This is a genomic window from Streptomyces tirandamycinicus, assembly GCF_003097515.1.
GTDB classification, from domain to species: domain Bacteria; phylum Actinomycetota; class Actinomycetes; order Streptomycetales; family Streptomycetaceae; genus Streptomyces; species Streptomyces tirandamycinicus.
The window spans coordinates 6,668,828-6,726,062 of the sequence record NZ_CP029188.1 but is presented as its reverse complement, the minus strand read 5'-3'; the positions used below and the strand labels follow the sequence as shown (position 1 = coordinate 6,726,062).

Here is a 57,235-nt window from a genome sequence, read left to right as displayed (position 1 = left end):
AGCAGACCGAGCGGCCCCGCCGCGACGCCGGGTGAGCGGCAGCGCTCAAGGGGCCCGGCGGCGCGGCGGGACTTTTCAGGCCTGTGCCACCGGTCCGCCGCGGGTGGCCGCACTCGCCGCGGCCCCGGTCGTACCGCCGGCGTCCTCGGCGGCCCGGGCCGAGAGCGGGGTGGCGATGGACTCCAGAGACCGGCCCTCCGCCTTGACCGCGAGGAACAGCGCGACCAGCCCGGCCGCCGTCATCAGCGCCGCGCCCACGGAGAACGCGAGGACGGTGTCGCCGACGACACCGCTGGACGTCAGCTCGGCGAACATCAGGGGCCCGGAGATGCCGCCCGCCGCCGTGCCGACGGCGTAGAAGAACGCGATCGCCATCGCCCGGGTCTCCATCGGGAAGATCTCGCTCACGGTCAGGTACGCGGAACTGGCCCCGGCCGAGGCGAAGAAGAGCACGACGCACCAGCACGCGGTCATCGTGACGGCGTCCAGCCTGCCGGTGTCGAACAGCCAGGCGGTGGCGAACAGCAGCAGTCCGGAGGTGATGTACGTACCGGCGATCATCGGCTTGCGCCCCACGGTGTCGAACAAGGGCCCGAGCAGCAGGGGCCCGAGGAAGTTGCCCAGTGCGATCACCGTGAAGTAGTAGCCGGTCGCACCGCTGGGGACGTCGAAGAAGGTGATCAGGATGGAAGCGAAGCCGAAGGTGATGGCGTTGTAGAGGAACGCCTGGCCGACGAAGAGCGAGAGCCCGAGTACGGCGCGCCTGGGGTACGAGCGGAAGACGGTCTTCGCGATCGTGCCGAAGCCGACGCTGTGCCGCTGGTCGACGGTGATGGACGTCTCCGGCCGGGGCAGCGGCCTCCCCGTCTCCCGCTCCACCTCCCGTTCGACCCCGGCCACCAGCTCCTCCGCCTCCCGCTCGCGGCCGTGGACGAACATCCACCGCGGGCTCTCCGGCACACTGCGGCGGACGAGCAGGATGACGAGGCCCAGGAGGACGCCCAGCGCGAAGGTGAGCCGCCAGCCGATGTCCTTGGGGAAGATGTCGGTGTCCAGGGCGACGACGGACAGCAGCGCGCCCGCCATGGCACCGAGCCAGAAGCTGCCGTTGATGATGAGGTCGACCCGGCCCCGGTACTTGCTGGGGATCAGCTCGTCGATGGCGGAGTTGATGGCCGCGTACTCCCCGCCGATGCCGAAGCCGGTGAGGAAGCGGAAGAGGAAGAACCACCAGGCGGACGTCGACAGGGCCGTCAGGGCGGTGGCGGCCAGATAGACGGCGAGCGTGATGAGGAACAGCTTCTTGCGCCCGTAACGGTCCGTCAGCCACCCGAAGAACAGGGCCCCGGAGCAGGCACCGGCCACGTACAGCGCGGCGGCGAGACCGGTGACCTGGGCGCCGGTGATGGCGAGGCCGCTGCCGTCCTCGGCGAGGCGCCCGGCGACATTGCCGACGAGGGTGACCTCGAGACCGTCCAGGATCCACACGGTCCCCAGCCCGATGACGATCGTCCAGTGCCACCGGGACCAGGGCAACCGGTCGAGACGGGCGGGGACTTCGGTGGTGACCGTACCGGTGCGGGCCGTACCCGTCTGACTCATCGCATCGCTCCCTGCGGACGCTTCCGTCGCGGTTCCCGCGGCGGTTACCCGGCCCCCCTGGCGGCAAACGAGCCACCGGAATCCGGCCGTGGGAGCGGGCCGACGGGCCGTGGGTCGGGGGCGCCGTGAGCCATGCGCAGGTGGACGCGGCGGCCTCGTGGGCCGGTGGGCCACCCGCCGGCGGCGTCCAAGGGCCGGTGGGCCGTTACCGGCGGAAGAGCTCGAAGGCGACCGCGGGCACCCCGCCGAACCGGGGTGCCACCGCACGGGCGGCGCCCACCAGGAACTCCCGGCAGTACGCCTCGGGATCCTGGTCCGTCAGGGCCTCCAGGTAGCTGCGGTGCTGAAGCAGCGACAGCACGGAGCGCTCCAGTCCGGCGGTCGCGTCCACGGCGTGGGTCGGGGTCGACGAGCCGGCGACCGCCACCCAGCGGACGCCGTCCCAGGGCTCGAGGCCGTGCTCGGCGCGGAGTTCGGGGAAGATCCACCGGTTGCCCGCGTCACCGGCGGCGTCCAGCGTGGCCCGGCCGACGGCGCGATGGTCCGGCGAGTTCCACGCGCCGCCGACGGCGGGACCCCAGGTGTCGCGGTGGTTGAGGGTGACGACCAGTTCCGGGCGGTGGCGCCGGATCGCGGCCGCGATGTCGCGGCGCAGCGCCGTGCCGTACTCGACGACGCCGTCCCGGTGGCCGAGGAACTCCACCGTGCCCACCCCGACCACCGCGGCGCTCGCCCGCTGCTCGCGCTCCCGCAGCGGGCCGCACTCGGCCGGATCGACGGTGTCGATGCCGGCCTCGCCACGGGTCGCGAGGAGGTACGCCACTTCCTTGCCGGCGTCCGTCCAGCCGGCGACGGCGGCCGCGCAGCCGTACTCGAGGTCGTCCGGGTGGGCGACGACGGCGAGTGCCCGCTGCCAGTCGTCCGGCACCGGTTCGAGTCGAGAGCCGGTGAGTGCGGTCAGGCCGGTCGGGTGGGCCGGATCGGTCGGATCGGTCGGATCGGTCGGATCGGTCGGATCGGTCGGATCGGTCGGATCGGTCGGATCGGTCGGATCGGTCGGATCGGTCATGCCGGGAGCGTATCCGCGGTGCCCGCGCTTCCCGGCGTCACCTCTCCGAGCCGGCCGGCGGTCGTGCCGCCGGTTCTGTCGCTCCGCGCCCGCAACCGGCGGCGGCTCGCGGCGCCTCGTCACACCTCGTCGCGCGCCAGCGCGAGCAGCCGGTCCAGCACACGGGAACCGGACGTCCGCACGCCGTCGTGCTCGTACTCGTCGGTGACCCAGGTGCGCAGTCCGCGGATGGCGCGTGCCGTCGCGAGGGAGTGGGCGGTGTCGACGTACATGTCGTCGTGGTAGACGGCGGCGGCGACCGGGACCTCGTTGGCCGCGAGGCGTTCGGCGTCGTACAGCGCGGGCCAGTCGGTGCGGGCGGCCAGGATCTCCGCGGCCTCGCGCAGCGGCCGCAGGGCGGGGTCGGTCTCGAAGTGCCAGGGGTGGACGGACTCCCCGGTGAAGAGCAGGGGTCCGTCGCCCGCGAGGGCCTTCTCCGCGTCGAACTGCGGGAACTCGGCGCGCACCCGTTCGGCCGCCCAGGCCGTGGGGGCCCCGCCCTGGGCGTAGATGGCCTCGTGGAGCACGGCGTACAGCGGATGGGCCGCGTACGAGAGCGCGGTGAGGGCGGCCTGCCGGAATGCGTCGGAGAGCTCGTCGCCGTCGGCCGTGCGGACGAAGGCGTTCTCCAGCAGGTAGTGGAGCTGGTGGCTGCCGTCGCCGGTGCCGAGCTGGATCCCCAGCGACTGGAACGCCTCGGGGGTGAGGACGTAGCCGCCGGGCAGGACGGTCCGCCCGGTCGCGAGGTGTGCGGCGATGCGCCGGGCGCGCTCCACGTCCTGCGGGTAGCGGGCGTAGTGGGCGTCGTTCCTGCGCTGGATGCGGGGGTAGGCGGCGCGGTAGACGTCCTCGGCACGCGCGTCCAGCGAGGGCAGTCCGCCGGTGATCAGGACGGCCTTCAGCCCTTCCGGTGCGGTCGAGAGGTAGCGGGTCGCGCAGAATCCGCCGAAGCTCTGGCCGAGGACCGTCCAGCGCGCCCCTCCGGTCAGCTGCGCGCGGACCGCTTCGCAGTCCCGGACGATGCTGTCCGCACGGAAGTGCGAGAGGTAGCGGGCCTGCTCCTCCGGGCCGCCGCGCAGGGGCAGGGTCTGGCGGTTGACGGGCGAGGACAGCCCGGTGCCGCGCTGGTCGAGGAGGAGGACGCGGAACTCCTGCACCGCACGTCCCAGCCACGCCTGCTTGCCGGGGAAGCGCCGCGCCCCGAAGCCGGGCCCGCCCTCCAGGTACACCAGCCAGGGCAGATCGGCCCCGGCCCGGCCGCCGGCGACGATCTCGCGGCCGTAGAGCGCTATCCGCTCCCCCGAGGGGTCGGCGTGGTCCAGGGGAACGGTGAAGTGGCGGTCCGTGAGGACGAGGCCCGGCTGCCGGTAGCTGGTCACTGCGCGCTCCTGCTGTGTCGTCACTGATGGTGCGTTCCCCGCCCGCCCAGTGCATCACACGGCCGGGCGGGGGTCGCCCGAGGATCAGCCGGCCGGGGCCGTCCGCTCGCCGGACCCGGGTTTCCCGGACCGAACCCGGGTTTCCCGGACCGGACGGGGGTTTCGTGGGCCGAGCCGGGCTTTCCCTGCCCGGGCCGGGGCCGCTGCCGTCCCGGCGCCCGCTGCTCTGCCGTCCCGGCGCCCGATCCGGTGCCGGAGGGTGCCCGATCCGGTGCCGGTGCGGTGCCGGTCCGTGTGCGCCCCATGCGCCGCGCGCCTAGCGTGGACGCATGATCCGGTTCGAGGAGGTCGGCAAGGTCTACCCGGACGGGACGACCGCTGTGGACGGGCTGTCCTTCGAGGTCGCCGAGGGCGAACTGGTCACGCTCGTCGGCCCGTCGGGATGCGGGAAGACCACCACGATGATGATGGTCAACCGGCTGATCGAACCCACGTCCGGGCGGATCCTGGTGGGCGGCGAGGACGTCTCCCGGGTCGACCCGGTACGGCTGCGCCGCCGCATCGGCTACGTCATCCAGCAGGTCGGGCTCTTCCCGCACCGGACGGTCCTCGACAACACCGCGACGGTGCCGTCCCTGCTGGGCTGGAAGAAGCGCAGGGCCCGGGCCCGGGCCGCCGAGCTCCTCGAACTGGTGGGCCTGGATCCGAAGACCTTCGGGGACCGCTACCCCGGGCAGCTCTCGGGGGGCCAGCGCCAGCGGGTCGGGGTGGCCCGGGCACTGGCGGCGGATCCTCCGGTACTGCTGATGGACGAGCCGTTCGGCGCCGTCGACCCGGTGGTACGGGAGCGCCTGCAGAACGAGTTCCTCAATCTCCAGGCGACGGTCCGCAAGACCGTGCTGCTCGTCACCCACGACCTCGAGGAGGCGGTGCGGATGGGTGACCGCATCGCCGTGTACGGTCACGGCCGCATCGAGCAGTTCGACACGCCCGGCGCGGTGCTCGGCACACCCGCCACCGACTACGTGGCCCGCTTCGTGGGCGTGGACCGGGGGCTGAAGCGGCTCTCGGTGACCACGATCGACGAGGACGCCTTGGAGCAGCCCCCGGTGGCGCGCCTGGACGAACCGGCCGGCGCCGCGGCGGCCCGGCTGCGGGCCGCGGACGCCCGCTGGGCGGTCGTGCTCAACGCCGGTGGGGATCTGCACGGCTGGGTGTCGGCCGAGTCCCTGGCCCTGGCCGGCGGCCGGGGCACGGTCGGCGACCTGGCGCGCCGGATGGAGGCATGGGTACCGCTCGGGGCTCCGCTGAAGCGGGCCTTCGGCGAGATGCTGCAGCACGACGCCGGATGGGTGGCGGTGGTGGACGGGGCCCGGTTCGCGGGGGTGCTGACCCCGGCGAAACTCCACGAGGCACTGCGCCGTTCGGTGGGCGCCGAGGCCCTGGGGGTGGCCAGGGATGAGGTGGAGTTCGACTCGGTGGCGGACGCCTGAGCCGCCCCCGGCCGACCGCCGGTGCCGCCCCGTGCCGCCCCCGGCCGACCGCCGGTGCCGCGCCGCGCGACACCGACCCGTGCCGCGCCGCGCCGTGCCGCTGGCCCGTGCCACCTCGTGCCGCCCTCGGCCGCCCCCGGGTCGCCGCCCCGTCCGGGTCACTCCGGGAGCAGGCCCTTGGAGCGCAGGTACTGCCGCGCGACGTCCTCGGGCAGCCTGCGCCGGCTGTCGACCTGCTCGTTGAGCCGGGCGAGATCCTCCGTGGTCAGCACCGTGTTCAGCCTGCCGAGGGCCTCCGTGACCCGGGTTCCGCCGGCCCGCGCCCGGTTGACGACGGGGACGATGTGGTCGGCGTTCTGGAGGTGCTTGTCGTCCTCCAGGAGCACCAGCCCGAAGTCGTCGAGCGTGGCGTCGGTGGTGGTGGTGAGGACCATCTGGTCCCGGCCGGACCGAACGGCCTGTTTGGCCTGTGTGGTGCCGACGCCCTTGGGGTCGATTCCGCTGATGCGGATGCCGTACGTCTTCTCCAGCCCGGGTGCGCAGTACGGCCGCCGGACGCATTCGTCACCGGCCGCTAGGCGCACCGGGATCCCGGATCTGCCCAGGTCGCTCAGGGTCCGCAGGTTGTGCGCGCGGGCGAACTCCTCGGTGACGGCGAAGGCGTTCTGGTCGACGGCCCGGCCCGGGTCGAGGACCTTCAGGCCTCGCGGTTCGGCGAGCGAGCGCAGCGCGCGCAGGGTGGCGCCGAGGTCGGGCGAGCCGACGGGCGGCGCGCCGTGACCGTGCGTCTTGGCGTTCAGCCAGTCGGCGAAGGTGGCCGCGTACTCGGGGACCACGTCGATCTGCCCGCTCTCCAGGGCGGGTTCGTAGATCTCCCGGTTGGAGACGGAGATGACCTTCGTGCCGTATCCGGCGTGCTCGAGCAGCAGGGAGTACATCCGGGCGAGCAGATCGCTCTCGGTGAAGCCGGCGGTTCCGATCGTCAGGTGCCTGCTGTCCCCGGGTGGGGCGGTCACCCGTCCCCGGTCCTCCAGGGAAGGCCCGGTGGCGCAGGCGGCCACCGGAACCAGCAGGGCGGCGCACAGGAGTACGGGAAGGACGCGGAGGGAGGAGAGGACGCGCAGCGAGGGAAGGGCGCGGACAGAAGGGAGGGCACGGCGGGAGGGAAGGGCGGGGAGGCGCCTCATGTCGCCGGTCCCCCGGCCCACCCGGGCCCGTACCGCTCCGCGGCCACGAAGACGCCCTCCACCAGCAGCGCGAGGGCGGCGACGAGCACCGCGCCGGCGACCACCTGCGGGGTGGAGGCGAGATGGAAGCCCGCCGTGATGATGCGGCCCAGCCCGCCGCCGCCCGCGAGTGCCGCGACGGTCGCGGTGGCCACGAGCTGGACGGCCGCGATCCGCACCCCCGTCAGGACCAGTGGCGTCGCCAGCGGGAGTTCGACGCGGAGCAGCGTCTGGGTGCCCGTCATGCCCATCCCCCGCGCGGCGCGCACCACGTCCCGGTCCACACCGCGCATCCCGACGTAGGCGTTGGTCAGCAGCGGCGGTACGGCGAACAGCACGAGAGCGACGATGGTGGGCCAGTCGCCCCACGTGCCGATCGGGCTGAGCAGCAGCAGGACGAGGACGGCGAAGGTCGGGACGGCCCGGCCGACGTTGGAGATGTTGACGGCGAGGGCCCCGCCCCTGCCGAGGTGCCCCAGGGTGAGGGCCACGGGCAGGGCGATCGCGCAGCTGATCACCAGACAGACCGATGTGAGGTAGAGGTGCTGGCCGAGGCGGCGCCAGACCCCGTCCGCGCCCGACCAGTTGGCCGAGTCGGCCAGCCAGTCCCAGGTCTGGGCGAGCGTGTTCACGCGGCGGCCCGCCGTGACGGCCGGGTCCACGGGGTGAGCGCCCGCTGGATGCCCAGCAGGGCGAGATCGGCGGCCACGGCGATGAGCACGCAGAGCGCCGAGGCCGTCAGCACCTGGGCCTTGAAGTAGGTGTTCATCCCCGAGTAGATGAGGTTGCCCAGCCCGCCGAAGCCGACGATCGCGCCGATGGTGACCAGTGAGACGGCGGACACGGTGGCGATCCGCAGCCCGGCCATCGCGGCGGGCAGGGCCAGCGGCAGCTCCACGGCCAGGAGCAGCCGCACCGGCCCGTAGCCCATGCCGCGCGCGGCCTGCCGGGTCTCCGCGGGGACGGCACGGAGTCCGGCGAGGATGTTGCGGACCAGCAGGGTGAGGGAGTACAGCACGAGTCCGGCCACGACCAGCGAGGCGGACAGCCCGTACACCGGGAGCAGCAGCGAGAACATCGCCAGGGACGGGATCGTGTAGAGGATCGTCGTCAGTCCGAGCACGGGGCCGGCGGCCCAGCGCCGGCTGCGGGCGGCCATCGCGAGGGGCACGGCGAGGAGCAGGGCCAGTGCCACGGAGGCGAACGTCAGCTGGAGGTGCTGCAGGGTGGCATCCCAGAGGATCTCGCGGCGGGTGGAGAGGTAGGCGCCGCAGATCCACTCGTTGCGCGAGAGGCAGTCGTCGGGAGTCGCCGTCACCCGTCCATTGCAGCCCGGGCGCCCTACTCGCGCGCGCTGTGCACACCTGTCCGAGTGCGTGTGGCACGTCCCGGGCGGTTACGGCTGCCGCGCAGCGCGGGGCCGCACGGCCGCGGGCCCGGAAGTCCGCGGGTCCGGAGGGCGCCGGGTCCGCAAGACCGCGGGTCCGGAGGGCGGGTCCGCAAGACCACGGCCACGGGTCGGGAGAGCGGGTCCGGAAGTCCGATGGTCCGGCGGAGAAGGGCTCCGCAGGACCGCGGGTGGGGACGTTACTGCCGGGCAGGCTCCCCGGCGGGGCGGCCGCCGCGGGCGGTGTCCCGGCGGCGCTCGCCGGGCCGGAGGCCCCGGGGACCGTCCTGCCCGCGGCCGCTGGAACCGTGCACCCGGCCGCCGTCGGGGCCGCTGGACGGGGCCGCCCGGTGGCCGGGGGCCCCGTCCGGCGGCCCCGGCGGACCTGCTCGGCGCAGGGCCCGCGCTGCCGTGGATGCCGGTGGCACCGCGGGCGGCCCGCCGGTCCGGTGGACCGGCGGGCCCGCCGCCCCGTCAGATCTTCTCCTCCTCCGACCGTCCGACGCACAGGGCCCAGATGATCGCGATGTAGAGGGCGATCGCCACCAGGGACCACAGCGGGTAGTACGGCAGGGAGAGGAAGTTGACGACCAGCAGCACCCCGGCGAGGGCGATGCCGAGGATCCGCGCCCACAGGGCGCCCTTGAAGAGGGCGAAACCGGCCGCGACTGCGACGATCCCGAAGATCAGATGCAGCCAGCCCCATGCGGTGAGGTCGAATCGGAAGACGTAGCCGGGCGTCGCGACGAACACGTCGTCGTTGGCGATGCCCATGATTCCGCGGAAGAAGTCCAGGAATCCGGCGATGATCAGGACCACTCCGGCGAACATCGTCAGGCCTCCGGCCCAGGCGAAGTAGCGCTTGGAGTGTGCGGTGGTCGGTTGGGTCATGATGTCCCCTCGTCCTCAACTCAGGAGCTTGTCCTTGGCTCGCTGGAACTCCTCCTCGCTCAGGTCGCCCTTGGACCTGAGCTCGGAGAGCCGGGCAAGCTCGTCCCCCGTTCCGGCGCCCTTGGCGGTCTGCCGGATGTACGCGTTGAAGGCTTCCTGCTGCTCCTGTGCGTGCTGGATCTCGCGCCTGCCCATGTCCCTGCCGCGGACGATCACGTAGATCAGCACGCCGAGGAAGGGAATCAGCAGCATGAAGACGATCCAGGCCGCCTTGGCCCAGCCGTTCATCTCGTGGTCGCGGAAGATGTCCACGAAGACACGGAAGAGCAGCACCAGCCACACGACCCACAGGAAGATCCACATCACGGTCCAGAACGCGCCCAGAACCGGATAGTCGTAAGCGAGGTCGACCGCGTCGTCCATCTCCGTCCTCCTGCCGTTCCCGTCGGACCTCGGATGTCCGCTCGCCGTCAGTGTGGGACGGCGGGCGGGTGGTTCCCTCACCCCACACGGGTGAATCGGCGGCCGGCCGGACCGCGCGGGAGAGCCGGCTGCGGGGCCCGTCGCCGTACCACGCTCGCGGGGCCTGGCACGGGCCGCGCGGTCCCCTTCGCGTCGCGGCCGCCCGCCTGCTCCGGCGGGCCCGTACCGCCGGACGGGTGAGCGGGGACGAGAGCGGCCGACGGAGCCGGCGGCCCCGGAGCCCCGCTCCTCACGCGGTCCGTCCACGGCAGCCGGCCTGCCCGCCACCCGGGTGGCGGGCTCCGGCTTCGCCGTCCCGCGGGACGCGTGCCGCGGGCCCGGGCGCCGGGCGCCGGGCGGGTGCTCCGGCTCACCGCTCACGGCCCGTCGCTCATGGCTCATGGCACATGGCCCGTGGCTCATGGCTCATCGGCGGGCCCCGAGGGCGGTGCGGCGGTTCAGTCGGGCAGCCGGCGCAGCTCCACCACGCGGAGGCCGAGGTCCTGGAACCGTACGAGCAGCCCGTACAGATGTGCCTCGTCGATGACCGGCCCGTACAGGACCGTCTCCTCCGGCACCGTCACTTCGTCGAGCTCGGGAAAGGCACCGGCGACGGCCGGTGACAGATGACCGGAGACGCGGAACTCGTATCGCATGCGAGCACTTCCCCGTGCGTGCGCTGACGGCTCTTGCTGCATGGTGGCGCGGCGGGAGGCGGGCCCGCATCACCCGGACAAGGTGACCCGGCGTTCGGCGTGCGGCGGCGGGTCCGTCCGGCCGGCGCACCGCGGGCCCCCGGCCGGGCCCGGGAAGCCCCGGTTCGAGGAACGGGCAGCGCGCCTGGCACCGGGGCGACGGCGGGAGCGGGGACGCGGTCGCGCGGGACACCGGGACGACGACAAGGACGGCGGCACGGACACCGGGACGACGGCAGGGACGGGGACACGGACGGGGACACGGACGGGGACACGGACGCGCCGGGCCGGTCCGGGAGCACCGAGCCCGGGGAGGCCGAACACCCAGCTCAGAGCAGGCCGATGTCCCGGGCGCGGCGTACCGCCTCGCTGCGGCGGGAGACCGACAGCTTGCGGTAGACGCTCTTCAGATGCGTCTTGACGGTGTTGACGGACAGGAACAGCTCGGCGGCGATCTCGTCGGTCGACATCGTCTGGGCGGCGCACCGCAGCACGTCGCGCTCTCGGGGGCTGAGCTGTTCGACGAGCAGAGGGGCCCCGGCTGCCGCGTCCTCCGGCCCGGAGCGGGTTGCGGTGCCCCGACCGGACCGCTTCTCCGCGTCCGCGGACCGTCCCGTCAGCCAGGCCCCGGCGTCGGCGAGTCCGGGCGCGCGGGCGAGCAGGTGCCGCAGCCACGGTCCGGCCTCGGTGAACGGGGCGCGCAGTCCGTGCGGCCGCGCGGTGCGCACGGCAGCGGCGACGAGCGGCACGGCCCTCGCGGTGTCCCCCTCGACCGCCGCCGACCGGGCTTCGAGGAGCTGTGCGCGGACCCGGACCGCGGGAGGGACCCGCTCGCCGCCGGGGAGCCCGGCGAGCAGCCGGCGCGCCGGTTCGGCGTCTCCTGCGGCGAGCCGGGCGGCGGCAGTGGCGACGGCGACGGCGGGGCCGCCCGTGGGCGCCTCGCCGAGTGCGGCGAGCGCGGCCGCCGGGTCACCTCGTGCCAGATGGACCGAGCATCGGGCCACCGCGATGCGCCCGGCCGCCTCTCCCCCGGCGCGGGCCGGGCCGTCGGCCGAGACGGGTACGTCGTCGAGCGCGGACAGCGCCGCCGTCGCGCGCCCGTGGGCGAGTTCGAGACGGGAGCGCAGCACCGCGGCCTCGGCGGCGGCCGGTACGTCGTGGGCCGTCGCGTGGGCACGGGCGGCGGCGAGGTAACGGCCGGCGCCCGCGAGGTCGCCGCGGTCGGCGGCGACCGCGGCGAGTGCGAGGTGGCAGCGTGCCGTACGCCGGTCGAGGGGAATGCCGTGCTCCTCGGCGGCCTTGAGGCCGTCCCTGGCGTGCGCCTCGGCCTCCCGCAGCAGTCCGTCGACGGCCTCGGACAGGGCCAGCGCGCCGAGGCAGTGGTAGCGGACCGTCCAGGTCTGCTCGTCCGCCGCCGCGGCGAGGGCCGCGGCGAACGCCTTCCGTGCCTCGGACCCGTGCCCCGCGGCGAGGAGGGCGCGGCCCCGGCCGTACCGCCGGAGCGCCTCGATCTCGGGGTGCCGGGTGAGCAGTGCTCGGTCCACCCGGTCCATCAGCGCCCGTACCTCGCGGTCCGGGTCCGGCGTCGCACGGTCCGGGTCCGGTGTCCCGCGGTCCGGGTCCCATCCCTCCGTGGGCGGCGTCCGGCCGTCGCCGCCCCCGGCGGGGGCGGGGGTCCGGGGGGCCGTGCTGCCGGTCCCGGTGTCCGCGCCGGTGAGGAGTCCCAGCAGGGCCCGGGTGAGCAGGACCTCGGGTGCGGCGTCGCGGCCCGGGCGGGCGCCCGCGAGGTGCTTGCGCCCGGCGGCGGCGTCCCCGCGGGCGAGGGCGCAGGCGGCCGCGGCGAGGGCGGGTGCGGTGCCGGGCAGGCCGTCCGGCATCGAGCTGAACAGTCGTTCGAGGCGTGGGCCTTCCGGTCCGGTGAGGAGGCGTCCGGTGGCGAGCCGGTCGACGAGCAGACCGGCGGCGTACGGCCAGTCGTCCGCCGCGGCCGCGTGCTCGATCGCGTCGGTCAGCCGGTCGTGCGCGCCGAGCCAGCATGCCGCCTCGCGGTGCAGCGGCGCGGCGAGCGCCGGGCTGCGGCTGCGCAGATGGGCGCGGAGCACCTCGGCGAACAGCGGGTGGCAGCGGTACCAGGAGGTGTCGCCGATCGGCTCCACGAAGGCGTTGTCGCGGACGAGCCCGCCGAGGATGCGTGCGCCGTCGTCCCGTCCGGTGAGGGCGTCGGCGAGCCCCGGGTGGACGTGGGAGAGGATGCTGGTGCGGACGAGCAGGTCCTGTGTGGCCGCCGGCTGGGCCGCCAGGACCTCGGCCGTGAGGTAGTCGGAGACGGCGTTCTGCGAGGCCGCGAAGGACTGGGCGAAGTGCTCGGCGTCCTCGGCCCGCTGCATCGCCAGGGCGCACAGCCGGAGCCCGGCGGCCCAGCCCTGGGTGCGCTCGGTGAGGACGCCGACGCTCTCGCGGGAGGGAGTGAGACCGTGGCAGCGGAGCAGCTGCGCCGTCTCCCGCGGGGTGAACGCCAGTTCGGACCCGCGGATCTCGCAGACCCGCGCCTCGGCCCGGTAGCGGTGCAGGGGCAGCGCGGGATCGACCCGCCCGATGAGGACCAGCCGCAGGGACGGTCCGGCGTGGGCGAGGACGAAGTCCAGCTCGGCGGCGATGCCGTGGCCCCCGGCGTGTTCCAGCCCGTCGAGGACCAGCACCACCGGCTCGGGCAGCTGGGCGAGGGCGCCGGCCAGCCGCACGATCAGCGAGTGGTCCACGTTGTCGGCGCTCGACGGGCTGCCGACGCCGTCCGGGAGGGGCACCCGGTGGTAGCGGAAGGCGCCGAGGACATAGGCCCAGAACACGCCCGGCGCGTTGTCGTCGCTCTCCACCGTGAGCCAGACCACCGGGCCGGGCGCCAGGTCCGCCTCGCGCCAGGAGGCGGCGAGGGTGGTCTTGCCCGCGCCCGCGGGCCCCGTGATCACCGTGAGGGGCCCCCGGGCTCCCTCGGCGAGCCTGTCCAGCAGGCGCTGCCGGGCCACGAAGGCAGGCGGTACGGCGGGTACCGCGAACTTCGCGGCCAGCAGCGGGTCGCCGCTGGGGTGCAGCTGGGCGTCCTCGGCCATGGGTTCCACCGCCGTGCCGTCCGTTCGTCGGCCTTCATGATCCCAGCGCCCTTTCATGATCGCCAACGGCCGCCGTCCCCGGCAGCGGACGGACCGTGAACGGGCCCCGTACGGAGCGGCGTACGGGGCGGGCGTACGGGGCGGCGTACGGAGCGGCGTTCGGGGCCGTGAACGGGCCCGCGCACGGGGCGGGAGTACGGGGCCGCCACCGGACGGCCCCGTACCCCGCCTCGTACCCAAAGGACGCGGCCGCGGGGCGGTCGGAGAGGCGGCGCCCTCCGTGCGGTTGTGCAATGGCGGTAGGAGAGACGAGCAGGGACTTGCCGGAGGAACCCGGCCGGACGAGGAGCGGCCTCGACGGACGAGGGCGACCTGGGAGACGAGGAGCGACCGGGGGGACGAGGAGGGACCCGGTGGGACGAGGAGGGACCCGGTGGGCCGGGAAGGGATACGGACCGGAGGTGCCATGGTCGACGACGGCAGGACGCGGGCGGTCCGGGCCCAGCGGTGGAGTGCGCGGCTGGCGGTCCTCGCGGCGGCCGCCGTCGTGGTGCTGCTGGTGGCCTCCGGGCTCGGCGGTGTCGCGATGGTGCTGCTGGTACTCGCCGGAACGGCGGTGACGGCGGCTGCTCTCTGGTGGGCGCTGACCCGGCGGGGAGCCGTACGGGTGCTGGCGGTTCTGCTGGCGCTCGCCGCCCCGCTGACCGTGATCTGGCTGCAGGTCCAATCAGGCGTGCTGTGGGTCATGGTGCTGTGCCTCGCCCTCGGGGCGGTGGCCGCCTCCGCCGGATGGGAGGCGCTCGCCCTGGACGCCCGGCACAAGGCCCGGCCGGGGGTTGCGGTACGGCGTCCCGCACGACCGTTCCTGATCATGAACCCGCGCTCCGGTGGCGGAAAGGTGCGCAGCTTCGGGCTGGAGGAGAAGGCCGAGCGGGCGGGGGCGGAGGTCTTCCTGCTGGACCCGGACCACCCGAGCGATGTCGCGGCCGTGGCACGGGAAGCCGTCGCGGCCGGTGCCGACCTGCTGGGGGTGGCCGGCGGTGACGGTACGCAGGCGCTGGTGGCGGGGGTCGCGGCGGAGCGGGGCGTGCCGTTCATGGTGGTACCGGCGGGCACGCGCAACCACTTCGCCCTGGATCTGGGACTCGACCGCGACGACCCGTCGAAGGCGCTGGACGCCCTGACCGACGGGGTCGAGCTCACCGTCGACCTCGGCACCGCCGGAGACCGGGTCTTCGTCAACAACGCCTCGTTCGGGGCCTATGCGCTGGTCGTGCAGAGCGACGCGTACCGCGACGACAAGGTCGGCACCACCCTGGACCTGTTCCCCGACGTGCTGACACACCGCGCGGGTCCGCGGCTCACGGTGCGGGCTGCGGGGACGACACTGTCCTCCCCGCAGGCGGTCCTGGTGAGCAACAACCCCTACCGCGCCGGGGATCGGGCCTCGGTCGCGCGCCGGGACCGCCTCGACCGCGGCGTCCTGGGCGTCCTGGGCGTCACCGTCGACAGCGCCGCCCAGGCCGCCGGGCTGCTGCGCGGCGAACGCTCGCCCGGGTTCACGGCGCTCACCGCCCGCGAGGTCGTCGTCGACGCAGACGCGCCGGAGGTCCGGGTCGGCGTGGACGGGGAGGCGGTGACGATGCCCGTCCCGGTGCGCTGCACCGTCAGGCCCGGCGCCCTGCGGGTCCGCGTCCCCCGCCACCGGCCCGGTGTCCCTCCCGCCCGGCCCCGGCTGAAGTGGCGCCGGCTGGTGATGCTGGCCCTGGCGCGCTGACGGTGTTCGCCCGGTCCGGACGGGCGTGCCCGGGGTGGGACCCGCGCCACGGCACCCGCGGCGGCATCCGTACCCGTACCCGTACCCGTACCCGTACCCGCATCCGTACCCGCATCCGCATCCGCATCCGCACCGCGGCTGCCCCGCGCGCGCACAGCACACCGCGGCGCTCAACGCACCCCGCGCACGCACACCCGTGCCCGCCGCACACCCCGCGCGCACCTCACGCCCCAGCCGCACCGTCACCCGCGCACACCGGCCCCCCGCCCCTTCGCTCGGCGCACCGGCGTGCGGCCCCGCTCACGCCTCCCGCGCGAACGCCTCCAGGATGCGTTCCGCCGCGAGGGTCGCGGTCAGTTCGCCGTCGCGGACCTGCTGTTCGAGGACGGGGCCGAGGGCCCGTACCGCCGGATGGGAGCGGAGACGGCCGAGGAGTTCGTCCCGCACCATCGCCCAGGCCCAGTCGACCTGCTGCTCACGGCGTTTGGCGGCGAGGCGCCCGCCCGCGTCGAGCAGGGCGCGGTGCTGCTCCAGCCGGTCCCAGACCGTGTCCAGCCCACTGGACTCCCGCGCGCTGCAACTCAGCACCGGCGGGGTCCAGGCGGCGTCGGCCGACGGGGTGTCCCCAGGCCCGGCGGAGCTGAGACCGTGGGGACGCATCAGCCGCAGTGCACCGGCCAGTTCCCGCGCCGCGGCGCGGGCGTCGCGCTCGTGCGGGCCGTCGGCCTTGTTGACCGCCAGGACGTCCGCCAGTTCCAGGACGCCCTTCTTGATGCCCTGGAGCTGGTCGCCGGTCCGGGCGAGGGTGAGCAGCAGGAAGGAGTCGACCATCCCGGCGACGGCCGTCTCGGACTGGCCGACGCCGACGGTCTCCACCAGGACCACGTCGTACCCGGCCGCCTCCATCACCACCATGGACTCGCGGGTGGCCTTGGCCACCCCGCCCAGGGTGCCGGCCGACGGCGACGGCCGGACGAAGGCGGCGGGGTCGACGGCCAGCCGCTCCATCCTCGTCTTGTCGCCGAGGATGGAGCCGCCGGTGCGGGTGGACGACGGGTCGACGGCCAGCACCGCGACCCGGTGCCCCATCCCGGTCAGCATGGTGCCGAAGGCGTCGATGAAGGTGGACTTGCCCACCCCCGGCACTCCGCTGACCCCGATCCGCCGTGCGCCGCCGCTGTGCGGCAGCAGTTCGGTCAGCAGCCGCTGGGCCGCGGCGCGGTGGTCGGGCCGGGTGGACTCGACGAGCGTGATGGCGCGGGCGACGGCCGCCCGCTTCCCGTCGAGCACGCCCTTGGCGTACGCGTCGACGTCGATTTCCCTGGCCATCCGCGGCTACAGCCCGTCGTGGCCCAGCGCCGCGCCCAGGCGCTCGACCAGGTCGTGGGCGGCGTCGGGGATGACCGTGCCGGGCGGGAAGACCGCCGTCGCCCCCATCTCCAGCAGGGTCGGCACGTCCTGCGGCGGGATCACCCCGCCGACGACGATCATGATGTCCTCGCGGCCCTCCTCGGCGAGCTGCTCGCGCAGCGCCGGGACGAGGGTGAGATGGCCGGCCGCGAGCGACGACACGCCCACGACGTGCACGTCCGCCTCCACGGCCTGCCGGGCCACCTCGGCCGGGGTCTGGAACAGCGGGCCGACGTCCACGTCGAAGCCCAGGTCGGCGAAGGCCGAGGCGATCACCTTCTGGCCGCGGTCGTGGCCGTCCTGGCCCATCTTGGCGACGAGGATGCGCGGACGGCGGCCTTCCGCCTCCTCGAAGCGGTCGACCAGGCTCCTGGTCCGTTCCACGGACGGCGACTCCCCTGCCTCGTTGCGGTACACGCCGGAGATGGTACGGATCTGGCCCGCGTGCCGCCCGTACACCTTCTCCAGGGCGTCCGAGATCTCCCCGACGGTGGCCTTCGCCCGGGCCGCGTTCACTGCGAGCGCCAGCAGGTTGCCGTCGAGCCCGGCACCGGAGGCCCGTCCGGCGGCCTCGGTCAGCGCGCGCAGCGCGTCCCGGCAGGCGGTCTCGTCGCGCTCCTCGCGGAGCCGGCGCAGCTTGGCGATCTGCTGTGCGCGCACGGAGGAGTTGTCGACCTTGAGGACGTCGATCGCCTCGTCGCTCTCGACGCGGTACTTGTTGACGCCGATGACCGGCTGCCGCCCGGAGTCGATCCGGGCCTGGGTGCGTGCCGCCGCCTCCTCCACGCGCAGCTTGGGGATGCCGGCGTCGATGGCCTGCGCCATGCCGCCGGCCGCCTCGACCTCCCGGATGTGCTGCCAGGCCCGGCGCGCGAGGTCGTACGTCAGCTTCTCGACGTACGCGCTGCCGCCCCAGGGGTCGATCACCCGGCAGGTGCCGGACTCCTGCTGCAGCACCAGCTGGGTGTTGCGGGCGATACGGGCGGAGAAGTCGGTGGGCAGCGCCAGTGCCTCGTCGAGGGCGTTGGTGTGCAGGGACTGGGTGTGGCCCTGGGTCGCCGCCATGGCCTCCACGCAGGTGCGGGTGACGTTGTTGAAGACGTCCTGCGCGGTGAGGGACCAGCCGGAGGTCTGCGAATGCGTGCGCAGCGACAGCGACTTGGCGTTCTTCGGGTCGAACTGCTTGACCAGTTTGGCCCACAGCAGCCGCGCCGCGCGCAGCTTGGCGACCTCCATGAAGAAGTTCATGCCGATCGCCCAGAAGAAGGACAGGCGCGGCGCGAAGGCGTCCACGTCGAGACCCGCGTCCCGTCCGGCGCGCAGGTACTCCACCCCGTCGGCGAGGGTGTACGCCAGCTCCAGGTCGGCCGTCGCACCGGCCTCCTGGATGTGGTAGCCGGAGATGGAGATGGAGTTGTACCGCGGCATCCGCTGCGAGGTGTACGCGAAGATGTCGGAGATGATCCGCATCGAGGGGCGCGGCGGGTAGATGTAGGTGTTGCGGACCATGAACTCCTTGAGGATGTCGTTCTGGATGGTCCCCGCCAGCTTCTCGGGCGGTACGCCCTGCTCCTCCGCCGCCACGATGTAGAGCGCGAGGACCGGCAGCACGGCGCCGTTCATCGTCATCGACACCGTCATCCGGTCCAGCGGGATGCCGTCGAAGAGCTGCCGCATGTCGTAGATCGAGTCGATGGCGACGCCCGCCATGCCGACGTCGCCGGTGACGCGCGGGTGGTCGCTGTCGTAGCCGCGGTGCGTGGGCAGGTCGAAGGCGACCGACAGGCCCTTCTGGCCGGCGGCGAGGTTGCGCCGGTAGAAGGCGTTGGACTCCTCGGCGGTGGAGAAGCCCGCGTACTGGCGGATCGTCCACGGCTGGTTGACGTACATGGTGGGGTACGGGCCGCGCAGGTACGGCGCCACGCCCGGGTACGTGCCGAGGAAGTCCAGGCCCTCCAGGTCGCGGCCGGTGTAGAGCGGCTTGACGCCGATGCCCTCCGGTGTCTCCCAGACCAGGTCGTCGGCGCTGCTGCCGGTGCGCTCCTTGACGGCGGCGCGCCACTGCTCCTCGGTGGCCCCGGCGGCCGGGGTGCCCGGGCCGAGGGCGACCTCGGAGAAGTCGGGGATCTGCGGCACGGAGCCATTCACGGGGCCACTCCCATGCGGTCGAGAACGGAGGACAGCACGCCGACGGCGTCGCAGCCCGTGAAGACGTAGGCGTCGACGCCGGTGTGCTCGCCGGGCCGGCCGGCGAGGAAGACCTGACGGGCACCGGCGGACCTGAGGGCCTCGGCGACCTCCTCGGCCTGCTCCTCGTACAGCGTGTCGCTGGAGCAGAGGCAGGCGACCGAGGCGCCGCTGCGGGCGAAGGCTGCCGCGGCGGTGGCGGCGTCGACCGTCACCGGGTCGTGGACCGGTTCGACGCCGCCGGCCTGGAACAGGTTCGAGGCGAACGCGACCCGTGCGGTGTGCGCGGAGGCGGGGCCGAGCGCGGCGAGGAACACGCGGGGGCGGGCGCCGGTCGCGGCCAGGTGGGCGTCGGAGCGGGCGCGCAGGGCCTCGTAGTCCTCGTCGCGGCGCACCCGGGGCAGCCCGCCCTCGGGGCGGGGCACGCCGGGGGCGGGCTCGCGCTCGACGGGCTTCTCGGCGAGGAAGGGGAACTCGCTGACACCGGTGACGGGTTCACGGCGCTTGGCGAGCCCGCGCTTGCGCTCCGCCCAGGTGGCGGCGATGCGCTCGCCGACCAGGCCGGAGCGCAGGGCTTCGCCCTGACCCCCGGCGCGCTCCAGTTCCTGGAAGAACGCCCAGGCGGCGTGGGCGAGTTCGTCGGTGAGCCGCTCGACGTACCAGGAGCCGCCCGCGGGGTCGGCGACCCGGCCGAGGTGCGACTCCTCCAGCAGGATGGAGGAGGTGTTGCGGGCGATGCGGCGGGCGAAGGCGTCCGGCAGGCCGAGTTCGTGGTCGAAGGGCAGGACGGTCACGGCGTCCGCGCCGCCGACGCCCGCGCCGAGGCAGGCGATGGTGGTGCGCAGCATGTTCACGTACGGGTCGCGGCGGGTCATCATCACCGGCGAGGTCACGGCGTGCTGCCGCTGGGCGGCACCCGCGTCCCCGGCGGCGCCGGACGCCTCCGCGACGCGCGCCCACAGCCGGCGGGCGGCGCGCAGTTTGGCGATGGTGAGGAACTGGTCGGCGGTCGCGGCGTAGCGGAACTCCAGCTGGCGCAGGGCGTCCCCGGTCGCCAGTCCGGCGGCGGTGAGGGCCCGGAGGTAGGCGACGCCGGTCGCGATCGACGCGCCCAGCTCCTGCCCGGCGGAGGCCCCGGCCTCGTGGTAGGGCAGCGCGTCGACGGTCAGCGCGCGCAGCGCCGGGTACCGGTCGTGGGTGCGGCGGGCGAGTTCCACCGCCGCCTCGGCGTCCACGGGTTGCCCGGTGCGGGCGGACACGCCCAGCGGGTCGGCGCCGAGGTTGCCCCGCGCCTCCTCGCGGGGGACGCCCCGCTCCTCGTAGAGCCGCAGCAGCTCGCCGGCGGCGGCCGCGGTGTCCGGGCCGGCGTCGAGGACGACCGGGGCGAGGTCGAGGTAGACGCCGTCGAGGGCCCGGGCGAGGCCCGTGACGGGCACGCCGGCGTCCCCGACGGTGAGCCAGAGCGAGGTGACGCCGTTCTCGAGGTCCGCGAGGACCGCCTCGTTGGTGCGGTCGGCCTCCGGACGCCCGTGGCGCTGGCGCACGTCCCAGCCGCCGACCGGCCGGCCGCCGCGCAGATACGGCGCGAAGCCGGGGTAGCCGGCGTCGGGCGCGGTGTCCCGCGCGGTGTAGAGGGGGCTCGCCACGAGCCCGTCGTCCAGGGCTGTCGCCAGCGCCTCTTCCGCCGCCGAACCCGGCACGTCCTTGCCCGATTTGCGCAGCACACCCTCGACGAGGCGCTGCCACTGCTCATGGGTGGCGTCGGGGAACTCGGAGGCGAGCGTGAGCCCGTCATCAGGCAGAACCGTCATGCTCGGATGCTAGGGCAGGGTTACGGATGAGCAGGATAGGAGACGGCTGTGACCTTGCTCGCTGATTTGGCACTCGGTGCCGCGTCCACCGCCCGACAAGGGCGGGATGTCCGGTGTGCGCACCGCCGGGGCCGCCTCCGGTGCCTCGCGGTCCCTGGCCGCGCGGGCCTCGCGGGCCTTGCGGGCCTTGCGGTCCCTGGCCGCGCGATACGTCGTCAGTGGCCCACGAGCAGTTTCACCGCGATCACGCTCACCCCGATGAGGGTGTCGACGAGCCCGGAGACCACGGCGCTCAGCGGTCCGTTCCCCATCCGCAGCCCGGTCCGCCAGCCCCACACGAACAGGGTGGCCGCCGCGACCGCCGCGCTCAGCAGCAGGGCCGCCTGCAGCTCCAGCACTCCCAGCGCCGAGACGCCGATCAGGACGAGCGGCCCCACGGCGGAGAGCAGCAGCGGGCTGGAGACGTACAGCGCGGCACGGACCTCCCGGAGGGTCGCGCCGCGCCCCGTCAGCGCCCGGTGCGCCTGCTCGTCGGCGACGAGGGTCGCCAGCCAGACCCCGAGCGCGGTCACGGCCACCGTGAGGGCGGACTCCAGGTGCTCGGGGTGCGCCGTCTCGGACAGGGCGACCACGACGGCCGTGAGCGTGATGGTCGCGTAGATGCGCTCCTTGAGCCGGGCCGCCGCGGTCGCGCCCGCCTTCGGGGCACCGGCCGGCGCCCGCGGAGCCGCCTCGTCCGGGCCCTGCCGTCCCGATGCCCCTGACGCCCCTGATGCCCCTGACGCCCCCGATGCCGCCATGTCTCACCGGCCCTTTCCGATGGCACACCGTAGGGGCCCGTGCCGGGTCCGGCCGAGTCGCAGCGCGGGGGTTGGGCCGCCCGGGGTACCGCACGTGGCCCGGCGGCGGACGACGGCCGCCCGGGCGGTGCCCGGCACGGCGGTGCCCACCCGGCGGTGTCCGGCCGGCAGGCGCGGCCGGTAGGCGCGGCCGGTAGGCGCGGCCGGTAGGCGCGGATCGGGCGCTGCTCCGGCGTACGTCCCGGGCACGGCGGGAGCGGGGCCCGGAGCGTGTCGCACAGGCAGGGAGCGCTCCCGGAGCATGTCGGGCACAGGCAGGGAGCGCTCCCGGAGCATGTCGGGCACAGGCAGGGAGCGCTCCCGGAGCGCATCAGGCGCACGCCGTCGTACGTAAGGCGCAGGCCCGGCGCACTACGGGAGCAGGTCCGGCGTACGACGGGGAGGGGCCGGGCGCACTACGGGAGCAGGCGCGGCGGCCCGCCTCGCGGTGCGGCGCCCGCACGGTCCGGGATACGGCGCCCGCCCGCCGCGCGGTCCGGGTCGCCGAGCCGGGCGGTGGGGTGCGTACCCCCGGTCAGCCCTCCGTGCCGCGCGGTACGGCGACGTCGGTGAGCAGCGAGCCCCCGGGGGCGGCCTCCGGCCAGGACGTCTGCTGGGTCAGTACCGCGATGGCCGAGGTCGGGAACTTCTCCTCGACCCGCTGGAGGGTGTCGCCGAGTCCCTCCGACGCCAGCAGCAGCACGAACTCCTCGAGCGCCGGATTGTGGCCGACGAGCAGCAGGGTCGCCACCTCGTCCGGGGTTTCCCGCACCACGGCGAGCAGGTCCTCGGCGTCCGCGCCGTAGAGCCGCGGGTCATGGCGGACCGCAGGGCCGGAGGGGAGCTCCCCGGCCGCGAGGTCCCAGGTCTCGCGGGCCCGGACGGCGGTCGAGCACACCACGAGGTCCGGGACGCAGCCTGCGTCCCGCAGCCAGCGGCCCGCGGCGGGGGCGTCGCGCAGCCCGCGGTCGGCCAGTGGCCGCTCGGCGTCGGCCACGCCGGGCGGCCGGGCGGACTTGGCGTGCCTGAGGACCACCAGTCGTCGGAGAGTCGTCATGGGTCCTCCACCCGTGGGGCCTCCACCCGTCGTGAGCGGCGACAGTCTGTGGGCCGCAAGCTTTCCATCCCCCGGCGGCCCGGGCCAGTGCACATACGCGGCTATCGCCGCCCGGCCGCCGGAAGTGCGCCCGTGTGCTCCCCGGGCGGCGGGCTGCGGTCCGGCCGGGCCCGCACCACCAGCGAGGCGGGCGCCGCCGCGGGCGCCGGGGGCAGCCGGAGGGGGCGGCTCCCCGGGGTGATCGAGCCGAGGACCCGCGGCCCGAGCGCCCCGGTGCACGACGGCGCGTTGCCGGGCAGTCCGTGCAGGGTGAGGTAGCCGAGGACGGCGAAGGCGCAGGCCTCCTTCGCGGACGACGGCAGGCCGAGTTCGTCGGAGGTCCGCAGGGCGACCCCTGCCAGCTCGTCCCGGAGCATGGCCGTCAGTACGGGGTTGCGGGTGCCTCCGCCGGAGGCGATCAGCTCGGTCGCACCCAGTGGCCGGACCGCGTCGGCGACGGTCCGCGCGGTCAGCCGGGTGACGGTGGCGACCACGTCCTCGGCCGGGAGTCCTCCGAAGCCCTCCAGCGCGGCGCGCAGGTATCCGCGGTGGAAGAGCTCCTTGCCGGTGGTCCTGGGGGCGGGCCGGCGGTAGTAGGGCTCGTCGAGCAGCCTGCGCAGCAGCGGCTCGTGGACGCGGCCGGCGCCCGCGAGCGCCCCGCCCGCGTCGTAGGCGAGCCGTCCGCCCGTCAGATCGTGCGCCGCGGCGTCGATGAGCGCGTTGCCCGGCCCGGTGTCGAAGGCGACCGGCCGCCCGCCGCGGGGCAGGACGGTCACATTGGCGATGCCGCCGATGTTGAGTGCGGCGGGCACGCCCGGGCGCCCGCGCAGCCACATCAGGTCGACGAGGCTCACCAGCGGGGCGCCCTGGCCGCCGGCCGCGACGTCCCTGGTGCGGAACCCGGACACCACGGTGCGGCCGGTGGCCTCGGCGATCCACGCCGGCTCGCCGATCTGCAGGGTGCCGTGCACCCGGTCGTCCCCCGCCCAGTGGAAGACGGTCTGGCCGTGCGAGGCGACCAGTTCCGCCGCTCCGCCGCAGAGTTCGCGGTCGGCGTGTACGGCGACGTCCGCGAAGGCCCGGCCGACGAGCGTGTCCAGCCGGCACACGTCCGCCAGGGTCGTCGTGGCCGGCGGCAGGGCACCGGCGAGCAGTGCCCTCAGGTCGTCGTCGTACGGCTCGCTCACCATGCCCAGTGGCGTGAGGACCAGCGTGCCGTCCTCGACCGTGAGATCGGCGGCGGCCGCGTCGATGGCGTCGTACGACGTGCCCGACATCAGTCCGACGACCCTCATCGCAGCGGCCTCCGGTGGTCGTCGCCGCGCAGGGTCAGCAGGGCGAGGACGCTGACGGCGCAGGCGCCCGCCGCGTAGTAGGCCGGGATGTCGGTGTCGCCGGTGCGTGCGACGAGCTCGGTGACGATGAGCCCGGCGCAGCCGGAGAACACCGCGTTGGACAGCGCGTACGCCACCCCCAGTCCGGTGCAGCGGACCCTGGTCGGGAACATCTCGGCCAGCATGGCCGGGCCCGGGCCGGCCATGAGCCCGACGACGGCGCCCGCGACCAGCACCGCCGCGCCCTTCGCCGCCGCCGGGGCCCCGGTGTCCTGGAGCAGGTCGATCAGCGGCAGGGCCAGCAGCACCACCAGGCCCGCGCCGGAGAGCATGACGGTCCGGCGCCCGAGGCGGTCGCTGAGGAGCCCCGCGGGAATGATCGAGGCGGCGAAGCCGAGGTTGGCGAGGACCGTGGCGAGCAGCGCCTCGCGGAACGAGGCACCGAGGGCCGACTGCAGGTAGGAGGGGAGGACGACGAGGAAGGTGTATCCCGCCGCCGCCCAGCCCATGATGCGGGTTGCGCCCAGCACGATCGCCCGCGCCACTTCTCCCCTGCCCGGTGGCGGAGTTGCGGGGTCCGCCGCCTCGGCGCGGCGGAAGCTGGGCGTCTCCTCCAGCCGCAGCCGCAGCCACAGGGCGACGAGGCCGAGCGGCAGCGTCAGCAGGAACGGGATCCGCCAGCCCCAGTCGTTCAGCGCGGCCTCGGAGAGCACGGTGGCCAGCAGCGCGGCCGCGCCGGCGCCGCCGAGCAGGCCGAGGGCGACGGTGAAGGACTGCCAGGAGCCGTAGAGACCTCGCCTGCCGGGCGGGGCGAACTCCGTCATCAGGGAGACGGCGCCGCCGAACTCACCGCCCGCGGACAGGCCCTGGAGCACCCGCAGCAGGGTGAGCAGCCAGGGCGCCGCAGCGCCGACGGTGGCGTAGGTGGGCAGCAGCCCGATCATCGTGGTGGCGAGCGTCATCAGGCCGATGACCAGGATCAGTGTGGGGCGCCGGCCGATGCGGTCGCCGAGCCGGCCGAAGAGCACGGCTCCGACCGGCCGGAAGAAGAACGCCAGCGCGAAGGAGGCGTAGGTCCTGACGAGGGCCTCGACGTCGCTGCCGCCCTCGGGCGTGAAGAAGTTGGCCGCGATGACGGTGGCGAAGTAGCCGTACACGCCGAACTCGTACCACTCGACGAAGTTGCCGACGGAGCCCGCGAGCAGGGCGCGACGGGAGCGGGCGGGCGGCGGCGGCGCGGGAAGCCGCAGGGCTGGTTCGGTCATCCCCTCTACGTGCCCACGACAACACTTCCGGAATCGTCTCTTCCGGGGGTGCCGGACCCGCTCGCGCGGGGCCGTCCGGTGCGCGGCGCACGGCGGTGGCACGGCCGTCGCGCGACGGCCGGAAGGCGGCTCCCCGCCCCGGCGGGGAGCCGCCGTGTGACCGCGCCGTCCCCAGTGGTGGCCTCCCCGGCGTGGGAGAGACTGGGAGCAGGGACCGGAAGCGGAAACCACAGGCGGAAGCCGGAAGCGGAGACCTGGAGCGGTAGCGGAGACCGGTGGCGGTAGCGGTAGCGGAGACCGGTGGCGGTGGCGGTGGCGGAGACCGGAAGCGGAGTCGCTCCGACTCAGGCGAGGCTGGTTGCGATGGGCACAGGCGGCGTCACCCGGAGCAGTGACGGGCGCGAGCCCGCCGTGGCGGGCGGCTGGGCCAAGGTCGTGGTGGACGCGCGGGGCGTGGTGACCGGATGGAGCTCGTCGGCCCAGCGACTGCTCGGCTACCCGGCGGACCGGGTCCTCGGCCGACCCGCCGTCGAGCTGCTGGCCACGGCGCACGAGGCGGCCGCCCTGGGATGGCCCCCGGCGGCCGCCGCGCCCCCGCCCGCCGGAACCGGACCCACCACGGCCGCCGGCTCCGGCCCGGACCCGGGCCTTGGCCCCGGTTCGGGCGGGGACCGCCGTCCCGACGCGGAACCCCACCCCCGGGCCGCGTCGGCGGAGTACGCCGGTTCCGCCTCGGCGGCGGACGCCGGCTCCGTGTCGGCAGCGGACGCCGGCTCCGTGCTGCTGCGGCACAGCGACGGCGCACTGCTCGCCTGCCGCGTCGGCATCCGCCCCTCGGCGGCCGGCGGGCCCGACGCTGGCTGGGAGGTACTGCTCGGTCCCGCCACGGCGGGACCGGCACCCGACAGCGAGCTCGACAGGGCACTGCTGGAGGCGCTGTTCACCCGCTCACCGGTGGGACTGTTCGTCGTCGACCCCCAGCTCCGCCTCATCCGTGTCAACCCGGCGGCGGAGGGCATGCAGGGCGTGGCCGTCGAGGCCGTCCTGGGAAAGCGGCCCGGGGAGGTGTGGCCCGAGTTCAGCGCGGACCTCACCGAGCAGGTGATGGGCCAGGTGCTGCGCACCGGCCGCCCCGTCATCGGCTGGGAGAAGCACGGCAGGCCGCCCGGCGACCCGGGCCACGAGCATGTGTACTCGACCTCCTCCTTCCGGCTGGAGGACGCCGAAGGCCGCGTCCTCGGGGTCGCCGACGCCGCGGTCGACGTCACCGAGCGCCACCGGGCACAGGAGCGACTGAAGCTGCTCGCCGAGGGCGGGGCCCGGATCGGGACGAGCCTCGAGGTCACGCGCACGGCCCAGGAGTTGGCCGAGGTGACGGTGCCACGGCTCGCCGACAGCATGGCCGTCGAGGTCCTCGAGGAGGTGCTCGCCGGCGAGGAGCTCTTCCCCGGGCCGGTGCGCCCCGGGGCGGTACTGCGCCGGGCGGCCTCCCTGGCGAGCGGCCCGGCGGAACCGGCGGGTGTGTACGCGGAGGGTGAGGTCAGCACCTTTCCACCCGCCGCCCCTTCCCTCGACGCGCTCACCGATCTCCGGCCGCGGCTGGTCGGCTCGGTGGAGGCCGACAGCGCGTGGGTGCTCCAGGACCCGGCACGCGGTTCGCGGATCCTCCAGGACAGGGTCCACTCGCTGATGGTCGTACCGCTCGTCGCCCAGGGCCGGGTCCTCGGCGTCGCCACCTTCTACCGCTGGGGTGCGCAGGGGCCGTTCCGCGACGACGATCTGACCCTCGCGACGGAGCTCGCCGGGCGCACGGCGGTGTGTCTGGACAACACGCGCCGGTACCTGCGGGAGCGCAACACGCTGCTGGCCCTGCAGCGCACCCTGCTGCCCGGGGAGCTGCCGCACCATCACGGGGTGGAGGTGGCCCACGAGTACGTGCACGCGGGTACCGGCGGCGACTGGGTCGACGTCGTCCCGCTGTCGGGGGCGCGGGTCGCGCTCGTGGCCGGGAGCGTCCCCGGACGCGGCGTCGCCACCGCCGCCGCCATGGGACGGCTCCGGGCGGCGGTGCACACCCTGTCGGATCTGGACCTGGATCCCGAGGAACTGCTCGCCCGCATGGACGACCTGGTACGGCGCCTCGGCGGTGGTGACGGCCCGGAGGAGCCCCTCGGCGGACGGCGGTACGACCGCGGCACGGAGCCCCCCGCTCCGCCGGGCGGAGCCCCGGTCACCGGCGGGCGGACCGGAGCTCCGGCCACTGAGGAGGCGGCCGGGACCCCGGCCGCGGGCGGGGAGACGAGGCCCCCGGCCACGGGCACGGAGACCGGGTGCACCTGTCTGTATCTCACCTACGACCCGATCTCGCAGCGCTGTGCCGTCGCGAGCGCCGGCCATCCCGCTCCGGCCGTGGCGCAGCCGGACGGCACGGTCAGGGTCCTCGACGTCCCGGCGGCCGCCCCGCTCGGCCGCCCCGGGGCGGCGTTCCGCAGGACGGAGGTCGACCTGCCGGAGAACGCGGTGCTCGTGCTCTACACGCCGGGTCTGCTGCACGCCGGCGCGGGCGGCGCAGCCGAGGACTCCGCGGACCGGGCCGGAGCGGACCCGTCCGGAGCGGGCCAGGCCGCGGAGGAGGGCCAGGCCGCGGAGGAGGGCGGTGACGCCGCGGAGCCGGCCAGGTCACGGCTGCTGGGCACGCTCGCGCGGGCCCCGGGCTCCGTACGGGAGACGGGCCGGATGCTGCTGGAGGCGCTGATGCCCGCCCGGCCCGGGCAGGACGCGGCCCTGCTCGTGGCGCGTACGCACGCGCTGGGCCCGGGCCGGGTCGCGAGCTGGGACCTGCCGAGCGATCCGGCCGTCGTCTCCACCGCGCGCTCCCTGGTCACCCGTCAGCTGTCCGCATGGGCGCTCGACGACGCCGCGTTCGCCACCGAGCTGATCGCGAGCGAGCTGGTCACCAACGCGATCCGGTACGCGGGTGCGCCGGTACGGCTGCGCCTGATCCGCGACCACGTCCTGACCTGCGAGGTGTCCGACGGCAGCAGCACCTCGCCCCGGCTGCGCCATGCCCGTACGACCGACGAGGGCGGCCGGGGCCTGCTGCTGGTGGCGCAGTGCTCCGAGCGCTGGGGCACGCGCTACACGGAGGACGGCAAGACCATCTGGGCCGAACAGTCCCTCGCCTGAGGGCCCCGCTCCCCGTGCGTCGCCGGCTTCCCGTACCCCGCCGCGGCTCCCCGGCTCAGGCCGGCAGCGGTCTGCGGCCGGCCCAGGGGCGGGCCCTCTCCAGCTCGGCGGCCAGGGACAGCAGTGTCGTCTCGTCGTCACGGCGGCCCACCAGCTGTACGGCGAGGGGCAGTCCGCCCGCCGTGAACCCGGCCGGGACCGAGGCCGCGGGGTTGCCGGTGACGTTCCACAGCGCGCAGTACGCGATCATCGGCATGGCCCGCAGGGCCGCTCGCACCGTGCCGGTGCCCTCCAGCCTTCCGCCCGTGGGCGGGAGGCCGGCGATCGTCGGAGTGAGCAGCACGTCGACCCGGTCGAACACGCGGTTCGCCCGGACGGCCACCTCCTCCCCCCGGGCCATCGCCCAGCGGGTGACGGCGGGCCGGACCCAGGCTCCGAGGCGGACGGTCTCCCGGGTGCGCCGCTCCAGCCGGGCGTAGTCGTCCACGGCGAACGCCTCGGTGCGCAGTCCGGCGAAGAACTGCGGCACGAACGCGGCGGTGGGGTCGGGGTAGCGGGGGTCGACCTCCCGGACGTGGTGGCCGAGTTCGGCCAGCAGGGCGGCCGTCCGGGTCACGGCCCCGACGACCTCCGGCGCGGGCCGCACGCCCCGCGCGGCGGGCCGGGTGGACCAGCCGATCCGCAGCCGGGGCGGTTCGGCGGCCGCGGCCGCCGTGAAGGAGCCGGCAGGGGTCCCGGCGCGGAACATGTCCCCGGGCAGGGAACCGCGGATCGCGTCGTGGACGAGGGCGCAGTCCGGCACCGAGCGGGTCAGCGGACCGAGTGCCCCGAGCCCCCACCACAGGTGCGGATGCGGCGCGGTGCTCACCCGGCCGCGGGTGGGCTTCAGGCCGAACAGGCCGCAGCAGGCGGCCGGGATGCGGAGGGAGCCGCCGCCGTCGCCGCCGATGGCGGCCGGGACCAGCCCGGCCGCGACCGCGGCCGCCGAGCCGCCGCTGGAGCCGCCGGGCGAGCGGTCCGGGGACCAGGGGTTGCGGGTGTTCCCGTGCGCCGACGACTCGGTGAACGGGAAGAGGCCGAACTCGGGCATGTTCGTCTTCCCGACGATGACCGCGCCCGCGTCGCGCAGCCGGCGCACCACCTCCGAATCCGCGGTCGCGGGGCGGGTGTTGGCGGCGGTGCCGAAGGTCGTCACCCGGCCTTCGACGTCGTTCTCCTCCTTGACCGCCACCGGTACGCCGTGCAGCGGGCCCCGCTCCTTTGGGGCGGCGGCGTCCCTGCGGGCGGCTTCGGCCAGGGCCTCCTCGGCCATGACGGCGGTGAAGGCGTTGAGGGTGCCGTCGTAGCGTTCGATGCGGGCGAGCAGCAGTCCGGTGAGCTCCCGAGCCGACACCTCACCGGAGCGGACGGCCGCGGCCTGCCCGGCGACGCCCGCATACGCAAGATCGTCCGTCATGGCGGGACGGTACCCGCCGGCGCCGTCACCGATGAAGCGCCCTCGACATGTGATGCCCCTCACACGGACCCGGTGGCGCCTGACGGCCACCGGCCCCGGATCGGCCCGGGGCCGCCGCCCCCTCAGGCCCAGGTCTGCGAGTAGTACTCCCGGTAGTTCCGGCGGCCCTGGGCCGTCTGGATCCAGCGGCTGACGACCAGCAGGACCAGGCTCGCGCCGATGACGCCGACGCCGGGGGCGACCGCACCGAGCGGCCCGAGCCCGGCGGCGATGTCGGTGACGATCCCGGGGCCGGACGTACCGCCCCACGGCGGCGCGGCACCGCCCCCCGTACCCGCCCCCGGCGCCGTGCCGCCGGCGGCGGGCGCCGACGGGTCCGCCGGAGCCGCGGGCTGTCCGTCAGCACCGCCCGGCGGGGCGGGCGGCTGCCCGCTGAGCGCCACCCCGAGCGACGCCATGGCGCTGGTGACCGGCTGGAAGTAGGTGGTGCCGCCGCTGTCGCAGTCACCGGTGCCGCCCGAGGTGACGCCGAGCGCGATGCCCTGGGCGAACAGCGGGCCGCCGCTGTCCCCGGCCTCGGCGCAGACGGTCGTCTCGATCAGCCCGCCGACGGTACCCTCGGGGTAGTTGACGGTCGCGTTGAGCGCGGTCACCCGCCCGGATCGCAGCCCGGTGGTGCTGCCGCTGCGGAACACCTCCTGGCCTACCGCGGGGTCGGCCGCCCCGACGATCCGTACCCCCCGGTCCTCTCCGATGGCCACGATGCCGGCGGCGGCCGGGTCGGGCGCGGCGCCCTCGTCGTAGCGCACCAGGGAGTAGTCGCCGCCCGGGAAGCTGCCGGCGACCGTGCTGCCGACCCGGTCGTTCCGCCCGCGGTCGCCGAACCAGGTCGTCCCGACGGGCCCGCAGTGGCCGGCCGTGAGGACGAACGACTGCTGCCCGTCGGTGACGTTGAAGCCGGCGGAGCACCGGCTGGCCCCACCGAACATCGGTGCGGCACCGTTCAGCCGGGTGGTGAAGGTGCCCTGGCTGCGTTCCATCCGGACGAAGCCGCCGATGTCCTCGGCGAGTTCGGTGAGCCGCGACCAGTCGGAGGCGGAGACGGTGCGGTCGGCGCGCACCACGACCTCGTTGGTGCGGTAGTTCACCGCCCACGCCGTGCCCGGCACCCGCGGGGCGCCACGCAGGGTCTCGGTGGCCGAGCGGAGTTCGTCCGCGCTGTGGCTCACCACCTTGGGGTTCGCGCCGGCCCTGCGCACCTCGGCCGCGGCCCCCTGGTCGGTCACGGCGACCACGGGGCGGCCGTCGTCACCGATCCAGCTCCCCGCGGTCCGGGACGTCCCGAGCCGTTCGACCACCCCGCCACCCGGTGCGGCGGCCGGTGCGGCGGGGGCCGTGCCCGTCCCCGGCGCCCGGTTCTCCCCCGCCATGGCGTCGGAGACCATCAGCGAGCCGCAGACCAGCCCGCCGACCGCCGCCAGCCGGGCGATCCGCTGAAGGTTCCGTCGTGCGTGCCTCATCCGCGGCCCCAAGGTCGTATCGACACGGTGTCACCAGGTGTGCGGGGCCCAGGAAGCGCCCTTGGCCCCACCGTCTATACGCGGCCCGGCGCGCCGCCGTTCAACCGGGGTATCCATGGCCTCACGGGAGGGGGCGCCATGAGGGTGTTCGGACGGGTGAGGGCGGCCGGGGCCGCGGTGTCCGAGAGCGAGCGGGAGCTGTTCGGCGGGCCGCTGCGGTACGACATGGGCTGGGCGGAGCACGAGCGGGCACGGCTGGAGCTGTCGATGCTCAGCGCGGTGCGGGCGATGCCGCGGCTGGTCGGCGGGACGCTGCGCAGGGCCTGGCGCGCGGACCGCCCGGCACTGGTCGCCGTGGCGGTCAGTGAGATCGGGCAGGGTGTCGCCGCGGCCGTGGGTCTGCTCGCGGTGAACGCGGTGATGCACGCCCTGCTCGGCGGCGGCACGCCGACCGACCGGCTGTACGCGGCGCTGCCGGCACTGGTCGCCGTGGGCGTGGTCGGTGTCGTCAACGCGGGGCTCGCGTGCTGGTCCACGTCCCGGGCGGGCCGGCTGGAGCCGCTGGTGGAGCGGCTGGCGACGACGGAGTACCTGGCGGCGGCAGCGGCGGTGGAGATGGAGGCGATCGAGGACCCGGAGTTCCGCCGGCTCATCGACGTCGCCCAGTACGGCGCGGCTTCGGCCCGCGCGATGATCGGCGTCAGCGTGGCCGCGGTGAACGGGACCATCTCGCTGGTCGCCGCGGGCGGTGTGCTGACGGTCCTGCATCCCGCGCTGCTGCCGATGCTCCTGCTGATCGCCGCCCCGCGGGGCTGGGGCGCGATGCGGGTGGCCCAGGAGCGGTACGTGTCGGTGATGGTGTGGGTGGAGCACGTCCGGGCGGGCCGGCTGCTCGGCTCCCTGCTCACCTCGCGCAGCGCGGCGCAGGAGGTCCGGGTGCACGGGGTGGGCGACTTCCTGCTGGACCGCTACCGGGACATGGCGGAGAGCGCGGAGCGGGAGCAGAAGCGCCTGGCGACGGACAAGGCGCTGACCGAACTCGTGGCGGCGGGCCTGTCGGGGCTCGCCATGGTGGCGACGTACGCGTTCATGGGGTGGCTGATCGTGGCGGGGCACATGGAGCTGGCGGTCGCCGGCACCGCGGTGATCGCGGTCCGCTCCGGCTCGGCGAACCTCGGCGCGCTGGTGATGAACGTCAACCAGCTCCACGAGGAGGCCCTGTACGTCCACGACCACGACCGCTTCCTGGCGGAGGCCGCCCGTCACACCATTCCCGAGGGCGGAGCCGACGTGCCCGCCCGGGTGGACGAGATCCGCGCGGAGGACGTCACGTACCGCTATCCCGACCGCGCGGAACCGGCCCTGGACGGGGTGTCGCTGACGATTCCGATGGGCTCGGTCACGGCCGTCGTCGGGGAGAACGGCTCGGGGAAGAGCACGCTGATCAAGGTTCTCGCCGGGCTGCTGCTGCCCGGCAGCGGCAGCGTGCGCTGGGCGGGGGTCGACGTGGCCCGCCTCGACCGCGCCCAGCTCTTCGACCGGGTCGCGCTGCTCACCCAGGACTTCGAGCGCTGGCCGATGACGGCGGGGATGAACATCCGTATCGGCCGCCCCGGACGGGCCGCCTCAAAGGAGCAGGACCTGGCGGGCGCGGTGCGGTTCGCGGGAGGCGGCGCGCTGGTGGAGCGGCTTCCGCACGGGCTGCGGACGCTGCTGGCCCGGATGTTCCGCGGAGCGTCCGAGATCTCCGGCGGCGAGTGGCAGAAGATCGGCCTGGCCCGTACGCACTTCCGTACCGAGGGCTGCGGGGCGGACGGCCTGCTGATCGTCGACGAGCCCACGTCCGCGCTCGACCCCGAGGCGGAGATCGCCGTGTTCGACCGCATCCGGCGGCTGGCCGGCCCGCGGCGCGCGATCGTGCTGGTGACCCACCGGATGTCCGGGGTGCGCCACGCCGACACCATCCATGTGCTCCACCGGGGGCGGCTGGTGGAGCACGGCACCCACGACGAGCTGATGGCCGCCGACGGCCGGTACGCGTCCATGTTCCGTACCCAGGCGGCGCAGTACGCGCAGGGGGCGCAACGGCCCTGCGGCCCGGCCGCGGAGGTCTCCGCGACCGGTGTCCCGGCCGGGCCTCCTCCGGTGCCCGGGCCCCCGGCCGGTCAGGACCCGGCACCCGAGGACCCGGCGATCCGGCACCCGTCGCCCGCGGGTCCCGCGCCCCGGCCGTCGGTGCCGCAGGTCCGTGCGCCCCGGGGCAACGGGGCGGGGACCCCGGGCCCGCTCGGCTCCGCCGGGGCGGAGGTGGGGCCGGCGGAGCACGGGCCGCGGCCGGACCAGGCCGGACCGGCGACCGGGGCCGGTGGCCCCGAGCAGCGTCCGCCCCGTACCGGCACGCCGGGGAGTCCCGCCGGGTAGCAGGCGCCGAGGGGTGGTTCGCGGACGCGGTTCGGCGGGACGGAGGCTCCCGCGGCGAGTCCGGCGGTGCGGCGGTGCGGCGGTACGAGGGCTCCCGAGACGGTGCGGCGACACGGAGGCTCCCGCGGCGGTACGGCGGCTCCCGCAGCGAGTCCGGCGATACGGCGGAAGCGGGGTCGGGTCGTCCCCGGCGCGGGTCGGCACGAGGGCGGCCCGACCCTGGGATTCGTCGACCGGTGGCCCGACGAACCTCGGAACGCCCGTCAGGCGTCCCGGCGCCGCGGGCCGCCCTCCGCGGGCCGGTGCTGCCGCGCTCGGAGGACCGCGGCCGTCCGTGCGCACCAGTCGGCCGTCTCCTGCTCGAAGCGCAGACCCCGCAGACAGGTCAGATAGGGCCCGACGCGATCCGCCGTGGCGAGGAAGGTCTCCTCGTCGAGGTCGCCGCGCAGCCGCCGGAGGAAGCGCTCGAAGATGTCGGTCTTGGCGGTGGCCATCGCGGCCCGTTCGTCGAGCTGCTCGACCACCGGTGCCACGGGCGCACTGTCCGCGGCCTGCACCTTGACCATGAGGTCGTCCCGGATGAAGGACGGTTTCGCCGAGGTCTCCGCGAAGCGCGCCAGTTCCCGCAGCCCCTCGTCCGTGATGGTGAACAGCCGCTTCGGCGGACGGGTTTGCTGGACCACCTGGCGGCCCTCGACCAGGCCGGCCTTCTCCAGTTTCGCGAGCTCCAGATAGAGCTGCTGCGGCAGCGCGTGCCAGAAGTTCGCCACCCCGAGATCGAAGGCCTTGGCGAGCTGGTAGCCGCTGGACTCCCCGTCCAGCAGGGCCGCGAGCACCGCATGGCGCAGCGCCATGTCTCCGCCTCCCGCTCCGTGTCGTCTCCCGTTCCCGACCGTCCGCAGCCTACTCAACGGCGCGAGCGATCACGTCGTCACCCGAAGCGGCGGCCGGTGTGCCGGAGCCTCCCGTCGCCACGGGTCTCTCGCGTCGCGGCGCCCGAGGCCACGGCGGCGGCGACCGCCCGGCGTCCGGCGGTCCCCATGGGCGAAAGAGGCCGGTGAGCGGCGCGGCGGCGACCGGGCGGAAGCCGGACGGAAGCCGGACGGCGCGGGGCTGTGCCACCATGCCGCCGCACCGCGCCACGGGGATGTCCGGGCGTCCGGGTCGACGAGGCGCGGGCGCCGGGCACTTCGCCTGCCCGGCGGACACCGGGGAGTGCGGGCGGCGCCCCGGGTCCGTCGCACGAGCCGTACGGTCATCCCTTGTGCCGACCGATGCACGGGGGTTCCTTTTCCGCCATGTTGGCGCGTACTGTGCGGATCCCCGGCACCGCCCGCCGGGGATACGCGGTGCACCTCCCCCCTTGCGCACCGCCGCGAGACCCCGCCCGCATCCGCCCGGCGGGGCCTCGCCACGTCCCGCCCGGGCACCCCCTCGGACGGTGTCCCGCCGCGAGGCGCCCGGCGCTCCGCCCCGCCGGGCGGGCACCAACACCCCTTCACCGAAACCGCCCTGACGGTTCCGCCGTCAGGGCGGGACGCCGTGCAGGACGTCATCCCGACCCGCTGATCCCTTCGACGCCGCGCCCGGCGAGCCCCGCCGGTGTCACCGGCCGGGGAGCCGTCGCGGTCGCGTCACCCGGGCCGCCGCCCGGGCGTGCGCAGGGGGCGCGCAGGGGGTGCGAGGCCGACTCGGCCGACCAGACGCAGGAAGCCGACGAGGCATACGAGGCCGGCGGGACATGCGAAGCCGACGAGGCATACGAGGCCGGCGGGACATGCGAAGCCGACGAGGCGTACGAGGCCGGCGAGGCGGCCACGGTCACCCGGGACTCGGTCCTCGTCCCGTTCACCGTCACCGCGAGTACGGCCGTCCCCGGGCGGAGTCCGGTGAGGCGGCCCGTGGACGGGTCGTACGCCGCGACGTGCCATGGTCTGGCGCGGGCGGGATCGCCGACGTACAGGTGGGGCGACCCGCTCCAGTCGGTGCTCACCGGGAAGCGGGCGGGTACCTCACGGGCGCCCGGGCCCTGGCCCTGCCGGACGACGGCGGTGACGGGGGCCCCGGTCCCGGCCGGTACCGAAGCGGGGGCGTCGAGGGTGAGCCCGTCGACGTGCGCGCGGGCCTGGACGGTCACCCAGTCGGGTCCGCCGGTCCACGGCAGGTGCCGCGCCACCGCCTGCTCGGCGGGTGACACCCGGTCGACGCCGACCAGCGACCATCCGGTGAATCCGCCCTCGTCCGCCGGAGTGGACGGCGTCTTCGCCGAGTTGCCGTTGACCAGGTACGGGACACCGTCGACGCGCTCCGCGTGGAAGGTGCCGACATGGGCTCCGACGAAGGCCGCCCCCTTGCCCGTCGACAGGCGGAAGGCGGACAGCCAGCCCTCCAGCAGCGCCGCCTCCTTGCGGTCCGCGAGCCGGCTGCCCTGCTGCGGTGTGGGGTCGCGGGGCGGCACGTGCTGGACGACCAGCACGGAGCCGACGCGCGGATCGGCGGCCGCCGCGTCCAGTTGCGCGCGCAGCTCCCTGATCTGAGCGAGGCCGCCGCCGCGCAGCCCGAGGCTGGAGGTGTCGAGGGTGATGAACCGGGTGCCCTTGTGGTCGAACGTGCGCCGGGCCGGCCCGAACTCCGCGACGAAGTCGTCGATCCCGCCGCCCATCACCTCGTGGTTGCCCGGTACGTAGTACCAGGGCGGCCCGCCGCCGAGTTCCTCCTCCAGGACGGTGCGGGCGAACGCCAGGTCGGCCGGTGACCCCTCGTCGACCAGGTCGCCGTTGACCACCACGAAGTCGGGCCGGGCCGCTCTGATCTCCCGCAGGGTGCGGCGGGCCTGGGCGACGGCCTGGCTGTCGGGGCTGCGGGCCACGAACTGCGCGTCGGACAGGACCGCGAAGCGCCAGTCCCGGCTCGCGGTCTTCGCGGCGGTCCCGACCAGCGGGTCCCGGTGGACCGGCCCGGCGGGCAGCGCCACCGGGGGCGGGACCATCGCCGTGAGCTCGTCGAAGACGACCCGGCCCCGGTACGAGCGGGTGGCGGCGGTCTCGGCGAGGTAGACGCGGTGGACCCGCAGGGGGTACGAGACGCCGGCGGGCACCGCGAACTCGACGTGCCGCCACCCCGTCCAGGTCACATACGGTCCCCGGAGCAGCTGGTCGGAGCCCGCCTGGTCCTTCAGGTGCAGGGTCGGCCAGGCGCCGTTGCCGTCGCCCTTGACCCAGAGCCCGAACGACTGCGGCTGGCCGTCGACGGGGATCTGCGCCGGCGGATGGGCGTAGGCGGCGCGGGTGGCGGTGGACTGGGTGAAGTCGTAGGCCATGTCCAGGCCGGTGCCGGTACGGCCGTCGGCCGTGGGCGCGACCGAGCCGGAGGCACGGGCGGCGGTGAAGGTCCAGCGGCCCGCGTCGTCGAAGGAGGCGACCTGGTGGGCGGCCAGCCCGACGGTGACGGCGACGACCGTGCTCCTGCCCGCCACGGTCGCCGTGACACGGCCGGCCACGGGCTCGGCGGTGCGCGCCCGGACGGTGAAGCCCTCGGCGTCCGGGGCGATGTCGAAGAGGGAGCGGTCGTAGTCGAGCCGGACGTCGGAGGGTTCCACGGGGGCGCTGGTGCCGTGCGCGTCGAGGCCGAGGACGCCGAAGCGCCCGGACGCCTGCGCGTCGGCCAGGCCCACCCGCCGTACCGAGGGCCGGATGCGGTCCAGTTCGCCGAGGACGGTCAGCCGGATGACTCCGCGGGCACTCCCCCGCCGCGCGATGACGTCCGTGGAGCCGCTGTGCCGGGCGGTGAACACCCCGTCGGGGCCGGCCCGTCCGGCCAGGGGGTTCCTCGCGTACCAGTGTGGCGCCCCCTCGGCGGGTCCGTAGGTCTCGTCGTACCCGGCGGCGGTGAGGCGGCGGGTCAGGCCGGGGAAGACCCGTTCGGGGTGACCGCCCCGGACCGGGTCGGCGGTGGGCGCGGCGCCGGGGTCCATGGCGGTCCCGACCCGGTAGCCCCTGAGCTCGCCGCTGCCGTCGGGCGCGGTGAGGGCCAGGCCGTTGGGTACCGGCCGTTCGGTGCCGTCGGACGGGCTGTTCTCCACCCGCATCGTGTCGCTGCCCGGCTCGCGGGCGACGAGGGTGGAGGAACCGCCGCCGTCGAGGTTGACGGCGTTGTGGGCCCCCTCGCGCCGCATCATCAGGCCGAGTTCGGTGAGGGTCACGCCGCCGCTGTCGGCCTGGCGGCCGTCGACGGTGAGGATCCGCATGACGGCGCCGTCACGGGAGAAGCCGACCGCGGTGCGGGGGGCGGCCGGGTTGTTGCCGCCGCCCTCGTGGTCGACGGGTTCGCCGTCGAGCACGAGGAGTTCGCCCGCGCCGATCGCGGTGCGCGGGACCTCTCCGGTCGCGGCGCGCGGGCGGTACTCCCAGCCGACCGGGTCGCCGACGGCGAGCGCGGTGAGCGCGTCCGCGCCCGCGTCCCGGCCGACGAGCACGGTCGCACCGGGCGGCACCGGGCCCTTGCCGGGCGGGCCGGCCGCTGCGGTCACCTTGCCGTCCGCGACGGCGACTTCGGCGGCGCGGCGCGCCCCGTCCACGGTGAGGGCCCGGTCCGCCTCGCCCCACTGGGCGTTGTACGCGCCGACGCCGTTCGCGGGGACGTCGGCCGCGTTGAGGGCGGCGAGAGGGCGGGTGCCCGCGGGAAGGGTCAGGGTGCCCTCGAAGTACAGCTGGAGGACCCGGCCGGCGTCCCCGGGGCCGACGCCGACGGCCCGGTTGCGGCCGGGGGCGGGCGAGTTGACCAGCCGGCCGTCGTGCAGGGCGATGCCGCTGGGCGCACCGGTCTGGTTGATGTCGAAGAAGTCCCCGTTGACGGCGGCGACGGTCCGCCGCCCGGGTCCGGGGTCGTGCTCCGCGGCCATCCGGGACACCGTCTGCCGGGCGGCGACCTTGCCCGGGTGGAGGTAGTCCACCCGCGTACCCCGGGTGAGGTCGACGGAGATCGTGTCGACCCGGAGCCAGGTGTCCGACTCCAGCCGGTCGTACGAGCCGAGTTCGACGCCGGGGGCGAGCGGGCGGCTGGTCCGGGCGGTCTCCAGCCCGTCGCCGTCGGCGATGGTGAAGGTCCCGAGGTCCGCCGGGCCGGGGTTCCCGTGCTCGCGGTCCGCCTGGCGGGCGGCCGGTGGGGAGACCGGCCGCAGCATCTCGGCCGCGGTGCGCGGGAGGGGTTCGGGTGGGGGTGCGGACCCGGCGGCGGCGGGCCCGGCGGCGCCGAGTGCCAGGGCCGAGCACATCGCCAGGACTGTCGTGGATCTCCTGAAACCGGCTGAGGGCACGGCGACTCCCGTGAAGGCGGGTGGTCACGCGCACCCGGTGCGCACGTGACGACGCTTCAGCATCGCGGCGCAAGTGACGCCTTGCCAGTAGGCGTTGACGCCATCGGGGAGAACAGGACGGTCGCCGTGGTTCACCGGTGGCCGGAACCCCGCCCCGGCGTTCCCGGGGGCGGCGGGCCGTCACGGGAAACGCGCGGCGACCCAGCGGGATCGGGGGGCCGAAGGCAGCGCGGGGGCCGACCGGGTACGAGGGGGCCGAGGGGCAACGAGGGGGCCGACCGGGTACGAGGGGGCCGAGGGGCAACGAGCGGGAACGACAGGGGCGCCCCCGCATCCGCCGCGGTGGCGGGGAGACAGGGGCGCGGATCAGCCGTGGGGAACCTGCGGCGGGCGATCGGGCCCGGGTCCGCCCCCGGGAAAGCCCGCGGCGGCCGCGGCTCAGTAGGCGGAGTCGACGTTGTCGATGGAGCCGTAGCGGTCGGCGGCGTAGTTGGCGGCAGCGGTGAGGTTGGCGACCGGGTCCGTCATATCGCGCTCGGTGCCGTCGACGTGGTAGGCGTCGAAGGTGGGCTTGATGACCTGCAGCAGGCCCTTGGACGGGGTGCCGTTCTGGGCGTTGACGTCCCAGTTGTTCTGCGCGTTCGGGTTGCCGCCGGACTCACGCATGATGTTGCGGTGCAGACCCTCGTAGCTGCCCGGGATGCCCTCGGACTTCATCACGTCCAGGGCCTCACGGATCCAGCCGTCGAGGTTGTCCTTGTACTGCTTCTGCCCCTTCTTCGCCTTCTGCTCCTTCTTCGCCGGAGCCTCGGCCGCCACAGCCCCACTGGTCGCGAGGCCGGCCGAACCCTGCTCGACGGCGTGCGCCGGCGACGGGGCCAGCGTGAGGGCCGCTGCCGCGGCACCCGCGGTGGCGATGCCGGCGACGGAGAGCTTGCGGAGGCGGGCGATGCGGCCGGCGGTGGACTGCGTACGAACGGTCATGCGGGGGACTCCCATGATGGACTGCGTGGGGAGGAACCGAAGGGCGGTTCGGCAGAGCTGAGCGTTCGGCGCGGGATGGCGACCCGCTCGGCCCGGCACTCACTCCCCGGAACGTCAGCCATCGTGGAGGGTCCCCCCGACCGAACGCAAAAATGTGACGTACTACCGCTCTACGGAGAAATGTCCGATTTCATGGCGGAAGGGCGCTATCCGGAGGTCGCCCGCCACCGACCACCACTATCGGACATAGGACGTGACGCACCTCCTATGTCCGGCATCACACGGCGCCGGAGCCTCCGGCACTCATGGTCACCCCGGGTGCCCGGACAGTCGCGCACCGGCGCCGCGGTATAGGCGGATCGGCACGGACCGGTCACACACCGTCGCGGCAGGGCGAAGGGCGGCGCCCGGCTCACCGGAGGTGCCGCCCGAGGCCTGGGGCCGGGTGCGGACCGGGGCTGCGATGCGGGTAGGCCGAGCCGTGAACCGGGTCGTGGACCCGGCCCCGCGCTCATGGAACCGCCGCAGGGCAGGGGCGAAACACCGGGGCCCGGTCATATGACGATCCGACAGATGCGGCAGGATGAACCGTCGCGCCGGACGGATCCGAACGGCCGTGCGCGGCGCGCAGCTGCATTCCCCGACACGCACAGGTGGCTCGTGACGACACTTCACATCCCGTCCGGAGCGGCAGACACAACCGCCCGCACCCCCTCCCCCGTACCGGGAGGTGCGCGGTGACCCGTGCCCTCACCCTGCACGACCTGATCGTCGCCGGTATCGCACTGGCGGCCGGCACGGCGGCCGCCCTGCTGCTCCGGGTGATCCTGAGATGGCTCGGGGTACGGGCCGGGAGAACGAAGTGGAGCGGCGACGACATCATCGTCGACGGGCTGCGGACGATCGTCCCCTGGGCCGCGCTGACCGGCGGCGCGGCGGTGGCCGCCTCGGCGCTTCCGCTGACGGCCCGGGTCGGGCGCAATGTGACCCTGACCCTGACCGCGGTGCTGATCCTGGCGGCGACGGTCACCGCCGCGCGGGTCGTGGCGGGCATGGTGAGGGCCCTGGCGCAGTCCAGGTCGGGCGTCGCCGGCTCGGCCACGATCTTCGTGAACATCACCCGCGTCGTCGTGCTGGCCATGGGCTTCCTGGTGATGCTGGAGACGCTGGGCGTCTCCATAGCGCCATTGCTCACGGCGCTGGGCGTCGGCGGTCTGGCGGTGGCGCTGGCCCTGCAGGACACCCTGGCCAATCTCTTCGCGGGCGTGCACATCCTCGCCTCCCGCACGGTGCAGCCGGGCCACTACATCAAGCTCAGCAGCGGCGAGGAGGGCTACGTCGTCGACATCAACTGGCGCAACACCGTCGTGCGTACGCTCTCGGACAACCTCGTGATCATCCCCAACACGAAGCTGTCCGGCACCAATATGACCAACTACCACCGTCCCGAGCAGCACATGTCACTCAACGTGCAGGTGGGGGTCGGGTACGACAGCGACCTCGAGCATGTCGAGCGGGTCACGACCGAGGTCGTGAAGGGCGTCATGGCCGATGTCGAGGGCGGCCTGCCCGACCATGAGCCCCTCGTCCGTTTCCACACGTTCGGCGACTCCCGGATCGGGTTCACGGTGATCCTCGGCGTCGGCGAGTTCAGCGACCAGTACCGGATCCGGCACGAGTTCATCAAGCGGCTGCACCGGCGCTACCGGTCGGAAGGCATCAGTGTGCCCGCGCCCCGGCGCATCGTCTCCGTGCACCAGACGGAGATCCCGCAGCCCGAGTTGCCGATCCCCGGTCCGCGCCTCGCCACCGACGCGATGACCACGCCGGTGAACCCGACGCCGCCGGTGTGACGCCGACCGCGGGACGCGGATTCCGGTGACCCCGGCGGGCGGCAGGGGTCACCGGAGGGTTCCGCGGGCAAGAGGGTTCCGCGGGCAACCCGTCGCTCAGGCGCGGTCCACGGCGTCCCGGTCCCGCAGTGCCTCGGGATCCGCCAGTGCCTCCCGGTCCGGCTCCGCACCACGATCCACCACCAAGTCGCGGTCCACCGAGTCGCGGTCCACCGCATCGTGGGCCGCCAGCGCCTCCCGGGCTTCCGCCGCGTCCCGCGGCACCTCCCGGTCCGGCCCCGCGTCGCGGGCCGTCACGGATGCGCCGGCCGGACCATGGGTGACCGGACCATGGGTGACCGGCTCCGGAGTCCGCCGTACCGCCGGAGCCGCCCCCGACGGTTCACCGGGCCCGGTCAGCCGGCTGAGGCGGGCGGCGAGGGGCTCGGTGTAGCGGGCGGTGAGGGGGCCGACGACGACGAGGATGAGGACGTACGCGGTGGCGAGCGGGCCCAGTGCCGGTTCGATGCCGGCGGTGACGGCCAGGCCGGCGATGACGATGGAGAACTCGCCCCGGGCCACCAGCGTGCCGCCCGCGCGCCAGCGTCCCCTGACACCGACCCCGGCCCGCCTGGCGGCCCAGTAGCCGGTCGCGACCTTGGTGCAGGCCGTGACGACGGCCAGGGCGAACGCCGGCAGGATGACCGGCGGGATGCTGGCGGGGTCGGTGTGCAGGCCGAAGAAGACGAAGAAGACGGCCGCGAACAGATCCCGCAGCGGGCTGAGCAGCGTGTGGGCGCCCTCGGCGACCTCGCCGGACAGGGCGATGCCGACGAGGAACGCGCCGACCGCGGCGGAGACCTGCAGTTGCTGGGCGATACCCGCGACCAGCAGCGTCAGCCCCAGGACGACCAGCAGCAGCTTCTCCGGGTCGTCGCTGGAGACGAAGCGCGAGATGACCCTGCCGTAGCGCAGCGCCACGAAGAGCACCACTCCGGCCACACCGAGGGCGATCGCGAGGGTGATGCTGCCCGCGGCGAGGCCCACCCCCGCCAGCAGGGCCGTGACGATCGGCAGATAGACCGCCATCGCCAGGTCCTCCAGGACGAGGATGCTCAGGATCACCGGCGTCTCGCGGTTGCCGATCCGCCCGAGGTCGCCCATGACCTTGGCGATGACACCGGAGGACGAGATCCAGGTGACGCCGGCCAGGACCACCGCCGCCACCGGCCCCCATCCGAGCAGCAGCGCCGCGACGGCGCCGGGCACGGCGTTGAGGACGAAGTCGACCAGCCCGGCCGGGTACTGGGTCTTGAGGTTGGACACCAGATCGCTGGCCGTGTACTCCAGGCCCAGCATCAGCAGCAGCAGGATGACGCCTATCTCGGCGCCGATCGCGACGAACTCCTCGCTCGCGCCGAGTGGCAGCAGCCCGCCCTCGCCGAAGGCCAGACCGGCGAGCAGGTAGAGCGGGATCGGGGAGAACCGGAAGCGGCCGGCGACACGGCCCAGCAGGCCGAGGCCGAGGATGATCGCACCGAACTCGATCAGGAAGAGGGCGGAGTGCACGCGGGTCACTCCCGTCCGAGGAGGGCCGCCGCCGCCTCGACGCCCTCACGGGTACCGATGACGATGAGCGTGTCGCCGCCCGCGAGGCGGAAGTCGGGCGCCGGCGACGGGATCGCCTCCGCCCTGCGCAGCACGGCCACCACGGACGCGCCGGTGTCGGTCCGCATCCGCATCTCGCCGAGTACCCGTCCGTTCCAGTGCGAGTGGGCGGACAGCTCGATACGCTCCGCGACCAGTCCGAGGTCCGTGGTGTGGAGCACGGTGGGGCTGTGGTGGTCCGGCATCAGCGCGTCGATGAGCGACGCGGTCTCCGTCGGCGAGAGGTGCAGGGACTGGGCGCAGGCGTCGGGGTCGTCGGCCCGGTAGACGTTCACCGTCCTGGTGCCGTCCCGGTGGGCGATCACCGACAGATGCCGGTGTTCACGTGTGGTGAGGTCGTACTGGACACCGATGCCGGGCAGCGGCGTGGTGCTCATCCGTGAGGCAGGCACGGCCCATCCCCTCTGGTCTTGCGGACTGATGTGCGTACCGCGGCGCCGGCCCGTTCCGTCCGGCACACGCGGCGAGGTGCCATGCTGCCATCTCGCCGCGGGACTCGAACACGGTGCCGGAGGGCGGGGACGTGCGGCGGCGGCCCGGTGAGCCGCCGAGGAGCCGCCGAGGAGCCGCCGATGAGTTCCGGGAGGACCGCGGAAGCCACCGAGGAGTCCCGGAAGACCGCAGGAGCCGCCGCTGAGTCTGAGGGACCCCGGGGAACCGCCTAGGCACGGACCCGGGTGGACGGGGTGGTTCGGTTCCCGGCGCGGGTCAGGGCGCGGCGGCAACGGTGAGGGCTCACATCGCGGGACCGCAGGGGGTGGGGCCTGCCGCCATTACCGGCCCGTTTCCCCGGTCGTACGTTCCGCTCAACCCGGGGGCTGCGCAACGGCGTCCGGCTCCCGTACCGGGTCACCGAGGTGCGGCCGCCGCTCCCGTCCAGCCGAACGACGAAGGCGGCGCCATGAATCCACCTCCCAAAGGCTTCCTCACCGTCAGGCCCCGGCCCGTCCGCGGGCGCGCGGGTCGTCCGCCACGCCCGCTCGCCCGGACGGCCAGGGGTGTGCTCCTGTCGCTGTTCGCCCTCCTCGTGGCGCTGCTGCCCGCTCCGGCGCAGGCAGCGAGCCTGACGGAGGTGACCGGCTTCGGCTCCAACCCCGGCGGTCTGCGGATGTTCCGGTACGTCCCCGACGGGCTGCCGTCCGACCGGCCGCTCGTGGTCGCACTGCACGGCTGCACCCAGTCGGCCGCCGCGTACGACGACGAGACGGGCTGGACGCGCTGGGCCGACACTTGGGGCTTCGCGCTCGTGCTGCCGCAGCAGCGGTCCGCCAACAACGCCAACTCCTGCTTCAACTGGTTCCAGTCGGGCGACTTCTCACGCGGCCAGGGCGAAGCGCTGTCCGTGAAGCAGATGGTCGACCGGATGGCCGCCGACCACGGCACGGACCGCTCCCGGGTGTATGTGACGGGGCTGTCGGCCGGTGGTGCGATGACCGCCGTCATGGCCGCCTCGTACCCGGACGTCTTCGCCGGGGCTGCGGTCGTGGCCGGTGTGCCCTTCGACTGCGCCCGTACCGTCGCCGCGGCGTTCGGCTGCATGAGCCCGGGTTCCGACCTCGGCGCACGGCAGTGGGGCGACAAGGTCCGGGCGGCGTACCCGTCCTACCGGGGCCCGTATCCGGTGATGGCCGTGTGGCACGGCACCGCCGACGGCACCGTGGCTCCGAGGAACATGACCGAGCTCGTCGAGCAGTGGACCGACGTGCACGGGACCGACGCGGTCGCGGACGCCGAGGGCACGGTGCAGGGGTATCCGCACAAGGTGTACCGGGACGGCGGCGGCCGGGCCGTGGTGGAGTCGTACAGCCTGACCGGCATGGGGCACGGTCAGCCCGTCGATCCGGGCAGCGGGGAAGCCCAGTGCGGGACCGCCGGCGCCTATGTGCTGGACGCGAACATCTGCGGCTCCTACTGGATCGGCCGGACCTGGGGACTCGGCGCTCCCGACGGCGGCGGCACGCTTCCCGCTCCGTCCGCACCGGCGGTCACCGCAGTCGGGGACTCGTCGGTCTCCCTGACGTGGGGCGCCGTGTCGGGTGCGGCGTCGTACCGGGTCCTCCGCGACGGGGCCGTGGCCGGCACGGCGCCGTCGACCTCCTTCACCGACTCCGGCCTCTCCCCCGGTACGACCTACACGTACACCGTCTCGGCCGTGGACGGGGCGGGCGCCGCAGGCGCACCGTCGGCTCCGGTGCAGGCCACGACGACCGGCGCGCCTCACGCCTGCCACACCGACAACAACTACAACCATGTGGCCGCGGGCCGTGCCCATCAGATCCAGGGCACGGTCTACGCCAACGGCTCCGGGCAGAACATGGGTCTCTACAACGTCTACGTCACCCACACCCTGGAGGAGACCTCCCCCGGCTACTTCGTGATCGCCGACTCCGGCTGCCCCTCCTGACCCGGATCCGCCCCGGCGGCACGGCCGTCGGGGCAGTGGGCACCCGGTCGTGTCCGCCGGCGACCGGTGCCCACGCGGCCATGGTGTGTGACGCTCGCTTCCCCTGACCGCCCGCGCCTTTCCGCTCCACGCATGGTGTAGCCGACTTGCGCCGTGCTGCCCGGTTGCCCTCAGCCAGTGCCGGGAGAACGCCGTCGTGTCCCATCGAGGACGTCTCAGGGCAGCGGCGTCCCCCCTGTGGCGTTGAGGATCTCGGCCGTGATGAAGCGGGCCCGGTCGGAGGCGAGGAAGACATATGCCGGCGACATCTCCACGGGCTGAGCCGGCCTGCCGAGCGGAGACTGCTCACCGAATTCCCGGGTGTCGGGCATCGTCGCCGGGATCAGCGGCGTCCACACCGGCCCCGGCGCGACGGCGTTCACCCGCACACCGTCCTCGGCGACCATCCGGGCCAGCCCTTGGGTGAAGGTCACGATCGCGCCCTTGCTCATCGCGTAGTCCAGTAGGTGCGGACTGGGCTTGTACGCCTGCACGGAGGTGGTGTTGATGATGCTGCCGCCCCGGGGGATGTGCGGCAGGGCCGACTGCGACAGCCAGAACATGCCGTAGAGGTTGGTCCGCATCACCCGGTCGAACTGCTCCGTCGAGATCGCGCCGATACCGTCCGGCTGCGACATCTGATACGCGGCGTTGTTGACCAGGACGTCGATGCGGCCGAACTCCTCGACGGCCCGTTCGATCAGGGCCCGGCACTGGGCCTCCTCACGGATGTCGCAGCTCACCGCCACCGCCCTGCGGCCCGCCTCCTCCACGAGCCGGGCCGTCTCACGGGCATCCCCCTCCTCCTCCGGGAGATATGTGAAGAGCACGTCGGCACCCTCGCGCGCGTAGGCCAGTGCGACAGCCCTGCCGATGCCCGAATCGCCGCCGGTCACCACCGACGCGCGGTCCTGAAGCAGGCCGTGTCCCACGTAGGACGACTCGCCGTGGTCCGGGGGCGGATCCATGGGCCCCGTCCATCCGGGATGGGCCTGCTTCTGATCAGGGAATTCCGGCTGCGGGTGAGCGGTGACAGGGTCGCGCCGCTCGGGATTCCTCGCTGCCATGACGTTCATCCTCTCGAGTCGTACGAGCCCTTCCCGGTCGCCTCACGGACGGACGCATACCGGCGGGAGCATGCCCGGCTCGTCGCGCTCCCGGGGCACCCGGCGGTTGCCCCGGTATCAGGGCGCCAAACCGCCCACGGCCGTCCCGGCCCGGTATGACGCCGAACGGGCGACGGTGGGTACCCGGCGTGAGGCCCGCGGACGCCGGCGGAAGAGATGACCAAGAGAACCGGGCGGCCCGCTCGCCGCGAGGCGTCCGGCCCCAGAGGCAGTTCCGTCGATACCCGTGCGGCGCCTCGCCGCGCCCAGACGACCTGGAGCAGATTCCGTGCACCGAGACGCCCTCCGCATCTATCTCAACGACCACCTCTCGGGCGCCACGTCCGGGGTCGAACTCGCCCGGCGTATCGCCCGCACCCACCGTTCGTCGCCACGCGCGAGCGAACTGCGACGGCTCGCGGACGACATCGCCGAAGACCGCGAGGCGCTGCGGGAGCTGATGGGGATCCTCGGCATCCCGCCCCACCGGTACAAGATCTACTCCGGCTGGGCCATGGAGAAGGCCGCCCGGCTCAAACCCAACGGGCGGGTACTGCGACGCGCGGGGCTCAGCACGATCCTCGAACTGGAGGCCCTCCGCATGGGCATCCAGGGGAAGTACATGCTGTGGCGCGCCCTCACACCGGTGGCGCGACTGACGGAAGGGATCAGCACGGCACGGCTGGACGAGCTGCTGGACCGTGCGGAGAGCCAGCTGGCCACGGTGGAGGACCTGCACCTGACCGCGGCCGAGACGGTTCTCAGCCGGGAGGGATCCTGAACGGTGCGGGCGCCGGCGCACGGGCTCCCGATCCGGTCGGTGTCGGGCAGTCCACGGCGCGGGCCCGGCCCGTCAGCCGTCACGCGGCAGGAGCGGACCGAGCGGGCCCAGATCGATGTTCAGATCCTCCGGCCGCAGCCCGAACTTCTCGAGCAACTCGTCCATCCGCTCGTCGAGGAGCATGAGCGTGAGTCCGATGCGCTCTTCCTGCTCCTCGGTGAGGTCGCCGGTCTCCACCCGGCGCAGCGCCTGCCGCTCCATCAACTGCCGCAGCAACTCCACCACGGTGAGCACCAGTTGCGCGAGATCCCGCTCCACGGTGTCGGGGTCGAGGTCCACCTGCCGTCCGCTCATGCCGTACCCCCGGGGTGCTCGTGCGTGCCGGAGCCGCGACCGTCCTCGAAGGGCGAGCCGACCGCGGGCCCGACCGAGCAGATCAGCGCGTTGAGGTCGACGCGTACCAGGTCGACGTCCGCGATCCGCAGGGTCAGGTCCCCCTTGATCACCACGCCGCCCGCAAGCAGCCGGTCCAGCAGATCGACCAGCGCCAGCTGCCGTTGCGCGAGCGGGCCGGTCTCCGCCGTCGCCGTCCCCGCGTCCCGGCGCCCGGCCGGTTCCACCGCGGACGTCACTTCGCTCCGCCCCCCTCGATGCCCGGCACGGCCGTGGTGTCGGCGAAGGAGTACGGGGCCCACGGCCCGGTCAGCTCCACGCGGACGCCGGTTCCGGGCGGCGTCAGCCGCCGCACCTGGTCGGCGAACGCCTCGCCGTTCTCGCGCGGCACCAGATAGGCGGCGTTGAGGACGTTGCCGCGCGCCGCACCCGGCAGTCGCGGGTCCTGGGGCCGGTGCACCCGCTCGGCCTCCGCGTACCGGGAGAGCTCCGTGTGCAAGGCGCGGGAGACGGCGTCGGCCTGCGCCCAGACCCCCTCCGCGGCGTCGCGGCGGCGCATCCGCTGCTTAAGGTAGTCACGGCCGGTGGCGGGGCGGCCACCCTGCGGACGGCCGTCATCGCGGGCACCGGGGTGACCGGCGTCCACGGGGGCGACGCGATCGGCCCGGACGTCCCGGGCGCCCGGGGGCCCGGGCGGGTCCTCGCTCGCCCGAGCGTAGACCTTGACCCCCCATTCGACCCGTCCGTCGAGCCGTTCCAGGGCCCGGGTGAACTCTTCGCGGCCGGAGTCCAGCAGCCTCCGGACCCCGTCGTCGTCCAGGCACACGGTCACCAGCCGCAGCGGCAGGGGCGTGATGACCGCGTTCAGCGCGCTCACCACCGCGTCGTGGCCCCGCGCGGTGTCGGCGAGCCAGTCGAGGTCCTCCAGCCGTGCGCGCAGCGCGGCGTCGGAGAACTCCTCGGCCGGCACGTCGCTCAGTACGGCGAGGAGCCCGTCGTGTGCGAGCGGCCTCGCGGGGGCACCGGCGACGCCCCGCGGTCCCGCGTGCAGGGTCGCGCCGGCACCGTCGAAGGGCCGGGTCACGGCGTACACATAGCGCACTTCGGTCATGCGGTATCCGCCTCCAGGGCCGCGATGCGCTGCCGCAGCCGCTCGTTCTCATCGGCGAGTTCGCGCCTGCGGGCTCCGGACGACAGGGAGGGGTCGTCCTCCCACCAGTCGATCCCCATCTCCTTCGCCCGTTCTACGGAGGCGACGACGAGACGCAGCTTGATGGTGAGCAGTTCGATGTCGAGCAGGTTGATGCGGATGTCGCCCGCGATGACGATGCCCTTGTCGAGCACCCGCTCCAGGATGTCGGCGAGATTGGCTCCCGATCCGCCGGAGCCGTAGGGGTCCGGGAACCGGCTCGGGGTGGTCATGGGTGTCCTCCGGTCCCGGCCTCGGCGCGGGCCGTCTCGTGGTCGTCCGTCCGGTGGTCGTCCGTCCGGTGCCCGTCCCGGGCCGCCGGGTCGTCGTGGTCCGCCAGGTCGTCGTGGTCCGGATCGGGCCCGGCGTGATGACGCCGCTCCCCCATCGCGGTACGCCGGGCGAAGCCCGTGAGGTCGAGGCGTGCCCGGCGGCCCGGCGCGCCCAGCAGGGCGCCTGCCCGCCCGCCCAGCCCCCGCGGGTGGTACTCGGCGACCAGCAGGACCCGGGTGAGCGTGTCCCCGACGGCGTGGAACGTCACCACGCCGTCGACGGTCCCCTTCGACCCCCGGGAGCTCCAGACGACACCGGACTCGTCCGACGCCTCCTCGTCCCGGACCCCCGTCGCGAAGGCCGACAGGGGGTCGTGACGAGACCACAGGTCGTAGGCCCGGGACACGGGCACGCCGACGTCGACGGACTCCACCACGACGACGGGGCCGCGGTCGCCTCCGGCGCGGGGCACGCCTCTCGCGACACGGTCGGCGATGCCCTGCCTCAGGCGGGAGCCGGCCGTCTCCAACACCGCGCGCACGGGGGTCCTGCCCTGCGAGAGCCTGCGTGCGCCGTCGAGGGCGAGCCCCGCGAAGCCGGGGCTGCGGCCTTCCGCGATGTCCTGCAGCGTGACCACGGCCTCGCCGAGCCTCCGGCCCAGGGAGGAGAGCAGGTACTCGGTGCGGGCTACGGCGTAGTCGCGGAGTTCGTCCTTCACCCGCGCTACCGCCTCCGGGTCCACGGCCGAGAGCAGGCCTCCGGTGCCTCTCGCGTCAGCCATCGGAGCGGCCCTCCCGTGCGGCGGCACTCTTCGGAGCCGCGGTGGTGCGCTTCGCCCGCGGCGTCCTCTTCCGGGAGGGCGCCGACCTGCCGGAGGAGGATTGTCCGGACGTGGTCCTCTTGGCCGTCGCCTTCTTCGCCGCGGACTTCTTGGCCGTCGTCTTCCTGGCGGTGGTCCTCTTGGCGGCGGACTTCTTCGCTGCCGTCACGGGGGACATCTTGTCGGCCGCGGTGCCGTCCCCCGTCGAGGCCATGGACTTCCCGGCGTCCGGGTCCGCGTCCGGATCCCGGTCCGCCTCCGCGACCTCGTCCTCGTCGCCGTCCAGGTCCAGGTCCACGTCCTCGTCCTCGTCGGACTCGACCGCCTCGTCGAACTCCCCGTCGAGGTCGCCGTCAGGGTCGTCGTCGAAGTCGTCCTTGAGTTCGCCTTCGAAGCCGCCGTCGACGTCCTCGTCCGGGTCGCGGCGCTCCCCGGGACCAAGCCGGCGGTCGGCCCCGTACACCCGGTCCCGGACATCGAGTGTGCGCTCGCGCAGACCGTCCGCCAGCACGGTGAGCCGGCGGTTGACGACGGCGCCGACCGCCGCGCCGCCGACACCCCTCAAGTCCTCGCGCAGTTGGTCGCCGATCTCCTTGAACTGCGTATTGCTCCGGAAGGGATGGGAGATCACCCCGGCCAGCGCGCGTGGACCGAGGCCGAGCCGCCTGCACACCACCACGGTGCCGACGGCCACCGCGAGCCTCGCCTTCCTGGTCCGCCCCAGCACATAGCCCGCGCCGACCGCGAGCCCCACTGCGAGCCCGTTGTTCATCGTGCCGCCGTCCCTCTGCTCATGACGCCCCCGCCGCCTTCTCCAGCCGGTCGAGGAGTTCGTCCTCGCACCGGTCGAACTCCTCCTCGCTGATCTCGCCCGCCTCCAACCGACGCTCCAGCTGTGCGAGTTCGCGCCGGATCGTGGAAGGGTCGTAGTACCGCCGCTCCGCCTCGTCGGCGACCTGCCGGAGCACCCAGAAGGTGCCCCGGACCGGCGCCGCGGGCAGGAGCAGCAACTCGCCCAGCAGTCCCATGGAGGTTCACTCCACGAAGCTGTACGGGGGCAGCGGGCCGTTGAGCTGCAGCGAAAGGTGCGGGTTGTCCTTGGCGAGCCTGTCGACGGCCGCGACGAACGCGTCCGCGTCGTCCCGCGCGACCAGGCAGGAGATGTTCGCCAGCCAGCCCGTGGAATCCGGGCCCACGCTCAGCGAATCCGCCAGGGCCGTGAGTTCGCGGTGGACGACTTCGGCGTCGATCCGCTCCCGCTGCTGCACGGCGGCCACGATCCGCTCACCGAGGTGGATCTTCTGCTCCTGCGTCCCGCCGCCGGCCGCCTTGTTGGCCTCGCTCATCGCGCGCAGGCCGGAGTCCTCCGCGAGGATGAGGTGCAGTACGGCCTCCTCGTCGTGCGAGGCCTTGACGTTGTACTCGACCTTGCCGTCCAGTGCGGTGAGCCGCTGCTCGAAGTGCTCCGCGCGTTCGGCGAGGACCGCCTTCACCGCGTCGTCGTCGGGTGACACCCCGCCGAAGCGCATCGGCAGCACGGCGCCGGTCGCGGAGGCCTCGGCGAGGACGTTCTGGTGGGCGAGCAGATCGCGGCGCTTGGGCCGCAGGTTCTCCGGCGCGTCGCTGACGATGGCGATCAGATCGCCGCCGGCGACGGTGCGTACCGGGAGCGGCGGATCGCCGACGCCGACGAGTTCGGTTGCCGGGCCCGGGTGCGAGCGGCGGGCGATGCCGTAGACGTACGTACTCACTCCTGCTCCTCCTTCTTGCGCGACGCGGTGCGGCGGGTGCGCGGCCTGCTCTCCGAACCGCTCTCCTCACGGGCCTTGTCGAAGGCCTCGGAGATGGTCTGGGCGGCTCCCGAGAGCGCCCCCTTGGACTTGCCCCGGGCACCGGACTCGGTTATCTCCCCGACGAGTTCGGGCAGTCCGGGGCTGGCGTTGCGGCCCGCTTCCAGGTCGAGACGGTTGCAGGCCTCGGCGAAGCGCAGATAGGTGTCGACGCTCGCCACGACGACCCGCACGTCGATCTTCAGGATCTCGATGCCGACCAGCGACACACGCACGAAGGCGTCGATCACGAGCCCCCGGTCGAGGACGAGTTCGAGAACGTCGTAGAGTCCGCTGGTGCCGCCGCCGGAGCGGCCCTGTTGTGCCGGAACAACCGTCATGGTTCCGGTCCTCCCTTTCTGATCGTCTGGTCCGTGCGCCGGTGGCCGGGCCGCCGGGGATGGCCCCGCGGCAGGTACGGGGGCGCACCAGCAGGGGGCGCGGGTCCGTACTCGCGGTTGCGGAGGCGACCCGACCGAACCCCGGTTCCCTCAGGAGGAGTCCGCTCTCCCGCGCTCGTAGCGTCGGACGCGTCGGTACGTGGTCAGCTCGCCGTCGAGGTCCAGGGCGACCTCGTAGGTCGCGAGCAGACTGGTCGTGTCGGGGATGCGGGCGAGCTCGACCACCTCTACGGCGAGCTCCCAGCCGTCGTCCGTCCGTGCGAAGGACGACACCGACTCGACCTGCATGCCGGTGAACTCGGTGAGCTGGTCGCGGGCCGCCCGCATGACGTCGATCGCCTTCGAAGGACGGTCCGCCCCGGTGTCACCGTCACCGGACTGTCTGGTTGAGTTGGTCATCGCGACCTCGTCCTCCCTCTGGTTGCCGCGTACCGCCGGAAAAAACCTGACTATCCGTCATGGATGTTCCCCCCGGGACCGGGTCCGGGGCCGCTCGTGCCGGTTCAGCGACGCTCCTGCCGGGGCGGCGTGCGGTGTCCGGTCGGACGGGTCGGGGGTCATGGGCGCTCGCGTACCCGGAGTCCCGTCGGACACGCGTGCGGATGCGCAAGGCGAGGGGCGGGGCCCGGTGCGCCATCCGCGCCGGTCGCGGGCGGGGGCGAGGAAACGGAGACAGGAGGGACAGAAGGCGATGGAACACGCGAAGAGGGCGAATCCCCCAAATGAGGTTTGAGGGGCATCGCGCGAGGTAGCAGCAGTGACGTAGCCGGAACACTCGCCGGATGATCGAGGAGCTGACTCACATGGCTGCCCAGGGAAAGAAGATCCGCGGCAAAGCCCAGGAGACCGTCGGCAAGGCCAAGCAGAAGGCCGGCAAGGTCACGGGCGACGAGGAGCTCCGCGCCGAGGGCACCTCCGACCGTGTGGCGGGCAAGAGCAAGGAAAAGGCCGCCGAGGTCGAGCAGACGGTCCGAGGCACGGCGGAAGAACTGAAGGGCAAGGCCCGCAAGAACATGTGAGGGCTTGCACCTCGTCGGGTCCCGGGACGGCGGGAACCTTCGCGCTGCGGGACCCGGTCGCATCGCCTTCCTGCCGTCGCCGCGTGGCCGGCGAAACGCAAGGGCCGTTCCATGCCCCCGGGCAGGGAGCCGACCCGGTCGGACCGGACCGGCCTGGCGGCGCCATCACGCGGCTCGCCGAGGAGGCCACGGGCTGCTGATCAGGCGCAGCTGCCATGGGTCAGGCGCGCGCACTCGGTGACGACGTTCCGCATACTGCCGCTTCGCTCCAGGATCGCTCGCTGAACGGCCGCTCCGTTGCCGCCCCTCAGCAGACGCTCCAGCACGTCCTGAGCCGGTTGCGTGTCCCCGTGATCGTCCAAAGCGTCGCGTACATGGTCGAAGAGGGCGCGCACCACGGGCCCCGCGGGCGCCGGGCGCATCGTCGCGGGGTGGAGGAGCCGTGCTTGGAGCCCGTAGCGGGCGGCCTGCCACGCGGCCAGTCGCAAGACGGACTCGCCGTGTCGCGCCGGGGGCTCTCCCGCCCGCCACTGCCGGACGGCCGTCTCCACCAGCCCGCGGACGAGGATGGCGTGGAGCACCGTCGCGTCCGGGTCCAGGCAGACGTCGGCGACCCGGATCTCGACCGTGGGGTATCGGTGCGACAGCCGGGCGTCGAAGTAGACCATGCCCTCGTCCCTGAGGACACCGGTGCCGACCATGTCGCGCACCTGCTGGTGGTATCGAGCCGCCGAACCGAAGATCCCCGTGGGGCCGGCGGACGGCCATCGTCCCCACACCCGGCTGCGATAGCTGCTGTAGCAGCTGTCCTGGCCCTGCCAGAAGGGGGAGTTGGCGCTCAGTGCCAGAAGGACCGCGAGCCAGGGCCGGATGCGGTCCAGTACCGCGACGCCCTCCTCGTCCGAATCGACGGAGACGTGCACATGGCACCCGCAGCTGAGCTGCTCCTGCAGGGTGAGCCCGAAGCGCTCGGCCATCCAGTGGTACCGCCTGCCCACGGCGATCGAGGGGCTGACCGGAAGGGGAGACGTGGCGAGTGCCGCGACGACGGCCCCCGCGTCCCCGGCGTGCCGCGCCGCCTCGGCCCGGTTCCGCCGAATCTCGGCCGCGAGCTCCTCCATCCGGGTCTGGGGCAGGGTCGCGAACTCCACCTGCTCGCGCTGCAGCTCCGACTCGAAGACGTTCTCCTCGCCCGCGGTCTCCCTGGCGGCCGTGTCGAGAACGGCCGCCGACACGGCGCGGGGTTCCCCGGTCTCCGCGTCCACCAGGAGGAGTTCCTCCTCCACTCCCACGCTGCGCACGACTAGCGCCCCTGCCGCCCGGGCCCCGCTCAGGCGGTCCCGGCGCCGATCGCGTCCAGGGCCTCCCCGAGCGAGGTGACCGTACGGACGGAGGTATGGGGGCCAGGCCTCGCCAGCAGCTCACGCACGGGCGGCGAGGGAGCGGCCACATAGAGCGAGGCCTCCTCCTGGAGCTTCATGAGGAGGGTGAGCATGGCCGGATCGGCGGAGGTGACCGACTTCGTGTCCATCACGATCGCGCGGCCTTCGTCGAGTACGCGGTCAAGCCGCCGGGACACGCCTGCCAGCGCGTCCGGCCCGAGGTCGCCGCCCAGTGTGATGACCCAGGCGTTGCCTCGCTGGCTGCAGCTGAGGACGCCGAGCGCGGTACCCGGGGCCGATGAGGTGCGGTCACGTTCATGCATCCCCCACGTCTAGCAAACTCGTCGGCCGACTTCCAGACGAACGCGTGTCCGCCTGTGCTCCCTCCGGCGGTCGCGCGGAGCCCGCAGGGCGCCGCGGCCGCTGACGACGCACCAGCTGGTCGGCGGTCGGGGCGGGTTCGTCGTCCGGTTCGCATGAGCCCGCGTCCTCTCGCCATCTGGATGATCTGCGTCCCGGTGGGCGGCCACCCGGACCATGCCCGCCGATCCGCACGGCGGCGCCGAAGCCCGGGAGCCTCACCCCGTGTCGTCACCGGCCAGCTGTTCGAGCGGACGGACGGCCGGCCCCTGGAGCAGGTTGCCGTCCACGTCGAAGCGCGAGCCGTGACACGGGCACTCCCATGTCGTCTCGGCCTCGTTGAAGTGCACGATGCAGCCGAGATGGGTGCAGCGGGCAGAGAGCCGGCGCAGGGAGCCGGACGCGTCCCGGTACACGGCGTGCAGGCCGCCGTGCGGACCGCGCACCACCGCACCGCCGCCGGGCGGGATGTCGTCCACGGAGGCGGCGCGACCGCCGGGCAACCGGTCGGCCACCAGGTGGGCGGCCGTCTTCGCCCACAGTTTGACGGCCTTCGGAGCGTCGTGGGGGCGCAGCCTCACGGGGTCGTAGAGGTCGGCCCAGGGCGAGGAGCCGCCGGTGATCCGCTCGGTGAGCAGCCGGCTCGCCATCACTCCCCCGCTCATGCCCCATCCGCCGAAACCGGTGGCGACGTGGACCCGGCGGGTCAGGGGGTGCAGCCGGCCCACGTAGGGCACGTGGTCGGTGGAGAAGGTGTCCTGCGCCGCCCACCGACGGGTGGCGGTGAAACCCTCGAAGTGCTCCTGAGCCCAGCGCTCCAGGCGGTCGAAGCCGGCGGTGGAAGCGCCGTCGTTCCCACCGGGGGTGAACTTCTCCCCGGTGACGATGAGCATGCGGCCCCGGCTGCCGCGGGGAGCGGTGCGCACCGAGCGGGTGCCTTCGTCCTCGGTCAGGAGCATGCCGGCCGGTTCCCCGCAGCCGGGCGGCAGCGGGCCGGCCACAACGATCTCGCGGATCGGCGCCAGACGGGTGAACAGCAACGCCCGGTCGAAGATCGGGTAGTGCGTGCAGACCACCACGTGCCGCGCCTCCACGGTCCTGCCCGCGGTCGTGGTCAGGCGGCACGGGTCGCCCTCGTCGAGCCCGGTGACACGGGTGCGTTCGACGATCGTGCCACCGCGCTCCACGAAGTCGCTCGCGAGCGCCAGCAGGTACTTCCGCGGATGGAACTGCACCTGGTCGTCGAGGCGTACCGCGGCAGCCGCCGGGACGGGCAGGTCTGTGTTCTCGAGGAACGACACCGCCAGCCCGGCTTCCGCCGCCGCCACCGCTTCACTCCGGATGTCCTCGGATCTCGCCGCATCGGACACGTATGTGTAGGCGGGCACCCGCTCCAGATCGCAGTCGACACCGAGCTCCCGGCTCACCTCCACCACATGGCGTACCGCGTCGGCCTGTGACGCGGCGTAGAGTCGCGCGGCGTCGGCGCCGCGCGACGAGCGGATGCGGCTGTACGCCGTACCCTGCAGCGCCGACACCTTTGCCGACGTGTGGCCGGTGACGCCCCTGGCGATGCGGTCGGCCTCCACGAGCGCCACCTGCCGGCCCGCGCGGGCCAGCTCCCAGGCGGCACAGATTCCGGCGATGCCGCCGCCCACCACGGCGACGTCGACGCGGATGTCCTCGTGCAGGGGCGGGTACTCGGGGCCCGGATCGAATTCCGTCCACAGTGAGCCGGACGGACGCTCGGAGATCGCCATCGGTGCGCTCCTCATCGGGAAGGGCGGCG

The 57,235-nt window shown here is 74.2% G+C and carries 47 protein-coding genes (1 of these 47 only partly in view); 9 read left to right on the top strand and 38 right to left on the bottom strand.

Features of this window, described 5'->3' with window-relative positions; genetic code table 11:
* Positions 1-35: the end of a hypothetical protein gene (locus DDW44_RS29030; RefSeq protein WP_108908338.1), read on the top strand. 817 nt of this gene lie to the left of the window's left edge; 35 of the gene's 852 nt are visible here — the last part of the coding sequence; its start codon lies off the left edge, out of view; the stop codon is at positions 33-35.
* Positions 36-75: 40 nt separating this feature from the next.
* Here the strand turns inward: DDW44_RS29030 and DDW44_RS29025 are convergent, their stop codons facing one another.
* From DDW44_RS29025 to DDW44_RS29015, 3 genes are all read right to left on the bottom strand, one after another.
* Positions 76-1,602, bottom strand: a complete 1,527-nt coding sequence (locus tag DDW44_RS29025; RefSeq protein WP_108908337.1) for an MFS transporter — start codon at positions 1,600-1,602, stop codon at positions 76-78.
* A 205-nt stretch (positions 1,603-1,807) separates the two neighbouring features.
* On the bottom strand, positions 1,808-2,671 hold the full coding sequence (locus tag DDW44_RS29020; RefSeq protein WP_425275675.1) for a PIG-L deacetylase family protein: 864 nt from the start codon (positions 2,669-2,671) through the stop codon (positions 1,808-1,810).
* 119 nt (positions 2,672-2,790) lie between these two features.
* Complete coding sequence (locus DDW44_RS29015) at positions 2,791-4,089, bottom strand: alpha/beta fold hydrolase (RefSeq protein ID WP_108908336.1); 1,299 nt, start codon at positions 4,087-4,089, stop codon at positions 2,791-2,793.
* A 329-nt stretch (positions 4,090-4,418) separates the two neighbouring features.
* On the opposite strand from DDW44_RS29015, the gene DDW44_RS29010 reads away from it, so the two are divergent.
* Entirely contained in the window at positions 4,419-5,582 is a 1,164-nt protein-coding gene (locus tag DDW44_RS29010) for an ABC transporter ATP-binding protein (RefSeq protein ID WP_018890492.1), read from the top strand.
* 158 nt (positions 5,583-5,740) lie between these two features.
* On the opposite strand, the gene DDW44_RS29005 is transcribed toward DDW44_RS29010, so the two are convergent.
* From DDW44_RS29005 to DDW44_RS28975, 7 genes are all read right to left on the bottom strand, one after another.
* On the bottom strand, positions 5,741-6,769 hold the full coding sequence (locus tag DDW44_RS29005; protein WP_244224143.1) for an ABC transporter substrate-binding protein: 1,029 nt from the start codon (positions 6,767-6,769) through the stop codon (positions 5,741-5,743).
* A complete protein-coding gene (locus tag DDW44_RS29000) occupies positions 6,766-7,440 on the bottom strand; it encodes an ABC transporter permease (RefSeq protein WP_027732724.1) in 675 nt (224 codons plus the stop codon). Before DDW44_RS29000 ends, DDW44_RS29005 begins: the two co-directional genes overlap by 4 nt.
* Positions 7,437-8,126 (bottom strand): ABC transporter permease, encoded by a 690-nt coding sequence (locus DDW44_RS28995; RefSeq protein WP_108908334.1) that lies wholly within the window; start codon positions 8,124-8,126, stop codon positions 7,437-7,439. Before DDW44_RS28995 ends, DDW44_RS29000 begins: the two co-directional genes overlap by 4 nt.
* Before the next feature lie 543 nt (positions 8,127-8,669).
* Positions 8,670-9,086 carry a DUF7144 family membrane protein gene (locus DDW44_RS28990; RefSeq protein WP_017948600.1) on the bottom strand — a complete coding sequence of 139 codons (417 nt, stop codon included), beginning with the start codon at positions 9,084-9,086 and terminating at the stop codon, positions 8,670-8,672.
* A gap of 15 nt (positions 9,087-9,101) precedes the next feature.
* The gene (locus DDW44_RS28985) at positions 9,102-9,509 is read right to left on the bottom strand and encodes an SHOCT domain-containing protein (RefSeq protein WP_017948599.1); all 408 of its coding nucleotides are present in this window, start codon (positions 9,507-9,509) and stop codon (positions 9,102-9,104) included.
* 497 nt (positions 9,510-10,006) lie between these two features.
* Positions 10,007-10,204 (bottom strand): hypothetical protein, encoded by a 198-nt coding sequence (locus DDW44_RS28980; RefSeq protein WP_017948598.1) that lies wholly within the window; start codon positions 10,202-10,204, stop codon positions 10,007-10,009.
* A 368-nt stretch (positions 10,205-10,572) separates the two neighbouring features.
* Complete coding sequence (locus DDW44_RS28975) at positions 10,573-13,350, bottom strand: helix-turn-helix transcriptional regulator (RefSeq protein ID WP_108908333.1); 2,778 nt, start codon at positions 13,348-13,350, stop codon at positions 10,573-10,575.
* A gap of 466 nt (positions 13,351-13,816) precedes the next feature.
* Between DDW44_RS28975 and DDW44_RS28970 the strand changes: the two genes are divergently transcribed.
* Positions 13,817-15,127 carry a diacylglycerol/lipid kinase family protein gene (locus DDW44_RS28970; RefSeq protein WP_108908332.1) on the top strand — a complete coding sequence of 437 codons (1,311 nt, stop codon included), beginning with the start codon at positions 13,817-13,819 and terminating at the stop codon, positions 15,125-15,127.
* A 300-nt stretch (positions 15,128-15,427) separates the two neighbouring features.
* Here the strand turns inward: DDW44_RS28970 and meaB are convergent, their stop codons facing one another.
* The 7 genes from meaB to DDW44_RS28930 all read right to left on the bottom strand — a co-directional run bounded on the left by meaB (position 15,428) and on the right by DDW44_RS28930 (position 25,069).
* Positions 15,428-16,456 carry a methylmalonyl Co-A mutase-associated GTPase MeaB gene (gene meaB / locus DDW44_RS28960; protein WP_018890479.1) on the bottom strand — a complete coding sequence of 343 codons (1,029 nt, stop codon included), beginning with the start codon at positions 16,454-16,456 and terminating at the stop codon, positions 15,428-15,430.
* A 6-nt stretch (positions 16,457-16,462) separates the two neighbouring features.
* Positions 16,463-18,685 carry a methylmalonyl-CoA mutase gene (scpA, locus tag DDW44_RS28955; protein WP_108908330.1) on the bottom strand — a complete coding sequence of 741 codons (2,223 nt, stop codon included), beginning with the start codon at positions 18,683-18,685 and terminating at the stop codon, positions 16,463-16,465.
* Complete coding sequence (mutA, locus tag DDW44_RS28950; protein ID WP_108908329.1) at positions 18,682-20,535, bottom strand: methylmalonyl-CoA mutase small subunit; 1,854 nt, start codon at positions 20,533-20,535, stop codon at positions 18,682-18,684. The genes scpA and mutA overlap by 4 nt, the downstream gene beginning before the upstream one ends.
* A gap of 215 nt (positions 20,536-20,750) precedes the next feature.
* Positions 20,751-21,335 carry a hypothetical protein gene (locus DDW44_RS28945; protein WP_208648021.1) on the bottom strand — a complete coding sequence of 195 codons (585 nt, stop codon included), beginning with the start codon at positions 21,333-21,335 and terminating at the stop codon, positions 20,751-20,753.
* 574 nt (positions 21,336-21,909) lie between these two features.
* A complete protein-coding gene (locus DDW44_RS28940) occupies positions 21,910-22,431 on the bottom strand; it encodes a SixA phosphatase family protein (protein WP_208648020.1) in 522 nt (173 codons plus the stop codon).
* A 101-nt stretch (positions 22,432-22,532) separates the two neighbouring features.
* A complete protein-coding gene (locus DDW44_RS28935; protein WP_108908327.1) occupies positions 22,533-23,765 on the bottom strand; it encodes an anhydro-N-acetylmuramic acid kinase in 1,233 nt (410 codons plus the stop codon).
* Entirely contained in the window at positions 23,762-25,069 is a 1,308-nt protein-coding gene (locus DDW44_RS28930) for an MFS transporter (protein WP_108908326.1), read from the bottom strand. Before DDW44_RS28930 ends, DDW44_RS28935 begins: the two co-directional genes overlap by 4 nt.
* A gap of 363 nt (positions 25,070-25,432) precedes the next feature.
* Between DDW44_RS28930 and DDW44_RS28925 the strand changes: the two genes are divergently transcribed.
* Positions 25,433-28,255, top strand: a complete 2,823-nt coding sequence (locus tag DDW44_RS28925; protein WP_108908325.1) for a SpoIIE family protein phosphatase — start codon at positions 25,433-25,435, stop codon at positions 28,253-28,255.
* A gap of 55 nt (positions 28,256-28,310) precedes the next feature.
* Here the strand turns inward: DDW44_RS28925 and DDW44_RS28920 are convergent, their stop codons facing one another.
* Both DDW44_RS28920 and DDW44_RS28915 read right to left on the bottom strand, forming a co-directional pair.
* Positions 28,311-29,711 (bottom strand): amidase, encoded by a 1,401-nt coding sequence (locus DDW44_RS28920; protein WP_108908324.1) that lies wholly within the window; start codon positions 29,709-29,711, stop codon positions 28,311-28,313.
* A 122-nt stretch (positions 29,712-29,833) separates the two neighbouring features.
* Positions 29,834-31,231 carry a S1 family peptidase gene (locus DDW44_RS28915; protein ID WP_108908323.1) on the bottom strand — a complete coding sequence of 466 codons (1,398 nt, stop codon included), beginning with the start codon at positions 31,229-31,231 and terminating at the stop codon, positions 29,834-29,836.
* A gap of 138 nt (positions 31,232-31,369) precedes the next feature.
* Between DDW44_RS28915 and DDW44_RS28910 the strand changes: the two genes are divergently transcribed.
* Positions 31,370-33,652, top strand: coding sequence for an ABC transporter ATP-binding protein (locus DDW44_RS28910; RefSeq protein ID WP_108908322.1), 2,283 nt, complete (start codon positions 31,370-31,372; stop codon positions 33,650-33,652).
* A gap of 263 nt (positions 33,653-33,915) precedes the next feature.
* Here the strand turns inward: DDW44_RS28910 and DDW44_RS28905 are convergent, their stop codons facing one another.
* The 3 genes from DDW44_RS28905 to DDW44_RS28895 all read right to left on the bottom strand — a co-directional run bounded on the left by DDW44_RS28905 (position 33,916) and on the right by DDW44_RS28895 (position 39,950).
* Positions 33,916-34,506, bottom strand: coding sequence for a PadR family transcriptional regulator (locus tag DDW44_RS28905; RefSeq protein ID WP_018890469.1), 591 nt, complete (start codon positions 34,504-34,506; stop codon positions 33,916-33,918).
* A gap of 698 nt (positions 34,507-35,204) precedes the next feature.
* Positions 35,205-38,924: a phosphodiester glycosidase family protein gene (locus DDW44_RS28900; RefSeq protein WP_108908321.1), complete on the bottom strand. Its 3,720-nt coding sequence runs from the start codon at positions 38,922-38,924 to the stop codon at positions 35,205-35,207.
* A 480-nt stretch (positions 38,925-39,404) separates the two neighbouring features.
* Positions 39,405-39,950, bottom strand: a complete 546-nt coding sequence (locus tag DDW44_RS28895) for a transglycosylase SLT domain-containing protein (RefSeq protein ID WP_017948581.1) — start codon at positions 39,948-39,950, stop codon at positions 39,405-39,407.
* Positions 39,951-40,687: 737 nt separating this feature from the next.
* Here DDW44_RS28895 and DDW44_RS28890 point away from each other — a divergent pair.
* Complete coding sequence (locus DDW44_RS28890) at positions 40,688-41,803, top strand: mechanosensitive ion channel family protein (protein ID WP_017948580.1); 1,116 nt, start codon at positions 40,688-40,690, stop codon at positions 41,801-41,803.
* Positions 41,804-41,899: 96 nt separating this feature from the next.
* On the opposite strand, the gene DDW44_RS28885 is transcribed toward DDW44_RS28890, so the two are convergent.
* Together DDW44_RS28885 and DDW44_RS28880 are read right to left on the bottom strand one after the other, a co-directional pair.
* A complete protein-coding gene (locus tag DDW44_RS28885; RefSeq protein WP_108908320.1) occupies positions 41,900-43,351 on the bottom strand; it encodes a cation:proton antiporter in 1,452 nt (483 codons plus the stop codon).
* A 5-nt stretch (positions 43,352-43,356) separates the two neighbouring features.
* Positions 43,357-43,827, bottom strand: coding sequence for a cation:proton antiporter regulatory subunit (locus DDW44_RS28880; protein WP_017948578.1), 471 nt, complete (start codon positions 43,825-43,827; stop codon positions 43,357-43,359).
* 623 nt (positions 43,828-44,450) lie between these two features.
* Here DDW44_RS28880 and DDW44_RS28875 point away from each other — a divergent pair.
* Positions 44,451-45,854 (top strand): extracellular catalytic domain type 1 short-chain-length polyhydroxyalkanoate depolymerase, encoded by a 1,404-nt coding sequence (locus DDW44_RS28875; protein ID WP_108908319.1) that lies wholly within the window; start codon positions 44,451-44,453, stop codon positions 45,852-45,854.
* A gap of 215 nt (positions 45,855-46,069) precedes the next feature.
* Here DDW44_RS28875 and DDW44_RS28870 read toward each other — a convergent pair whose 3' ends face one another.
* Positions 46,070-46,960 (bottom strand): SDR family oxidoreductase, encoded by an 891-nt coding sequence (locus DDW44_RS28870; RefSeq protein ID WP_026281754.1) that lies wholly within the window; start codon positions 46,958-46,960, stop codon positions 46,070-46,072.
* A 328-nt stretch (positions 46,961-47,288) separates the two neighbouring features.
* Here DDW44_RS28870 and DDW44_RS28865 point away from each other — a divergent pair, with 328 nt between their 5' ends.
* On the top strand, positions 47,289-47,780 hold the full coding sequence (locus tag DDW44_RS28865; protein WP_027734714.1) for a hypothetical protein: 492 nt from the start codon (positions 47,289-47,291) through the stop codon (positions 47,778-47,780).
* Between the two features lie 72 nt (positions 47,781-47,852).
* Here DDW44_RS28865 and DDW44_RS28860 read toward each other — a convergent pair whose 3' ends face one another.
* From DDW44_RS28860 to DDW44_RS28815, 10 genes are all read right to left on the bottom strand, one after another.
* The gene (locus DDW44_RS28860) at positions 47,853-48,134 is read right to left on the bottom strand and encodes a gas vesicle protein K (protein ID WP_026281753.1); all 282 of its coding nucleotides are present in this window, start codon (positions 48,132-48,134) and stop codon (positions 47,853-47,855) included.
* Complete coding sequence (locus tag DDW44_RS28855) at positions 48,131-48,331, bottom strand: gas vesicle protein (RefSeq protein ID WP_212766175.1); 201 nt, start codon at positions 48,329-48,331, stop codon at positions 48,131-48,133. The genes DDW44_RS28860 and DDW44_RS28855 overlap by 4 nt, the downstream gene beginning before the upstream one ends.
* Positions 48,332-48,408: 77 nt before the next feature.
* A complete protein-coding gene (locus DDW44_RS28850) occupies positions 48,409-49,284 on the bottom strand; it encodes a GvpL/GvpF family gas vesicle protein (protein ID WP_108908318.1) in 876 nt (291 codons plus the stop codon).
* Positions 49,281-49,595 carry a gas vesicle protein gene (locus tag DDW44_RS28845; protein WP_018890458.1) on the bottom strand — a complete coding sequence of 105 codons (315 nt, stop codon included), beginning with the start codon at positions 49,593-49,595 and terminating at the stop codon, positions 49,281-49,283. The genes DDW44_RS28850 and DDW44_RS28845 overlap by 4 nt, the downstream gene beginning before the upstream one ends.
* Positions 49,592-50,416: an SRPBCC family protein gene (locus DDW44_RS28840; protein WP_108908317.1), complete on the bottom strand. Its 825-nt coding sequence runs from the start codon at positions 50,414-50,416 to the stop codon at positions 49,592-49,594. The genes DDW44_RS28845 and DDW44_RS28840 overlap by 4 nt, the downstream gene beginning before the upstream one ends.
* Positions 50,409-51,227: a hypothetical protein gene (locus tag DDW44_RS28835; protein WP_108908316.1), complete on the bottom strand. Its 819-nt coding sequence runs from the start codon at positions 51,225-51,227 to the stop codon at positions 50,409-50,411. Before DDW44_RS28835 ends, DDW44_RS28840 begins: the two co-directional genes overlap by 8 nt.
* A gap of 19 nt (positions 51,228-51,246) precedes the next feature.
* Positions 51,247-51,483, bottom strand: a complete 237-nt coding sequence (locus tag DDW44_RS28830; protein ID WP_017948568.1) for a gas vesicle protein GvpG — start codon at positions 51,481-51,483, stop codon at positions 51,247-51,249.
* A gap of 6 nt (positions 51,484-51,489) precedes the next feature.
* Positions 51,490-52,206 (bottom strand): GvpL/GvpF family gas vesicle protein, encoded by a 717-nt coding sequence (locus tag DDW44_RS28825; RefSeq protein ID WP_018890455.1) that lies wholly within the window; start codon positions 52,204-52,206, stop codon positions 51,490-51,492.
* Complete coding sequence (locus DDW44_RS28820) at positions 52,203-52,625, bottom strand: gas vesicle structural protein GvpA (protein WP_017948566.1); 423 nt, start codon at positions 52,623-52,625, stop codon at positions 52,203-52,205. Before DDW44_RS28820 ends, DDW44_RS28825 begins: the two co-directional genes overlap by 4 nt.
* A 150-nt stretch (positions 52,626-52,775) precedes the next feature.
* On the bottom strand, positions 52,776-53,084 hold the full coding sequence (locus tag DDW44_RS28815) for a gas vesicle protein GvpO (protein WP_018890454.1): 309 nt from the start codon (positions 53,082-53,084) through the stop codon (positions 52,776-52,778).
* A gap of 404 nt (positions 53,085-53,488) precedes the next feature.
* On the opposite strand from DDW44_RS28815, the gene DDW44_RS28810 reads away from it, so the two are divergent.
* Positions 53,489-53,704 carry a CsbD family protein gene (locus DDW44_RS28810; RefSeq protein WP_026281752.1) on the top strand — a complete coding sequence of 72 codons (216 nt, stop codon included), beginning with the start codon at positions 53,489-53,491 and terminating at the stop codon, positions 53,702-53,704.
* A gap of 200 nt (positions 53,705-53,904) precedes the next feature.
* On the opposite strand, the gene DDW44_RS28805 is transcribed toward DDW44_RS28810, so the two are convergent.
* The 3 genes from DDW44_RS28805 to DDW44_RS28795 all read right to left on the bottom strand — a co-directional run bounded on the left by DDW44_RS28805 (position 53,905) and on the right by DDW44_RS28795 (position 57,206).
* Positions 53,905-55,005 (bottom strand): glutamate--cysteine ligase 2, encoded by a 1,101-nt coding sequence (locus DDW44_RS28805; RefSeq protein ID WP_108908315.1) that lies wholly within the window; start codon positions 55,003-55,005, stop codon positions 53,905-53,907.
* A 29-nt stretch (positions 55,006-55,034) separates the two neighbouring features.
* Entirely contained in the window at positions 55,035-55,409 is a 375-nt protein-coding gene (locus tag DDW44_RS28800) for an STAS domain-containing protein (RefSeq protein WP_027734707.1), read from the bottom strand.
* A gap of 255 nt (positions 55,410-55,664) precedes the next feature.
* Positions 55,665-57,206 carry an FAD-dependent oxidoreductase gene (locus DDW44_RS28795; protein WP_108908314.1) on the bottom strand — a complete coding sequence of 514 codons (1,542 nt, stop codon included), beginning with the start codon at positions 57,204-57,206 and terminating at the stop codon, positions 55,665-55,667.
* Between the last annotated feature and the right edge of the window lie 29 nt (positions 57,207-57,235).

Coding starts and splice junctions, on each gene's coding strand:
- DDW44_RS29025 (WP_108908337.1), bottom strand. CDS start 1,602: ATGAGTCAGACGGGTACGGCCCGCACCGGTACGGTCACCACCGAAGTC.
- DDW44_RS29020 (WP_425275675.1), bottom strand. CDS start 2,671: ATGACCGATCCGACCGATCCGACCGATCCGACCGATCCGACCGATCCG.
- DDW44_RS29010 (WP_018890492.1), top strand. CDS start 4,419: ATGATCCGGTTCGAGGAGGTCGGCAAGGTCTACCCGGACGGGACGACC.
- DDW44_RS29005 (WP_244224143.1), bottom strand. CDS start 6,769: ATGAGGCGCCTCCCCGCCCTTCCCTCCCGCCGTGCCCTCCCTTCTGTC.
- DDW44_RS28990 (WP_017948600.1), bottom strand. CDS start 9,086: ATGACCCAACCGACCACCGCACACTCCAAGCGCTACTTCGCCTGGGCC.
- DDW44_RS28985 (WP_017948599.1), bottom strand. CDS start 9,509: ATGGACGACGCGGTCGACCTCGCTTACGACTATCCGGTTCTGGGCGCG.
- DDW44_RS28980 (WP_017948598.1), bottom strand. CDS start 10,204: ATGCGATACGAGTTCCGCGTCTCCGGTCATCTGTCACCGGCCGTCGCC.
- DDW44_RS28975 (WP_108908333.1), bottom strand. CDS start 13,350: ATGGCCGAGGACGCCCAGCTGCACCCCAGCGGCGACCCGCTGCTGGCC.
- DDW44_RS28970 (WP_108908332.1), top strand. CDS start 13,817: ATGGTCGACGACGGCAGGACGCGGGCGGTCCGGGCCCAGCGGTGGAGT.
- meaB (WP_018890479.1), bottom strand. CDS start 16,456: ATGGCCAGGGAAATCGACGTCGACGCGTACGCCAAGGGCGTGCTCGAC.
- mutA (WP_108908329.1), bottom strand. CDS start 20,535: ATGACGGTTCTGCCTGATGACGGGCTCACGCTCGCCTCCGAGTTCCCC.
- DDW44_RS28945 (WP_208648021.1), bottom strand. CDS start 21,335: ATGGCGGCATCGGGGGCGTCAGGGGCATCAGGGGCGTCAGGGGCATCG.
- DDW44_RS28940 (WP_208648020.1), bottom strand. CDS start 22,431: ATGACGACTCTCCGACGACTGGTGGTCCTCAGGCACGCCAAGTCCGCC.
- DDW44_RS28935 (WP_108908327.1), bottom strand. CDS start 23,765: ATGAGGGTCGTCGGACTGATGTCGGGCACGTCGTACGACGCCATCGAC.
- DDW44_RS28930 (WP_108908326.1), bottom strand. CDS start 25,069: ATGACCGAACCAGCCCTGCGGCTTCCCGCGCCGCCGCCGCCCGCCCGC.
- DDW44_RS28925 (WP_108908325.1), top strand. CDS start 25,433: ATGGGCACAGGCGGCGTCACCCGGAGCAGTGACGGGCGCGAGCCCGCC.
- DDW44_RS28920 (WP_108908324.1), bottom strand. CDS start 29,711: ATGACGGACGATCTTGCGTATGCGGGCGTCGCCGGGCAGGCCGCGGCC.
- DDW44_RS28915 (WP_108908323.1), bottom strand. CDS start 31,231: ATGAGGCACGCACGACGGAACCTTCAGCGGATCGCCCGGCTGGCGGCG.
- DDW44_RS28910 (WP_108908322.1), top strand. CDS start 31,370: ATGAGGGTGTTCGGACGGGTGAGGGCGGCCGGGGCCGCGGTGTCCGAG.
- DDW44_RS28905 (WP_018890469.1), bottom strand. CDS start 34,506: ATGGCGCTGCGCCATGCGGTGCTCGCGGCCCTGCTGGACGGGGAGTCC.
- DDW44_RS28900 (WP_108908321.1), bottom strand. CDS start 38,924: ATGTGCTCGGCCCTGGCACTCGGCGCCGCCGGGCCCGCCGCCGCCGGG.
- DDW44_RS28895 (WP_017948581.1), bottom strand. CDS start 39,950: ATGACCGTTCGTACGCAGTCCACCGCCGGCCGCATCGCCCGCCTCCGC.
- DDW44_RS28880 (WP_017948578.1), bottom strand. CDS start 43,827: ATGAGCACCACGCCGCTGCCCGGCATCGGTGTCCAGTACGACCTCACC.
- DDW44_RS28870 (WP_026281754.1), bottom strand. CDS start 46,960: ATGGCAGCGAGGAATCCCGAGCGGCGCGACCCTGTCACCGCTCACCCG.
- DDW44_RS28860 (WP_026281753.1), bottom strand. CDS start 48,134: ATGAGCGGACGGCAGGTGGACCTCGACCCCGACACCGTGGAGCGGGAT.
- DDW44_RS28850 (WP_108908318.1), bottom strand. CDS start 49,284: ATGACCGAAGTGCGCTATGTGTACGCCGTGACCCGGCCCTTCGACGGT.
- DDW44_RS28845 (WP_018890458.1), bottom strand. CDS start 49,595: ATGACCACCCCGAGCCGGTTCCCGGACCCCTACGGCTCCGGCGGATCG.
- DDW44_RS28840 (WP_108908317.1), bottom strand. CDS start 50,416: ATGGCTGACGCGAGAGGCACCGGAGGCCTGCTCTCGGCCGTGGACCCG.
- DDW44_RS28835 (WP_108908316.1), bottom strand. CDS start 51,227: ATGAACAACGGGCTCGCAGTGGGGCTCGCGGTCGGCGCGGGCTATGTG.
- DDW44_RS28830 (WP_017948568.1), bottom strand. CDS start 51,483: ATGGGACTGCTGGGCGAGTTGCTGCTCCTGCCCGCGGCGCCGGTCCGG.
- DDW44_RS28820 (WP_017948566.1), bottom strand. CDS start 52,625: ATGACGGTTGTTCCGGCACAACAGGGCCGCTCCGGCGGCGGCACCAGC.
- DDW44_RS28815 (WP_018890454.1), bottom strand. CDS start 53,084: ATGACCAACTCAACCAGACAGTCCGGTGACGGTGACACCGGGGCGGAC.
- DDW44_RS28810 (WP_026281752.1), top strand. CDS start 53,489: ATGGCTGCCCAGGGAAAGAAGATCCGCGGCAAAGCCCAGGAGACCGTC.
- DDW44_RS28800 (WP_027734707.1), bottom strand. CDS start 55,409: ATGCATGAACGTGACCGCACCTCATCGGCCCCGGGTACCGCGCTCGGC.
- DDW44_RS28795 (WP_108908314.1), bottom strand. CDS start 57,206: ATGGCGATCTCCGAGCGTCCGTCCGGCTCACTGTGGACGGAATTCGAT.